54 protein-coding genes and 1 tRNA gene (2 of these 55 cut by a window edge) are annotated in these 56533 nt (G+C 73.3%); 12 read left to right on the top strand and 43 right to left on the bottom strand.

Features of this window, described 5'->3' with window-relative positions:
• The 11 genes from H958_RS46550 to H958_RS39385 all read right to left on the bottom strand — a co-directional run.
• On the bottom strand, positions 1–19 hold the start of the coding sequence (locus H958_RS46550; protein WP_156028128.1) for a hypothetical protein. 155 nt of this gene lie to the left of the window's left edge; 19 of the gene's 174 nt are visible here — the first part of the coding sequence; the start codon lies at positions 17–19; its stop codon lies beyond the left edge, outside the window.
• Between the two features lie 12 nt (positions 20–31).
• Complete coding sequence (trpA, locus tag H958_RS0121575; RefSeq protein WP_028060166.1) at positions 32–850, bottom strand: tryptophan synthase subunit alpha; 819 nt, start codon at positions 848–850, stop codon at positions 32–34.
• Complete coding sequence (gene trpB / locus H958_RS0121570; RefSeq protein ID WP_028060165.1) at positions 847–2040, bottom strand: tryptophan synthase subunit beta; 1194 nt, start codon at positions 2038–2040, stop codon at positions 847–849. Before trpB ends, trpA begins: the two co-directional genes overlap by 4 nt.
• Positions 2037–2666, bottom strand: a complete 630-nt coding sequence (locus H958_RS0121565; RefSeq protein ID WP_051324638.1) for a phosphoribosylanthranilate isomerase — start codon at positions 2664–2666, stop codon at positions 2037–2039. Before H958_RS0121565 ends, trpB begins: the two co-directional genes overlap by 4 nt.
• Positions 2666–3463, bottom strand: coding sequence for an indole-3-glycerol phosphate synthase TrpC (gene trpC, locus H958_RS0121560; RefSeq protein ID WP_028060163.1), 798 nt, complete (start codon positions 3461–3463; stop codon positions 2666–2668). The genes H958_RS0121565 and trpC overlap by 1 nt, the downstream gene beginning before the upstream one ends.
• Entirely contained in the window at positions 3460–4494 is a 1035-nt protein-coding gene (trpD, locus tag H958_RS0121555) for an anthranilate phosphoribosyltransferase (protein ID WP_156028127.1), read from the bottom strand. Before trpD ends, trpC begins: the two co-directional genes overlap by 4 nt.
• 33 nt (positions 4495–4527) lie before the next feature.
• Entirely contained in the window at positions 4528–5109 is a 582-nt protein-coding gene (locus H958_RS0121550; protein ID WP_028060161.1) for an anthranilate synthase component II, read from the bottom strand.
• Positions 5106–6563 carry an anthranilate synthase component I gene (gene trpE, locus H958_RS0121545; RefSeq protein WP_028060160.1) on the bottom strand — a complete coding sequence of 486 codons (1458 nt, stop codon included), beginning with the start codon at positions 6561–6563 and terminating at the stop codon, positions 5106–5108. Before trpE ends, H958_RS0121550 begins: the two co-directional genes overlap by 4 nt.
• Positions 6547–7230 carry a bifunctional phosphoribosyl-AMP cyclohydrolase/phosphoribosyl-ATP diphosphatase HisIE gene (gene hisIE / locus H958_RS39395; RefSeq protein WP_081686135.1) on the bottom strand — a complete coding sequence of 228 codons (684 nt, stop codon included), beginning with the start codon at positions 7228–7230 and terminating at the stop codon, positions 6547–6549. The genes trpE and hisIE overlap by 17 nt, the downstream gene beginning before the upstream one ends.
• A gap of 119 nt (positions 7231–7349) precedes the next feature.
• Positions 7350–8513 (bottom strand): NAD(P)/FAD-dependent oxidoreductase, encoded by a 1164-nt coding sequence (locus tag H958_RS39390; RefSeq protein WP_051324636.1) that lies wholly within the window; start codon positions 8511–8513, stop codon positions 7350–7352.
• Complete coding sequence (locus H958_RS39385; protein WP_051324635.1) at positions 8510–9355, bottom strand: phytoene/squalene synthase family protein; 846 nt, start codon at positions 9353–9355, stop codon at positions 8510–8512. The genes H958_RS39390 and H958_RS39385 overlap by 4 nt, the downstream gene beginning before the upstream one ends.
• A gap of 30 nt (positions 9356–9385) precedes the next feature.
• Between H958_RS39385 and H958_RS39380 the strand changes: the two genes are divergently transcribed.
• Genes H958_RS39380 through H958_RS0121515 form a run of 3 tightly spaced genes read left to right on the top strand, consistent with a single transcriptional unit; the run spans position 9386 to position 12181 of the window.
• Positions 9386–10300 carry an ArsA family ATPase gene (locus H958_RS39380; RefSeq protein ID WP_051324634.1) on the top strand — a complete coding sequence of 305 codons (915 nt, stop codon included), beginning with the start codon at positions 9386–9388 and terminating at the stop codon, positions 10298–10300.
• Positions 10297–10806: a PH domain-containing protein gene (locus H958_RS46545; RefSeq protein ID WP_051324633.1), complete on the top strand. Its 510-nt coding sequence runs from the start codon at positions 10297–10299 to the stop codon at positions 10804–10806. The genes H958_RS39380 and H958_RS46545 overlap by 4 nt, the downstream gene beginning before the upstream one ends.
• Positions 10799–12181, top strand: coding sequence for a PH domain-containing protein (locus H958_RS0121515; protein WP_028060158.1), 1383 nt, complete (start codon positions 10799–10801; stop codon positions 12179–12181). The genes H958_RS46545 and H958_RS0121515 overlap by 8 nt, the downstream gene beginning before the upstream one ends.
• Positions 12182–12237: 56 nt before the next feature.
• On the opposite strand, the gene H958_RS0121510 is transcribed toward H958_RS0121515, so the two are convergent.
• Positions 12238–12825, bottom strand: a complete 588-nt coding sequence (locus H958_RS0121510; RefSeq protein ID WP_028060157.1) for an alpha/beta hydrolase family protein — start codon at positions 12823–12825, stop codon at positions 12238–12240.
• Between the two features lie 19 nt (positions 12826–12844).
• Here H958_RS0121510 and H958_RS0121505 point away from each other — a divergent pair, with 19 nt between their 5' ends.
• Together H958_RS0121505 and H958_RS0121500 are read left to right on the top strand one after the other, a co-directional pair.
• The gene (locus H958_RS0121505) at positions 12845–13237 is read left to right on the top strand and encodes an RNA-binding S4 domain-containing protein (protein WP_028060156.1); all 393 of its coding nucleotides are present in this window, start codon (positions 12845–12847) and stop codon (positions 13235–13237) included.
• A 76-nt stretch (positions 13238–13313) separates the two neighbouring features.
• Positions 13314–14567 (top strand): MFS transporter, encoded by a 1254-nt coding sequence (locus H958_RS0121500; RefSeq protein ID WP_051324632.1) that lies wholly within the window; start codon positions 13314–13316, stop codon positions 14565–14567.
• A 23-nt stretch (positions 14568–14590) separates the two neighbouring features.
• Here H958_RS0121500 and era read toward each other — a convergent pair whose 3' ends face one another.
• The 5 genes from era to H958_RS0121475 all read right to left on the bottom strand — a co-directional run bounded on the left by era (position 14591) and on the right by H958_RS0121475 (position 18280).
• Entirely contained in the window at positions 14591–15490 is a 900-nt protein-coding gene (era, locus tag H958_RS0121495; protein WP_028060154.1) for a GTPase Era, read from the bottom strand.
• Complete coding sequence (ybeY, locus tag H958_RS39375) at positions 15481–15846, bottom strand: rRNA maturation RNase YbeY (RefSeq protein WP_231379333.1); 366 nt, start codon at positions 15844–15846, stop codon at positions 15481–15483. Before ybeY ends, era begins: the two co-directional genes overlap by 10 nt.
• A gap of 12 nt (positions 15847–15858) precedes the next feature.
• A complete protein-coding gene (locus H958_RS0121485) occupies positions 15859–16851 on the bottom strand; it encodes a PhoH family protein (RefSeq protein ID WP_028060153.1) in 993 nt (330 codons plus the stop codon).
• The gene (locus H958_RS0121480) at positions 16852–17280 is read right to left on the bottom strand and encodes a GatB/YqeY domain-containing protein (RefSeq protein WP_028060152.1); all 429 of its coding nucleotides are present in this window, start codon (positions 17278–17280) and stop codon (positions 16852–16854) included.
• 139 nt (positions 17281–17419) lie between these two features.
• Positions 17420–18280 carry a bifunctional helix-turn-helix transcriptional regulator/GNAT family N-acetyltransferase gene (locus H958_RS0121475; RefSeq protein ID WP_196807481.1) on the bottom strand — a complete coding sequence of 287 codons (861 nt, stop codon included), beginning with the start codon at positions 18278–18280 and terminating at the stop codon, positions 17420–17422.
• Between the two features lie 42 nt (positions 18281–18322).
• Between H958_RS0121475 and H958_RS43850 the strand changes: the two genes are divergently transcribed.
• Both H958_RS43850 and H958_RS0121465 read left to right on the top strand, forming a co-directional pair.
• The gene (locus tag H958_RS43850; protein ID WP_051324630.1) at positions 18323–19756 is read left to right on the top strand and encodes a sensor histidine kinase; all 1434 of its coding nucleotides are present in this window, start codon (positions 18323–18325) and stop codon (positions 19754–19756) included.
• 243 nt (positions 19757–19999) lie between these two features.
• Positions 20000–20209 (top strand): hypothetical protein, encoded by a 210-nt coding sequence (locus tag H958_RS0121465; protein WP_028060150.1) that lies wholly within the window; start codon positions 20000–20002, stop codon positions 20207–20209.
• On the opposite strand, the gene H958_RS48895 is transcribed toward H958_RS0121465, so the two are convergent.
• The 3 genes from H958_RS48895 to H958_RS0121450 form a co-directional block, all read right to left on the bottom strand.
• The gene (locus H958_RS48895) at positions 20185–23004 is read right to left on the bottom strand and encodes an ATP-binding protein (RefSeq protein ID WP_304412495.1); all 2820 of its coding nucleotides are present in this window, start codon (positions 23002–23004) and stop codon (positions 20185–20187) included. The genes H958_RS0121465 and H958_RS48895 overlap by 25 nt on opposite strands.
• Positions 23005–23251: 247 nt before the next feature.
• Positions 23252–23824, bottom strand: a complete 573-nt coding sequence (locus H958_RS39365; protein ID WP_051324629.1) for a cupin domain-containing protein — start codon at positions 23822–23824, stop codon at positions 23252–23254.
• A complete protein-coding gene (locus H958_RS0121450) occupies positions 23821–24606 on the bottom strand; it encodes a Rossmann-fold NAD(P)-binding domain-containing protein (protein WP_028060148.1) in 786 nt (261 codons plus the stop codon). Before H958_RS0121450 ends, H958_RS39365 begins: the two co-directional genes overlap by 4 nt.
• An 81-nt stretch (positions 24607–24687) precedes the next feature.
• Here H958_RS0121450 and H958_RS0121445 point away from each other — a divergent pair, with 81 nt between their 5' ends.
• Positions 24688–25626 (top strand): AraC family transcriptional regulator, encoded by a 939-nt coding sequence (locus H958_RS0121445; RefSeq protein ID WP_028060147.1) that lies wholly within the window; start codon positions 24688–24690, stop codon positions 25624–25626.
• A gap of 197 nt (positions 25627–25823) precedes the next feature.
• A complete protein-coding gene (locus H958_RS0121440) occupies positions 25824–26249 on the top strand; it encodes a DUF192 domain-containing protein (RefSeq protein WP_322090770.1) in 426 nt (141 codons plus the stop codon).
• A 564-nt stretch (positions 26250–26813) separates the two neighbouring features.
• Here H958_RS0121440 and H958_RS0121435 read toward each other — a convergent pair.
• From H958_RS0121435 to murJ, 11 genes are all read right to left on the bottom strand, one after another.
• Positions 26814–27641, bottom strand: coding sequence for an EamA family transporter (locus tag H958_RS0121435; RefSeq protein WP_028060145.1), 828 nt, complete (start codon positions 27639–27641; stop codon positions 26814–26816).
• A 38-nt stretch (positions 27642–27679) separates the two neighbouring features.
• The gene (locus tag H958_RS0121430) at positions 27680–28852 is read right to left on the bottom strand and encodes a lysylphosphatidylglycerol synthase domain-containing protein (protein ID WP_028060144.1); all 1173 of its coding nucleotides are present in this window, start codon (positions 28850–28852) and stop codon (positions 27680–27682) included.
• Positions 28849–29808: a pyridoxal-phosphate dependent enzyme gene (locus tag H958_RS0121425; RefSeq protein ID WP_156028124.1), complete on the bottom strand. Its 960-nt coding sequence runs from the start codon at positions 29806–29808 to the stop codon at positions 28849–28851. The genes H958_RS0121430 and H958_RS0121425 overlap by 4 nt, the downstream gene beginning before the upstream one ends.
• Positions 29809–29831: 23 nt before the next feature.
• Positions 29832–30629, bottom strand: coding sequence for a 50S ribosomal protein L11 methyltransferase (locus H958_RS0121420; RefSeq protein WP_028060142.1), 798 nt, complete (start codon positions 30627–30629; stop codon positions 29832–29834).
• Positions 30626–31357: a 50S ribosomal protein L11 methyltransferase gene (locus H958_RS43845; protein WP_051324627.1), complete on the bottom strand. Its 732-nt coding sequence runs from the start codon at positions 31355–31357 to the stop codon at positions 30626–30628. The genes H958_RS0121420 and H958_RS43845 overlap by 4 nt, the downstream gene beginning before the upstream one ends.
• A complete protein-coding gene (gene dnaJ / locus H958_RS0121410; protein WP_028060140.1) occupies positions 31354–32484 on the bottom strand; it encodes a molecular chaperone DnaJ in 1131 nt (376 codons plus the stop codon). The genes H958_RS43845 and dnaJ overlap by 4 nt, the downstream gene beginning before the upstream one ends.
• Positions 32485–32646: 162 nt before the next feature.
• Positions 32647–33654: a heat-inducible transcriptional repressor HrcA gene (gene hrcA / locus H958_RS0121405; protein WP_028060139.1), complete on the bottom strand. Its 1008-nt coding sequence runs from the start codon at positions 33652–33654 to the stop codon at positions 32647–32649.
• Positions 33655–33657: 3 nt separating this feature from the next.
• Entirely contained in the window at positions 33658–34029 is a 372-nt protein-coding gene (locus tag H958_RS0121400) for a MaoC/PaaZ C-terminal domain-containing protein (protein ID WP_037411087.1), read from the bottom strand.
• A complete protein-coding gene (locus H958_RS39355; RefSeq protein WP_037411029.1) occupies positions 34008–34412 on the bottom strand; it encodes a MaoC family dehydratase N-terminal domain-containing protein in 405 nt (134 codons plus the stop codon). The genes H958_RS0121400 and H958_RS39355 overlap by 22 nt, the downstream gene beginning before the upstream one ends.
• Positions 34409–36220 carry a translation elongation factor 4 gene (lepA, locus tag H958_RS0121390; protein WP_028060138.1) on the bottom strand — a complete coding sequence of 604 codons (1812 nt, stop codon included), beginning with the start codon at positions 36218–36220 and terminating at the stop codon, positions 34409–34411. The genes H958_RS39355 and lepA overlap by 4 nt, the downstream gene beginning before the upstream one ends.
• Positions 36221–36232: 12 nt before the next feature.
• Positions 36233–37828, bottom strand: a complete 1596-nt coding sequence (murJ, locus tag H958_RS0121385; RefSeq protein ID WP_028060137.1) for a murein biosynthesis integral membrane protein MurJ — start codon at positions 37826–37828, stop codon at positions 36233–36235.
• Positions 37829–37879: 51 nt separating this feature from the next.
• Between murJ and rpsT the strand changes: the two genes are divergently transcribed.
• Positions 37880–38146 carry a 30S ribosomal protein S20 gene (gene rpsT / locus H958_RS0121380; protein WP_028060136.1) on the top strand — a complete coding sequence of 89 codons (267 nt, stop codon included), beginning with the start codon at positions 37880–37882 and terminating at the stop codon, positions 38144–38146.
• A gap of 26 nt (positions 38147–38172) precedes the next feature.
• On the opposite strand, the gene H958_RS39350 is transcribed toward rpsT, so the two are convergent.
• From H958_RS39350 to leuS, 6 genes are all read right to left on the bottom strand, one after another.
• Positions 38173–40101, bottom strand: a complete 1929-nt coding sequence (locus H958_RS39350; protein WP_051324626.1) for a glycoside hydrolase family 15 protein — start codon at positions 40099–40101, stop codon at positions 38173–38175.
• Between the two features lie 212 nt (positions 40102–40313).
• Complete coding sequence (gene holA, locus H958_RS0121370; RefSeq protein WP_028060135.1) at positions 40314–41297, bottom strand: DNA polymerase III subunit delta; 984 nt, start codon at positions 41295–41297, stop codon at positions 40314–40316.
• Positions 41298–41397: 100 nt separating this feature from the next.
• Complete coding sequence (locus H958_RS0121365) at positions 41398–44136, bottom strand: endonuclease/exonuclease/phosphatase family protein (protein WP_156028123.1); 2739 nt, start codon at positions 44134–44136, stop codon at positions 41398–41400.
• Between the two features lie 189 nt (positions 44137–44325).
• Positions 44326–46659 (bottom strand): ComEC/Rec2 family competence protein, encoded by a 2334-nt coding sequence (locus tag H958_RS0121360; RefSeq protein WP_028060133.1) that lies wholly within the window; start codon positions 46657–46659, stop codon positions 44326–44328.
• Between the two features lie 32 nt (positions 46660–46691).
• Positions 46692–47291 carry a ComEA family DNA-binding protein gene (locus H958_RS39345; protein WP_051324625.1) on the bottom strand — a complete coding sequence of 200 codons (600 nt, stop codon included), beginning with the start codon at positions 47289–47291 and terminating at the stop codon, positions 46692–46694.
• Positions 47292–47637: 346 nt separating this feature from the next.
• Positions 47638–50094, bottom strand: coding sequence for a leucine--tRNA ligase (gene leuS, locus H958_RS0121350; RefSeq protein ID WP_028060132.1), 2457 nt, complete (start codon positions 50092–50094; stop codon positions 47638–47640).
• 216 nt (positions 50095–50310) lie between these two features.
• On the opposite strand from leuS, the gene H958_RS0121345 reads away from it, so the two are divergent.
• Positions 50311–50383, top strand: a tRNA-Ala gene (locus H958_RS0121345).
• A gap of 131 nt (positions 50384–50514) precedes the next feature.
• On the opposite strand, the gene rsfS is transcribed toward H958_RS0121345, so the two are convergent.
• The 5 genes from rsfS to obgE all read right to left on the bottom strand — a co-directional run bounded on the left by rsfS (position 50515) and on the right by obgE (position 55473).
• The gene (rsfS, locus tag H958_RS0121340; RefSeq protein ID WP_028060131.1) at positions 50515–50886 is read right to left on the bottom strand and encodes a ribosome silencing factor; all 372 of its coding nucleotides are present in this window, start codon (positions 50884–50886) and stop codon (positions 50515–50517) included.
• The gene (gene nadD / locus H958_RS0121335) at positions 50883–51479 is read right to left on the bottom strand and encodes a nicotinate-nucleotide adenylyltransferase (RefSeq protein ID WP_028060130.1); all 597 of its coding nucleotides are present in this window, start codon (positions 51477–51479) and stop codon (positions 50883–50885) included. The genes rsfS and nadD overlap by 4 nt, the downstream gene beginning before the upstream one ends.
• Complete coding sequence (locus H958_RS0121330; RefSeq protein ID WP_037411027.1) at positions 51480–52736, bottom strand: glutamate-5-semialdehyde dehydrogenase; 1257 nt, start codon at positions 52734–52736, stop codon at positions 51480–51482.
• Positions 52737–53014: 278 nt separating this feature from the next.
• On the bottom strand, positions 53015–54106 hold the full coding sequence (gene proB, locus H958_RS0121325; protein ID WP_028060128.1) for a glutamate 5-kinase: 1092 nt from the start codon (positions 54104–54106) through the stop codon (positions 53015–53017).
• A gap of 77 nt (positions 54107–54183) precedes the next feature.
• On the bottom strand, positions 54184–55473 hold the full coding sequence (gene obgE / locus H958_RS0121320; protein ID WP_028060127.1) for a GTPase ObgE: 1290 nt from the start codon (positions 55471–55473) through the stop codon (positions 54184–54186).
• Between the two features lie 21 nt (positions 55474–55494).
• On the opposite strand from obgE, the gene H958_RS0121315 reads away from it, so the two are divergent.
• The gene (locus H958_RS0121315; RefSeq protein WP_028060126.1) at positions 55495–56184 is read left to right on the top strand and encodes an SDR family oxidoreductase; all 690 of its coding nucleotides are present in this window, start codon (positions 55495–55497) and stop codon (positions 56182–56184) included.
• Positions 56185–56385: 201 nt separating this feature from the next.
• On the opposite strand, the gene lpdA is transcribed toward H958_RS0121315, so the two are convergent.
• Positions 56386–56533, bottom strand: the final stretch of a protein-coding gene (gene lpdA / locus H958_RS0121310; RefSeq protein ID WP_028060125.1) for a dihydrolipoyl dehydrogenase. It continues 1568 nt past the right edge of the window; only the last 148 of its 1716 coding nucleotides appear in the window; the start codon falls outside the window, past its right edge; the stop codon is at positions 56386–56388.

The raw sequence follows: 56533 nt of genomic DNA, 5'->3' as shown, positions 1-56533 counted from the left end.
TTGCGAGGAACAGCAGCATCGTCGCGAGAATCTAGCGGACGAGGGCGGCGGCAAGCTCGGCCACGGCCTCCGAGGCCGCCGCAGCGGGGTTCTCGCCCCCGTCGGCGGCCTCGGTGACGGCGCGGACGAGGCGCGAGCCGACGATCACGCCGTCGGCGCCGGCGGCGGCCGCGGCGGCCGCCTGCTCGCCCGAGGAGATGCCGAAGCCGGCCGCGACGGGAACGCTGCTGTGGGACTTGACGCGCTCCAGCAGCCCCGCCAGGTCCGAGCCGACGGCAGCCCGCTCCCCAGTGGTTCCGGTCACGCTCACCGTGTAGACAAATCCACGGGCGGTTGCGCCGATCGCGCCCAATCGCCCGTCGCTGGAGGTCGGCGCGACGAGCGGCACGAGCGCGATGCCGGCCCGGTCGCAGGCCGCGAGCACCTCGCCGGACTCCTCGAGCGGGAGGTCCGGGACGATCAGGCCGCTGATGCCGCGCACGGCGAGCTCGCCCGCGAAGCGCTCAGGCCCGCGCGCCAGCATCGGGTTGGCGTAGCACATGAGCACCACCGGGACGCGCTCGGCGATCCGCGCGCCGGCGTCCAGGACTGCGTTGACGGTCGCGCCCGCGGCCAGCGCGCGCGTGGCCGCCGCGTGGATCACGGGGCCATCGGCGAGCGGGTCGCTGAACGGTACGCCGAGCTCGATCAGGTCCGCGCCGGCGTCGGCGTAGGCGAGCCCGACCTCGACGGACGCCTCGACGTCCGGGAAGCCGCCCATCAGGTACGGCATCAGGGCCGCGCAGCCCGGCGCGGCCTTGAAGGCGGCGGCGATCCGGGCCGCGCCGGTGTCGGCGGGCGCGGCGGTCACGCGCCGCTCCCGCGCGCCTCGAGCTTCGCGAGCGCCTCGGCGAGGTCCTTGTCGCCGCGGCCGGACAGGCACACGAGGTCGACCGTGTCCGGACCGGCCTCCTGCGCGCCGGCGCCGAGCGCCCAGGCGACCGCGTGCGAGGACTCCAGCGCCGGGATGATGCCCTCGAGCCTCGTGATGCGGGCGAACGCGGCCAGCGCCTCCTCGTCGGTGATCCCGACGTAGCGGGCGCGCCCGGAGTCGCGCAGCCACGCGTGCTCGGGGCCGACGCCCGGGTAGTCGAGCCCGGCCGAGATGGAGTGCGCCTCGAGGATCTGGCCGTCCTCGTCCTGCATCACCGCCGAGAACGCGCCGTGGAGCACGCCCCCGCGGCCGCCCAGCGTGAGCGGCGCGCCGTGGCGCCCCGTCTCGATCCCGTCGCCGGCGCCCTCGATGCCGATCAGCGCGACGTCGTCCTCGAGGAATGCCGTGAAGATCCCGATCGCGTTCGAGCCGCCGCCCACGCACGCGATCACCCGCGAAGGCAGCGCGCCGGCCTTGTCGAGCATCTGCGCGCGCGCCTCGTCGCCGATCACGCGCTGCAGCTCGCGCACGAGCGCGGGGAACGGCGCCGGGCCGGCGCAGGTGCCGATCACGTAGTGCGTCGTGGCGACCGAGGCGGTCCAGTCGCGGATCGCCGCCGACGTCGCCTCCTTGAGCGTGCGCGTCCCCGCGTCGACCGGCGAGACGGTCGCCCCCAGCAGCCCCATGCGGTCCACGTTGGGCTTCTGCCGGCGCATGTCCTCGGTGCCCATGTAGATCACGCACTGCAGGCCGAGCAGCGCGCACGCCGTGGCGGTGGCGACCCCGTGCTGCCCCGCGCCGGTCTCGGCGATGATCCGCGTCTTGCCCATCCGCAGCGCCAGCAGGCACTGGCCGAGCGCGTTGTTGATCTTGTGCGCGCCGGTGTGGTTGAGGTCCTCGCGCTTGAGGTAGACGTCGTGGCCGACCTGCTCGGACAGCCGCCGCGCCCGGTAGAGCGGTGAGGGGCGGCCCACGTAGTCGTTCAGGAGCGCATGCAGCTCGGCCTTGAAGCCGGCGTCCTCGCGGGCGCTCACCCAGGCCGCCTCGAGCTGCTCGAGCGCCGGCATCAGCGTCTCGGGGACGTACTGGCCGCCGTAGGGCCCGAAGCGGTGCTCGATCGCGCTCATGCGGCGACCGAGGCCTGGGCCGCCTCGAAGAATGTGCGCAGCTTCGCGAGATCCTTCACGCCCGGCGACGACTCGACGCCGGAGGCCACGTCGACGGCCCACGGGTGCGTGGCCGAGATCCCTTCGGCGACGTTCGCGGGCGTCAGCCCGCCACTGAGGACGAACGGGATTCGGGACCGCCGCTGCGCCACCAGGCTCCAGTCCCACGTCTCGCCGCTTCCGCCGCGCAGCCCCTTGACGGCGGTGTCGAGCAGGTGCAGATCGGTGTGGTAGCGGTCGAGGTCGCGCAGGTCGGCGGAGTGCGAGATCCGCAGCGCCTTGATCACCCTGGCGCCGGTGCGCTGCCCGACCGCCGCGCAGAACGAAGGCCCCTCGTCGCCGTGCAGCTGGACATAGCTGAGCCCGAGCTGGTCGACCAGCCGCTCGATCTCGTCCAGCGGCTGGTTGACGAACACGCCGACGCGCTCCACCTTGCGCTGCAGCGCCCGCGAGATGCCGGCCGCGATCGCCGGGTCGGCGTAGCGCTTGGACTCGGGCCACAGCAGGAATCCGATCGCCCACGCGCCCAGGCTCACCGCCGCCTCCGCATCCTCGGGCCGCGTGATGCCGCAGATCTTGACGCGCATCAGGCCTCCGTGTCGCCGCCGCTCAGCTCGCGCGTCGCGGCTTCGATGTCGGGGGCGCGCATCAGCGTCTCGCCGATCAGCACCGCGTCGACGCCCACGCGCTCGAGCTCGTCCAGCTGCTCGCGCGACGAGAAGCCCGACTCCGACACCACGGTCTTGCCCGCCGGGACGTCGGACAGCAGCTCGTACGTGCGCTCGATGTCGACGCTGAAGTCGGCCAGGTCGCGGTTGTTGAGTCCGAGCACGTCGGCCTCGACCTCCAGCGCCTGCTCGAGCTCGCGCTCGTCGTGGACCTCGACGAGCGCGTCGAGGTCGAGCGCGCTCGCCTCGCGCAAGAGCGAGTCGAGCTGCGGCAGCTCGAGCGCGGCGACGATCAGCAGGATCGCGTCGGCGCCCGCCGCCGCCGCCTCATAGAGCTGGTACGGGTCGACGATGAAGTCCTTGCGCAGGACCGGCAGCGACGATGCGCCGCGCGCCTCGCGCAGGTCCTCGAGCGAGCCGGCGAAGTGGAACGGCTCGGTGAGGATCGAGAGTGCCGCGGCACCGCCGCGCTCGTAGGCCCGCACGACCTCCGCGACGGTCGCGCCCTCGCGGATCGTGCCGGCCGAAGGCGACCGCCGCTTGTGCTCGGCGATCACAGAGACGCCGGGGCGCGTGAGCGCCTCCGAGAACGGCCGCGAGCCCTCCGCGCCGGCGCGGCGCTCCAGCAGCGCCTCCAGCTCGGAGAGCGGAATCTGTTTCCGCCGCCGCTTCACCTCCCCTCGCGTGTCCTCCACGATGCGCTCGAGAACGCTCATACGGCCGCCGCCAGCTCGTTCGTCAAGGTGCTCAATGCCTCCAAGGCGGCCGCCGCGCGGCCGTCGTCGAGCGCCGCCTCGGCGGCGCGCACGCCCTTCTCCAGGCTGTCCACCCGGCCGGAAACGTAGATCGCCGCACCCGCGTTGAGCGCCGCCAGATCGCGGGCAGGGCCGCGCTCACCGGCGAAGATGCGCCGCGCGGTCTCGGCGTTGACGTCCGGGGTGCCGCCGCCGATCGAGCCGGGCTCGGCGCGCGAGAGCCCCACGTCCTCGGGGGCGATGTCATAGGCGCGCAGCTCTCCGTCATCGACTTCGACGACGCGCGTTGTCCCCGCCGTACTCATCTCGTCCAGACCGTCGGCGCTGGACACTACCAGCGCCTTGCGTGCCCCCAGGCGCGCCAGCGCCCCGGCGATGGTCTCCAGGAAGGCGGGATCGGAAACGCCGATCAGCTGCCGCGTCGCGCCCGCCGGATTGGTGAGCGGCCCGAGGAAGTTGAAGATCGTCCGAACGGCGAGCTCCTTGCGCACCGGGATGACGAAGCGCGTCGCGCCGTGGTGCGCGGGAGCGAACATGAACCCGAAGCCGACCTCGGAGATGCAGCGCGCGACCGCGGTCGGCTGGAGATCGATGCGGACGCCGAGCGCCTCCAGCACGTCCGCCGAGCCGGACAGGCCGGTGGCGGAGCGGTTGCCGTGCTTGGCGACCGCGCAGCCCGCTCCGGCCGCGATCAGCGCGGCCGTCGTGGAGACGTTGAAGGTCGGCCGCCCGCCGCCGGTGCCCGCCGTGTCGATCAGGTCGTCGCGGCCGGTCTGGACCGGCGTGGCGAACGCGCGCATGGTCGTGGCGAGGCCGACGAGCTCGTCGACCGTCTCCCCCTTCGTGCGCAGCGCGACGAGCACGCCGGCGGTCTCCACCTCGGAGGCGTTGCCGGCCATGATCTCCGCCAGCACGGCGGCGGTCTGGTCGGCGTCCAGGTCGCGCCGCGACGCGAGGGCGTCGAGCGCACGGGTGATGACCGCGTTAGGCAACGGTCACCTGAGGCCGGATGCCGAAGCTCGCCATCAGAACGCGGGGCCGGATGCCCCGCGGAGGAAATTGTCCAGGAGCCGCTTGCCATCGGGCGTGAGCACGGACTCGGGATGGAACTGGACGCCGACGGCCGGCAGCTCGCGGTGGCGCATCGCCATCACGACGCCGCCGCCGTGCGCGGTGGGCTCGAGGCCTTCGGGAAGGTCGGGATCCACGACGAGGGAGTGATAGCGCGCGACGGGCATCGGGCTCGGCAAGCCGGCGAAGATGCCCGCGCCGTCGTGCTCGATCTCGGTCGTCTTGCCGTGCACCGGCAGATGCCGCACGACCTTGCCGCCGAACGCCTGCGCCATCGACTGGTGCCCGAGGCAGACGCCGAGCGACCTGACGCCGGCCTCCGGGAAGCGGCGCATCACCTCGACGCTGATGCCGGCCTCGTTCGGCGTGCACGGGCCGGGCGAGACGACGACGCGGTCATAGCCGCGCTCGAGCAGCTCGTCGACGGTCGCCGCGTCGTTGCGCACGACGTCGAGCTCGGCCCCCAGCTCGCCCAGGTACTGCACGAGGTTGTAGGTGAACGAGTCGTAGTTGTCGACCATCAGGACGCGTGTCATGGCCACCCCGCCTGGTCGGTCGCGAGCTCGATCGCCATCACCACGCCGCGCGCCTTCGCGCGCGATTCCTCGAACTCATATTCAGGCTGGGCATCGGCGACGGTGCCGCCGCCCGCCTGGATGTGCGCGACCCCGTCCTTGACCACGACGGTGCGGATGCAGATGCACGTGTCCAGCTCGCCGCCGTAGGAGAGCCAGCCGACCGCGCCGCCGTACGCGCCGCGCTTGACCGGCTCCAGCTCGTCGATGATCTCCAGCGCGCGGATCTTCGGCGCGCCCGAGAGCGTGCCGGCGGGAAGGACGCTGCGCAGCGCGTCGATCGCGCCGACGTCCTCGCGCAGGGTCCCGGCGACCTGGGACACGATGTGGACCACGTGCGAGTAGGTCTCGACCTCCATCAGCCGCTCGACGTGCACGCTGCCGTGCTCGCACACGCGGCCGAGGTCGTTGCGCCCGAGGTCGACGAGCATCACGTGCTCGGCGCGCTCCTTCTCGTCGGCGAGCAGGTCGGCGGCGATCGCGGCGTCGTCGTCTCCCCGCGGCCGCGTGCCGGCGATCGGGCGCGTCGAGACGTGGCTGCCGGAGACCGTCAGCAGCGGCTCGGGCGAGGCGCCGACGATCTGGAAGTCCTCGAAGTCGAGGAAGTACATGTACGGCGACGGGTTGACCGCGCGCAGGCCGCGGTAGATCGAGAACGGCTCGACCGGCGCCGGGGCGCTCCAGCGCTGGCTCGGGACCACCTGGTAGGCGTCGCCGGCGTGGATGTACTCGACGATGCGCGAGACCATCGACTCGAACTGCTCGCGCGGCATGTTGGACTCGAACCGCGGCGCCTCGCGCGGCTCGTGCACGACCGGCGCCGGCAGCGGGCCGGCCAGGCGGGCGCGGGTGTCGCGGATCGCCTCGACCGCGCGGGCGTGAGCCGCCTCGATGTCCGTGTGGTCGTCGAGATAGGCGTTGGCGAGGATCGTGACCGTGTGCTTGAGGTGGTCGAACGCGACGACCACGTCGGACAGCATCAGCGCCATGTCGGGCAGGCCGAGGACGTCCGGGTTGGGCTCCGGGAGGCGTTCGACGGCGCGCACGCAGTCGAAGCCGAAGAAGCCGACCGCGCCGCCCGCGAACGGCGGCAGGCCGTCGATCTCCGCCTGGCGGTTCTCGGAGACGGCGTCGCCCGCGAGCGTGTAGGGGTCGCCGCCGTCGGCCAGGCTCCACCGCAGCACGCGGCGCGGGCGCCAGCCGATGAACGACCAGCGGCCGACGCGCTGGCCCTGCTCGGCGGACTCGAGCAGGAACGCGGGGCCGTCGCCGCGCAGCTTGAGGAACGCGGAGACCGGCGTCTCGCAGTCCTCGATGAAGCTGTGGCGGACGGGGATCAGGTTGTGCTCGCCGGCGAGCCGCTTGGCCTCCTCGAGGCTCGGCGTGACGCTCAGATGCTCAGCGACGGCGGCCAAGGAGCACCTCCTCGGCGTCGGCGAGCGTCAGGCCGCGCGAGCGCAGCAGCACGGTGAGGTGGTAGAGCACGTCGGCGGCCTCCTCGGCCACGCGCTCGTCGGACTCCTCGCGGGCGGCGCGCGCGACCTCCTCGGCCTCCTCCCGGACCTTCTCGCCGATCCGCGGTGGGTTGCGCAGCAGCTCGGTCGCGTAAGAGCCCTCGGGCATCTCGGCGGCGCGCTGGGCCAGGGTGCGCTCGAGGCCCGGCAGCGCCTCATGCGGCGCGGCGGCCAGCTCGCCCGTGAAGAAGCACGTGCGCTCGCCCGTGTGGCACGCGGGGCCGGACGGCTCGACCAGCGCGAGCACGGCGTCGGCGTCGCAGTCGTAGCGCAGCGCCTTCACAGCCTGAGTGTTGCCGGAGGTCGCGCCCTTGCGCCACAGCTCGTCGCGGGAGCGGCTCCAGAGATGAAGCTCCCCGGTCTCGCGGGTGAGGCGCAGCGCCTCCTGGTTCATGTACGCGAGCGTCAGCACCTCGCCCGAGCGCCAATCCTGGATCACGCATGGCACGAGGCCACGCTCGTCGAAGGCGACCGCTAGCCCTGCGGGCTCGGGTCGCTGGGAGTCATCGCCCTCGGGGCGAGGACTCCCGCCGGCCGGCGGGTCGGGTTCGATCGGGGTCGCCTCCATTCGGAGGCGGGAGTTTAGGAGCCCCGCAACCGGAACGGATCGCCCGAGCCGGCGCGGCCGGCGAGCGGTTCGACGTGCTGAGCCCGGCCACGAGGTTGCGTGACGCCGCGGCGCGCTCGTCAACCGGCGGACGCGAACCGCGGGTGCGCCTGCTCGAGATACCACGAGAACGCCCGGCGGCAGAGCCGCTCGCGTCCCATCAGGCCGAGCAGCGCGGTCAGCGCGCGCGGCGGGATCCGCGGGATCGCGCGCTGCACCGCGAGCGCGCGCGCGAAGGCGGGGGCGTGCGCGGCCGAGAACGCGTCGTAGCGCGCGAGCGCGTCGTCGCGGCTCGCCTCGCCGCGGACGACGGCGCGGAGCTCGCGGCCGCACGCGATCCCGAAGTAGAACGCCGTGCGGATCCCCTCGCCGGAGAGCGGGAAGCAGTGCCCCGCGCTGTCGCCGGCGAAGAACACGCCGTCCTCGGTCGCCGCGCGCAGGCGGTGCGGGAACCAGTTGCCCTGGTAGCGGACGGCGTCGACGTCCAGCCGCCGGGCGAGCTCCCGCGTGGGCTCCTTGACGTGGTCGCGCGGCTCATAGGAGCCGACGCCGACGCGCTGCTCGCCGTCCGCGGGCACCGACCACGCGTAGCCGCTGCGCACGAGCGAGCGGTCGATCCAGATGTCGAGGTCAGTCCCGCCGCCGTGCGGATGCACCTCGAGGCCGCGCGAGATCGCCGCGTCCGGCGGCTGCACGTTCGGTCCGGGCGCGAGGACGCGCCGCCAGCCGAGGGCGTCGACGACCAGCGGCGCGCGCAACGCGCCGCGATCTGTGGAGACAGGGGTTTCGCCGTCCGCAACGCCTGCGGCGCGGCCCGCCGGGCGCAACCGCCCCGCCGGGTCCCGCGCCTCCGGCGCCGCTCCCGGCGACGTTACGGTCGCGATCTCGAACCGCGCGTCCGTCTGCTCCCACAGCGCCCGGCACAGCTCGCGGTAGTCGAAGCTCGACCAGCTCCACGGAAGCCGGAAGCGCGCCGAGCCGTGCGGCGTGTGGAACGCCATGTACGGGATCTCCTGCCGGATCGCGCGCTCGACGCCCATCGCGTGCAGCCACGGCGTCGGCGCGGCGCACGCCGACGTCGCGCGCTCGCCGATCTCGTAGCGGTCGACGACGAGCACGTCGGCGCCCGAGCCCGCGAGCTCGCGCGCGACCGCCAGGCCCGCGAAGCTCGCGCCGCAGATCAGCACGTCGGGGTGCTCGTCGAGCGGCGTGCGCTCGGCGCCGCGCAGCGTCCGCCGCCTCACCGGCGCAGCGCCTCCAGCGCGGCGCCGGGGACGTGCCAGACGCGCACGCCTCCGGCGCGCCCGAGGACGTCGAAGTCCGCCGCCTCGACGCGGTCCAGCATCTGCCCGTACAGGCTGATGGCGAAGCGGACGCCCGGGCGCACCGAGCGCGGCGCGGCGGCGACCGCCGGCGCGGCGCCGGCGAACAGCTCACGGGTGCGCGCCACCTCGTGCGCGATCAGCGCCCGCAGCGGGGGTCCCGCACGCCGCTCCCCGAGGTCCGCCTCGGCGACGCCGAAGCAGGCGCGGTCGGACGCCGGCAGGTAGACCCGGTCCAGCCGGTGGTCCTCGCGCACGTCGCGGATGAAGTTCGCGAGCTGGAACGCGAGGCCGAGCCTGCCGAAGTCCGCCTGGTGACGCGCGGGGACGCCGAGCAGCGACGCCATGATGCGCCCGACCGACCCCGCGGATCCCTCCATGTAGGCCACCAGCTCCTCCCAGCTCGAGATCCGCACCGGCGCGCAGTCGATCCGCATCGAGCGCATGTAGGTCGCCAGCTCGCCGAGCGGCAGGCGGTGCCGAGATGCCGCGTCGGCGAGCGCCCGCACCACCGGCTGGCTCGACCGCGCGCCGGCCAGCAGCTCGGCCTCCCAGGCGTCCAGCGCGGCGCGGCGGGCGGCCGGGGTCGGCGGGCGGCGGGGCCCGTCGACGATCTGGTCCGCGGTGCGGACGAAGCCGTAGAGCGCGTGTGTGGCCGGACGCAGCTCGCGCGGCAGGCGCCGCGTCGCGATGTAGTAGGTCGGGTCGTGCCGGCGCAGCATCCGCCGGCCGGTCTCGTACCCGATGTGCAGCGCCGGGTCCATCGCGGGCATTGTCATAGGGTGAGCGAGCGGATGGAAGCCCTGTTGCGCGACAAGGCGCTGCTCTATGTCACCGGCAAGGGCGGTGTCGGCAGGACGACCGTGGCCGCGACGCTCGGTCTGGCGGCCGCCGCGCAGGGGCGCCGCACGATCGTCTGCGAGGTCGCCGAGCAGGACCGCGTCTCGCGCGCGTTCGCCCGCCACGGCGTCAAGGGCGACGAGGAGATCGAGCTCGCGCGCGATCTGTGGGCGATCACGATCGACCCGGAGGCGGCGCTGCACGAGTGGCTCTCCAAGCAGCTCGGCGGCGGTCCGGCCGGGCGCCTGGTCGGCCATTCGCACGCCTTCCATCACTTCGTCGCCGCCGCGCCGGGCGCGAAGGAGCTGATCACGATCGCCAAGGTCTGGGAGCTCGCGCAGCTCGAGCGCTGGGACCGCCACAACCGCACGTATGACCTCGTGATCGTCGACGCGCCCGCGTCCGGCCACGGAACCGCGATGCTGACGGCGCCGCGCACGTTCGGCGAGATCGCGCGCGTCGGGCCGATCCGCCGCCAGGCGACCAAGGTCGCGGACATGCTGTCCGACCCCGCGCGCACCGGCTACGTCGCGGTCGCGCTGCCGGAGGAGATGCCGGTCAACGAGACGATCGAGCTCGAGGCGCGGCTCGAGGACGCCGTCGGGCTGGGGCTCGACGCGATCGTCGTCAACGGCGTCTGGCCGGAGCGCTTCTCCGCCGCCGACGTCCGCCGGCTGCGCGAGGCGTCGAACGCGAACGGGGTCGTCCGTGCCGCGCTCACCGGCCACGCGCGCGCCAAGGCGCAGCGGGCGCAGATCCGGCGCCTGCGCGGCAAGACGGACGCGGCCGTGTCGACGCTGCCGTTCCTGTTCGAGGCCGACGTCGGCCTGCCCGGCTACGAGCGGCTCGCGAGCGAGCTGGAGCTGTGACGCTGACCGGGACGCCTGAACGGCCGGAGGAGGCCGGCGTCGCGCCGCTGCGCGCCGGGGAGCTGCCGCGGCGGCGCCTCGCGCGCGGCGCGCGCTGGGCATGGCGCCTGCAGCAGGCGGGCATCTGGCTCGTCGTCGCCGTCGCCGGCAACCTGATCGGCGGCGCGCTCGGCGTCCCGCGCGCGCTGCTCCTCGTCGCCGCGGCGGTGCTGCTCGTCGCCGCCGTCGCGATCGTGCCCCTGCTGCGCTACAGCCGCTGGCGCTGGGACCTGCGCCCGGACGCGATCGACATCCAGCACGGCACGTTCACCATCCGCCGCACGCTGGTCCCGCTGATGCGCGTGCAGCACGTCGACACGCGCCGCGGCGTGCTCGAGCAGCTGCTCGGCCTCGCGACGGTCGTCATCCACACCGCCGCCGGGAGCCACACGATCCCCTACCTGGACCCGGCCGACGCCGCGGAGCTGCGCGACCGCATCGCGGCGCTCGCCCGCACCGATGCCTGACCGCCGCCTGCACCGCGCCGGGATCGCGATCTACGGCATGCAGGCGCTCGGCAACGCGGCGTTCCCGCTGCTCGTGATCCTCGGGCTGACGTTGCTGGGGAGCCGCGGCGAGGACGTCACGCGGTCGGTCGTCTACGGCGCCGTGGGCGTCGTGATCGCGATCGTGGCCGGATACGTCAGGTGGTCGACGACGACCTATCGCGTGGACGAGCGCGCGATCCATCACCGGACCGGGCTGGTCAGGGTCCGGGACACCGACGTCCCGCTGGCCCGGGTGGAGGCGCTCGACGTCCAGCAGGGCCCGCTCCAGCGGCTGTTCGGCGTCCAGGCGGTGCACGTGCAGACCGGCGGCGGCGGGAAGGGCGGCGAGATCGTCCTCCTGGCGCTGGGAGCGGCGGACGTGCGCGCGCTGCGGGAGCGCGTCGGCGTCGCGCCGCCGGCGCCGGCCGACCCGGGCGCGCGCCTGCGGCTCGGCATGGGCGGGCTGCTCGTGGCGGCGCTCACTGCCGGGCAGCTCGGCATCGTGCTGCCGGTGCTGGCGGCGGCGTTCCAGGTCTTCCAGCAGGTGCTCGAGGACGAGGGCGGTCGCCGGGCGGTGCGAGCGCTGCCCGACAGCGCGGGGGATTGGGCGGCCGTCGCGGCGGTCGTGCTCGGCGCCGGCTGGGCGCTCTCGGTGCTCGGCTCGATCGTCGCGTTCGCAGGCTTCACCGCGATGCGCGACGGCGACCGGCTGCGGATCCGGCGCGGCCTGCTGGCGCGGCGCGAGGCGACGATCCCGGTCGGCCGCGTGCGCGCGGTGCGTGTCGTCGAGGGCGTGTTCCGGCGCCCGTTCGGACTGGCGGCGCTGCACGTCGAGGTGGCCGGCTACGCGGACGAGGCGTCGGCCGCGCGGACGCTGTTCCCGCTCGTGCGGGCGCGCGCAGTGCGCGCGGCGCTGGACGCGATGCTGCCCGAGCTGGCCGACGACGTCGAGCCGCTCGAGCGCCCGCCGGCGCGCGCGTGGCGGCGCTACCTGCTCGTCCCGTCGCTCGCCACGCTGGCGGCGGGCGCGATCGCGGCGGTCGTCGTGGAGAGCGGATGGCCGCTGCTGGCGGTCGCGGCCGGAGCGGCGTACGGGCAGGCGCGCTGGCGTGCGGCGGGCTGGCGGCTGCGCGAGGGACGCCTCGCGATCCGCTCGCTCCGGCTCGCCCGGGTGACCGTGCTCGCGCCGGCGCACAACCGCGAGTCGCACGAGCTGGCCCAGTCGCTGCTCCAGCGCCGCGCCCGGCTCGCGGACCTGCGGGTGGACTTCGGCAAGCAGACCGCGGCGCGCATCCGCCATGTCGAGGAGGCCGCGGCGGCGGACGCGTGGGAGGCGCTCGGCGCCTCACGGTGATCGCCGCGGCCCGCGCGCGGCCTCGCCGCAGCACGCGCGCGAGGCCCTCGCGCGTCTCAGCGCGCTGCGAGCCAGTCGCGGACGGCACCCTCCAGGGCGCGCTTGTCCGAGCGCAGCGAGTGGTTGCCCTTGATCGCGGCGACCGCGCGGTCCGGGGCGGCGGGTGGCATCCCGAACGGGTCGCTCTCCCCCTGCACGATCAAGACGGGGACGGTGACGAGCTCGAGCTCCGGCAGGCGCGTCTTGTCCGGCCGGCCGGGCGGGTGGAGCGGGAACGCGAGGCAGAGCACGCCCGCCGCGCCGGTCGCCTGCGCCGTGCGGCACGCGACGCGGGCCCCGGAGGAGCGCCCGCCGGTGATCAGCGGGCCGTCGGGGAGCGGGATCTGCTCGATCACCGCCGTCCAGGCGGCGTCGAGCTGCGCCGCCGGCGCCGGGCTCTTTCGCCCCGCGACGCGGTACGGCTGCTCGATCAGCGCGACGGTGAACCCCTCCGCGACGGCGACCGCGGTCGCCGCGGCGAGGTCCGGCGCGCCGACCCCGCCGCCGGCGCCGTGGCCGAGCACGAGCGCGCCGTGCGGCGCCTCCGCGGGATGCAGATGCGCGCGGGCGGGGCCGTGGGGCGTGTCGAGATCGAGTGGCGTCACGGCGTGACAGCATGACCGTATGGACGAGCCGATGCGGATCGACAAGTGGCTCTGGGCGTCACGGCTCTCCAAGACGCGCGCCCTGGCCGCCGAGGCGGTCAAGGCCGGCCGGGTGCAGGTCAACGGCGTGGCGGCGAAGCCGAGCAAGGACGTCAAGCCCGGTGACCGGCTCGAGCTCCGCACCGGCCCCGTCCGCGTCAGCGTCGTGATCCGCGGCACCGCCCCGCGCCGCGGGCCGGCGAGCGAGGCGCAACGGCTCTACGAGGAGACGCCGGAGAGCGCGGAGGCCCGGATCCGGCACGCCGAGGAGCGCCGGCTCGCGCGGCAGGAGGGCGGCGAGGGCGGGCGCCCGACCAAGCGCGACCGGCGGCGGCTGGAGCAGGTCAAAGGCGTGCGGCGGCGCGAGGGCTGACGGCGCAAGGTCGACCCCGACGGCTCGCGGGCGGGCGCCCGTCCGGACCTCTCGCTTCACTAATCTGAACCGCCGGGTGCGGGGTCTGCCAGATAGCCTCGCGGTCCTACGGGAGCGCGACTACCGGCTGCTGTTCAGCGGCTACGCGGCGTCCCTGCTGGGCGACGGGATGGTCAGCGTGGCGCTCGCCTTCGCGGTGCTGCACCTCGGCGGCTCGGCATCGGAGGTCGGGCTCGTGTTCGCCGCCCGCACGCTCGCGCTGGTCGCGTGCCTGCTCGCGGGCGGCGTCGTCGCCGACCGCGTGTCGCGGCGCTCGGTGATGGTCGCCGCCGACCTCGCGCGCCTGTTCAGCCAGGGCGTCCTCGCGCTGCTCCTGGTCACCGGCGAGGCACACATCTGGATGATCGCCGTGCTGACCGCCATCACCGGTGCCGCCACCGGCTTCTTCAACCCCGCGTCGACCGGTCTGCTGCCGCTCGTCGTCAAGCCGGAGCAGCTCCAGCAGGCCAACGGCCTGCGCTCGACCACCCAGGCGGTCGGCGAGATCCTCGGGCCTGCCATCGCCGGCCTGCTGGTCGTCGCCGCAAGCCCCGGCTGGGCGCTCGCGATCGACGCCGCCACGTTCGCCATCAGCGCCGCGTTCCTCTCCGGGATCCACGTGCCGCCGGGCGAGAGCATGCCGAAGAACCGGTTCCTGGCCGACCTTCGCGGCGGCTGGAGCGCATTCACGGAGCGCACGTGGGTGTGGAGCTCCGTGCTCGCGTTCTCGATCACCAACGCCGCCTGGGGCGCGTGGTCGGCGCTCGGGCCCGTGATCGCCGAGCGCCACCTCGGCGGCGCCGCGGCCTGGGGCTCCGTGCTGGCCGCCATGGGCGCGGGCGGCGTCGTGGGCGGCATGGCGGCGATCCGCGCGCGTCCTCGCCGGCCACTCATGGTCGTCGTCCCGACCGCGATGGTGTTCGCGCTGCCGCTCGCCCTGCTCGCGTCGCACGCGTCGGTCCCGCTGCTGGCGTGCTCGACGTTCCTCGCCGGCGTCTCGCTGATGTACGGCAACAGCATCTGGGAGTCGACGCTGCAACGGCACATCCCGCCCGAGTCGCTGTCGCGCGTCAGCGCCTACGACTGGTTCGGCTCCCTGGTGTTCCAGCCGCTCGGCCTCGCGCTGTGGGGACCCATCGCGGGCTGGATCGGGATCGACACGGCGCTGTGGATCGCATTCGCGGTGTGGACGACGGTGATCCTGGCGATGTTCGCGGTGCCGGACATCCGCCGCGTCACGGACGACGATCGAGCCGCTTCGCCGGTGCCCGAGCCCGCCGTGCAGCCCTGACGAACGCCTCCGGCTCCGCGCCGTCAGGTGATCCCGAGCCGGTCCAGCAGCGCGTCGTCGCCGCGCCAGGACCGGCGCACCCGCACCGACAGGTCCAGGTGCACGTGGCCGCCGAGCTCGCGCTCGAGCTCCTTGCGCGCCGCCATCCCGATCGACTTGATCATGCGCCCGCGCGAGCCGATGAGGATGCCCTTCTGGGACTCCGTCTCGACCCACAGCAGCGCGCGCACGGCGATCAGGCCCTCGCGCTCCTCGATCTCGTCGATCTGCACCTCGACGGCGTGCGGGACCTCCTGGCGCGTGCGCAGGAGCACCTGCTCGCGCACGAGCTCGGCCAGCATCACCTGCTCGGACTGGTCGGAGACCTCGTCGGGCGGGAAGTAGAACGGGCCCTCCGGCAGCAGCGTGGCCAGGTGGTCGAGCAGCGGCGCGACGCCGCGCCCCGTGCGCGCCGACACCGGGAAGACCTCGGCGTCCGGCAGGCCGAGCTCGGACGCCACCTGCAGCGCCTGGACCGTGCGCGGCTGGTTGAGCCGGTCGACCTTGTTGACGGCGATCACGACGGGCACACGGGCGGCGATCAGCGCCTCCACGATGAAGCGGTCACCCGCGCCGCCGACCCCCTGGTCGCCGTTGACGACGAACAGCGCCGCGTCGGCCTCCCCCACCTCGGACTCCACGCGCCGCTGCATGCGCGTCGTCAGCTCGTCGCGCGGGCGCTGCACGCCCGGCAGGTCGGTCAGCACGAGCTGGAACTGGTCCGGGACGGTCACGACTCCGCGAATCGCCCGCCGCGTCGTCTGCGGCTTGTCCGAGACGATCGCCACCTTCTGGCCGACCATCGCGTTCACGAGCGTCGACTTGCCGACGTTCGGGCGCCCCGCAAGCGCCACGAAGCCTGACCTCGTGACGGTCACAGCCATGAGCGTATCTCCGCCTGTAACACGAGCATCTCGCCCTCGTCGGTCTCGTGGTCCATGCCCGTCAGATGCAGCACGCCGTGCACGACCGCCTCGAGCAGGTCGACCGTGTGCTCGGGGCAGATCACGACGTCCCCGAGCTCCCGCGCGCCGAACACCGGGCCCTCTTCATCGACCGGGAACGACAGGACGTCCGTCGGCCCCGTCTTCCCGCGCCACTGCTCGTTGAGCTCGGCGATCCGGTCCGCGTCGACGAACTCGACCGCCACATGCCCGTCGGCGATGCCCGCCGAAGCGGCGGCGTAGGCGACCGCCTCGCTCACCCGATCCTCCGCGAGCGCGGTCCCGATCACCTCCACGTCGAGCACCTCCTACGCGCTTCGCCGGCGGTGGTCCGGCTGCGCCGGCCGCAGCCCGGAGGCCTGGGCCGAGGCGTGCTGATCGTAGGCCTCGACGATCCGCTGCACGAGCTTGTGACGCACCACGTCCTCGCCGCCGAACCGCACGAACTCGACGCCTTCGATGCCCTCCAGCACCTCGCCGACCACGATCAGGCCGGACTTCTGGTCGCGCGGGAGGTCGACCTGCGTCACGTCGCCGGTCACGACCATCCTGGAGCCGAACCCGAGCCGGGTGAGGAACATCTTCATCTGCTCGGGCGTGGTGTTCTGCGCCTCGTCCAGGATCACGAAGGAGTCGTTGAGGGTCCGCCCGCGCATGAACGCCAGCGGGGCGACCTCGATGACGCCTTTCTCGAGGTGCGAGGCCACGCGCTCGGGGTCCATCATGTCGTTGAGCGCGTCGAACAGCGGGCGCAGGTACGGGTCCACCTTGGCCATCAGGTCGCCGGGCAGGAAGCCGAGGCGCTCGCCGGCCTCGACGGCCGGGCGCGTGAGGATGATCCGGTTGACCTCGCGCCGCGAGAGCGCGGCCGTGGCCATCGCCATCGCGAGGAACGTCTTGCCGGTGCCGGCCGGGCCGACGCCGAACGTGACCGTCGAGCGGCGGATCGCGTCGACATAGCGCTTCTGATTGACCGACTTGGGCGCCACGCGCAGGTTGCGATGGCGCCACACGACATCCTCCAGCACGCTGGTCGGCGACTCCGCGGACTCCAGCACGTGCGCGACCGACTCGATCGTCGCGGGCCCGATGTCGTGCCCCCGCTCGACGAGGTTCGACAGCTCGCGGACCACCGTCGCGCCGGCCTGGACCGCTTCCGCGTCGCCGTCGAGCGTGAGGACGTTCCCGCGCAGGTACACCTCGCAGTCCAGGTGCTCCTGGAGCGTGCGCAGCGCCGCGTCGCGCGACCCCGCCAGCTCCGCCGCCACTTCATTGGATACCTCGAGCTGCCTTCTTGCCATCTAGTTGAGCGCTTCCTTCACCTTTGTCGAGACCCGCTTCCCGTCGGCGCGGCCGCCGGCGGCTCCCATCACGTGCTTGATCACCTGGCCCATGTCACGCGGCGACGACGCGCCGGTCTCCGCGATCGCGGTCGCCACGAGCGCCGAGAGCTCCTCGTCGGACAGCTCGGCCGGCAGGTAGGCCTCGATCGCCCGCGCCTCGAACGCCTCGCCGGTCGCGAGATCCTCGCGGCCGGCTTCGCGGTAGGCGGTCTCGGCCTCACGGCGGCGCTTGCGCTCGCGCCGCAGCACCGCCAGCTCGTCCGCGTCGCCCTCCTTCGCCGCCTTCTGCAGCTCGGAGAGCACGAGCCGGAGCGCCGTCACGCGTTCGCGCTCCCCCGCCTTCATGGCAGTGGTCACGTCCGCCTTGATGCGATCGGCGATCTGCACCCACGTCCAGTGTACGGAGGGTCCGGACAGGTCCTACTGGACCTTGGGACCGGTCCCGGTTTGAGTCCTAGGACCCGTCCCGGGCGAAGGTCGCGTCGGAGCTTCGCGGCCTCGCGCATGGCGCCCGGAGCCGCGGCACCTAGAGGCGCTTCTCGAACCAGCGCTCGGCGTAGGGATCGTCGTTGTAGCGGCCGATCTCCGCGTACCCGCGCGCGCGGTAGAGCGCCTGCGCCTCCTCCAGCGCGCCGTTGGTGTAGAGCCGGACGGCGGCGTGGCCGAGCTCGGCGGCGCGCGCCTCGAGCGCGTCGAGCAGCCGCGCGGCGATGCCGAGGCCCCGGTGCGGGCGGTCCACCCACATGCGCATGATCTCCCCCGTGCCGGGCGCGAGCGTCTTGAGTACGCCGCAGCCGGCGGGCTGGCCGCTGAGGCGCGCGAGCAGGAACGTGAGGTCCTCGCCCTCGGCGGGCAGCGTGCGCGCGGGATCGAGCCCGAAGCGCTCGCCGAGCTCCGCGAAGTAGTGCTGCAGGCACCAGCGCGCGCCGGGCGCCTCCGGGTCCTCGCGCTCGATCGTCACCATCGAGAGCGCGAGCAGTCGCCGCACCTCGGACTGCGCGCGCAGCAGCCGCTCGCGCTGCGCCTCGCTGAGCGGCGCGAGCGCGGACGCCGCGAGCTCGTCGGAGATGCGGTCGAGCTCCTTCGCCTCGGCCTCGCCGGTGGCCGTGAGGCGCAGGCGCTTGGTGCGGCGGTCCGCGGGATCGGGCTCGGCCTCGACCAGGCCGTCGCGCTGGAGCGCGCGCAGCATGCGCGAGAGGTAGCCGGAGTCCAGTCCCAGGCGGATCCGGATCTCGCGCGGCGTCGCGCCGGCGGCGCCGATCTCGAACAGCACGCGGCACTCGCCGAGCGGCCGGTGGCCGAGATAGCGGTCGTTGAGCGCGCCGACCTGGCGGGTGACGAGCCGATTGAAGCTGCGGACGCGGGCGATATCTTGCTCGGAGATCACTGACTCAAGTCAGAGACTACTCCTCGGCGGCATAATCGGGGAGTGACGACCTCGGAGCCCGTCCGCCGCCGCCGCTCCAGCGTCCTGCTCGTCGGCGCGATCGAGCCGGAGGTCCACCCGTGGCTGCGCTCCGCCGGACACCTCCCGCGCGGCGCCCGGCGGCTGGAGGACGCGCTCGCCGCGCTCGACGAGGAGGCGGCCGACCTCGTCGTCGTCGACCGCGAGCCCGGCGGCCTCGACGCGCCCGCCGCGTGCCGCAAGCTGCGCGCCGACCCGCGCCTCGGCGACGCGTGGCTGCTCGTGATCACGGTGGCGGCGCGCGGCCGCGCCGCGGACGCCGCGCTGGACGCGGGAGCCGACGACTACCTGCAGCGCCCGTTCTCGCGCGCCGAGCTGATCGTCCGCGCCCGCGCCGGCCTGCGCGCCGCGCGCAACCGATCAGACGACGCGCTGCTGCGCGCGCTGATGGTCAACGTTCCCGGCGCGATCTACCGCTCGGCGTGGCACGCGGGCCACGCGCTGGAGCTGATCAGCGACGAGATCGAGCGCATCTCCGGCTATCCCGCGGGCAACTTCCTCGCCAGTCAGAAGCGCACGCTGCTCAGCCTCGTCCACCGCGACGACCGCGCGCTCGTGCTCGAGGCGATCGACCGCGCGCGCGAGGGGTTCGGCTCTTTCTCGCTCGAGTACCGGATCGTGTGCGCCGACGGCGAGGTCCGCTGGGTCCTCGACCGCGGCCAGCTCGTCCCCGGCCCTGGCGGGAGGCTGTGGCTCGACGGCGCGCTGTTCGACATCACCGAGCGGCGGGCGGCGCAGGAGGCGCTGCTGCGGCGCAAGATCGAGGCGGCGCGCACCGAGGAGCTGCGCGCCTCGCGCGCCCGCATCGTCGAGGCGGCCGACGCCGCGCGGCGCAAGATCGAGCGCGACCTGCACGACGGCGCGCAGCAGCGGCTCGTCTCGCTCGCGCTCGACGTGCGCGTGGCCCGCGGGCGGATCGCCAAGGACCCTTCTCAGGCGTTGCCGTTCCTCGACCGCATGGGGCGCGAGTTGCAGGACGCGTCCGGGGAGCTGCGCGAGCTCGCGCGCGGGATCCACCCGGCGGTCCTGACCGAGCGCGGGCTGGCGCCGGCCGTCGCCGCGCTGGCCTCGCGCGCGCCGCTGCCGGTCGAGATCGTCGAGGTGCCGGACGAGCGGCTGTCCTCACGGGCCGAGACGACGGCCTACTTCACCGTGGCCGAGGCGCTGACCAACGTGGCCAAGTACGCGCAGGCGACGCACGCGACGGTGCGCCTGGGATGCGAGGATGGCGCGCTCGTGGTCGAGGTGCAGGACGACGGCGTGGGCGGGGCCGACCCGGGCGCGGGGTCAGGGCTGTCCGGGCTGGCGGACCGGGTCGGCGCGGCGGACGGGGAGCTGAGCGTCGTCAGCCCGGCCGGCGAGGGGACGCTCGTGCGCGCCGTGCTGCCGCTCGCGTAGCGCATCTACATGGTCCCGCCGGCGAAGATGGTGGGTTCCCGTGATGGCATCGCTGTGCGCAAGGCGTACAACCCTTCGCATGGCGTCCGTACCTATACGGCCCGCCGGGGGGTTCGGCGATCGCTCACGTCCGGAGACGCAGCCGCACGGTCAGCGGCACGTCCTTGTGTCTCCGGGCGGATCGCCCTCGCAGCGGCGGCTGGTGGAGCTCTCGCTCCTGATCTGTCCGAAGGAGACCGGCTGATGCATCTCGCCGAGACTCCAGCGCTCGTCGAAGACGAGCCGATGCTGATGTGGCGGCGCGCCCAGGCGCACGCCCGCGAGGCCTACGAGCAGTGGCGACGCGATCGCGACGCGGCGGGCTATGTCGCCTACCGCGCGGCTCAGGACCTCGCCGACTGGGCCCAGGACGAGCTCGCCCGGTGCGCTCACAGCCCCGACCGCAGCACGTAGGCGGTCGCGTCCGCGCGGTTGCGCACCGAGATCTTGCGATAGGCGTTCGCGAGATGCCGCTCGACGGTGTGGACGCTGAGCACGAGCTCGGAGGCGATCTCCTTGTTCGTCCGGCCCGCGGCGAGCAGGCGGAGCACCTCGACCTCGCGCGCCGTCAGCCCGTCGGGCAGCCCGGACCGCGGCGGCGCGCGGCCCGCCCACTCGTTCATGCCGAGCTCCTCGAAGCGGGCCGCGGCTGATCTGAGGAGCGGCTCCGCGCCGGCCTGGCGCGTCCACTGGCGCGCGATCGCGTCGTCGTGGTCGACGATCGCGCGCAGCGGGCGCTGGTCACGCCGCTCGGTCGCGCACCGCGCGCGGTCGAAGGACTCGCCGCCGCCGTGGCCGAGCAGCGCCTGCAGGCGGGCGACCGTGAGCTCCGAGCTCGCCATGTAGTAGTCGCCCGCGCCCGCGTCGACGAGCGCCTGGGCGCAGGTCAGCAGCGGCGCGGCGAGATCGGTGGCGCGCAGGTCCCAGATCGCCTCGGCGGCGAAGTTGACGGCGCCGCTCTGGGCGTTATCCCACGGGTCGCAGGCGGAGATGGCGGGCGTGATCCGGCCGAGCACGAAGCGCGAGCGGTCCTCCAGGCCGGCGCGCGCGAACGCGTGCGCCGCGATCGCCGCCCACATCAGCCCGAACCACGGCCCCGGGTCGCGCCGGCGCGCGAGCGCGTACATCCGCTCCCCCATCGCCGGCCAGTCCGCCTCAACGTGCTGGAGCGTGAGCTCGCGCACGAGCAGCGCGATGTTCGTGACGGCGTGGCCGGACGGAAGCCGCTCCATCAGCGACGCGGCGCGGTCCAGCGCAGCCACCGACTCGCCGAACTCCCCGCGCGCGCCGTGGATCGCGGCGCGGAAGACGGCCGCCATCGCGCGCGCAGGAAGCGAGCCGGTGCGCTCCCCGAGCAGCTCGATCTCGGCGCACAGCTGCTCGGCGGGCAGCGACGCGCCGGACCAGCGCGTGACCGTGGCGCTCATGCCGAGCAGCAGCAGCCCGCGCAGCCGCGCGAGCGGATCGTGCCAGCCGGCGACGCGCGTCATGAAGGACTCCAGCTCGGGCAGCGGCCATTGCGCGAACTGGTCGATCGTGCGCGCCGCGTCGGCCTCGGTCCCCTCCACGCGCGCGATCCGCACGGCCTCGGGATCGAAGCCGAGGAAGCGCGTCGCGTGCACGTCGCCGGCGAGGATCGCCTCGGTCGGGCGCTCGAGCAGCTTCAGGCGCGCCCACGCGAGCCCATGGCGATCGCCGAGCGCGGCGAGCCCGCGCGCGATCAGCGGGTCCAGGCTCGCCTGGTCGGCCAGCCCGTCCTGCAGCACGGTCAGCACCCGCTGGATCAGCGTGGCGATCTCCTCGCCCTTGCTCATCAGGTCCAGCGCGGCGGTGAGCGTCGCGACCGCCTCCGCGTGCCGGCCCGCCTCGGCGCGCGCGAGCGCGAGCCGGCCGAGGATGCCGGCGCGCTGCGCGCCCGTGTCGAGCGCGAGCGCGATCTCGAGGAGCTCCTCCGCCTCGGCCGGCGCCGGGACCGCGCTCGCCGCGGCGGCGGCCGCGATCGCGTACGGCACGCCGGCCTCGGCGCCCGGGAACGTGGCCGACGCGCGGTACTGGCGCGCGATCTCGGCCCCCAGCTGAGCGCCGTGCGTGCGCTCGAGCGCCTCCGCGAGGCGCCGGTGGATGCGCGCACGCCGGCTGGGGCTGAAGCGGTCGTAGAGCGTGTGCCGCACGAGCGCGTGCGCGAAGTCGTAGCGCTCGGGGCCGGCGGGCTCGAGCACCTCGGCCGCGAGCGCCTCGTCCAGGCAGTCGAGCAGCGCCGCCTCGTCGAGGCCGGTGAGCGCCGACAGCTCGACGAAGCCGAAGCCCGACGTGAACACCGCGGCCAGCTGCAGCATCTCGCGCGTCGCCTTCGAGAGCCCGGCGAGCCGCAGGCCGACCGCTTGGCGCACGGTCGCCGGCGGCCGCCAGCCCGGCGCCCCGGGGTCCTGCCCGCGGCGCTGCAGGTGACGGCCGAGCTCGCCGAGGAAGAACGGATTCCCGCCGCTCTCGTCGTAGATCGCCGTCAGCGTGTCGTTGCCGACGCGGCGCTGGGCGACGTGCTCGAGCAGCACGCCGGCCTCGTCGCGCGGGAGGCTCTCGAGCGGCACGTGATCGCTCTCGCGGTGGCGCGAGATCTCGGCGAGCCGCTGGGTGACGGGATCGGCTGGGTCGAGGTCGCCGCCGCGATGGGCGAGCACGATCAGCGGGCGGGTCGCGAAGCGCGCGACGTGGACGAGCAGGTCGAGCGAGTCGGCGTCGGCCCACTGGATGTCGTCGAGCACGAGCACTGGCGTGCGCTCGATCGCCTGCAGGCAGCGCACGACCGCCTCGTAGAGCCGCAGCCGCCCCTGGCCGGGCGGGAGCGCGGGAAGGGCGGCGAGCCGCGCCGGCGGCGGCAGCAGCTGCGCGAGCGCGGCGGCGTCAACGCCCAGCACGCTCGCGACGCGGTCGCCGGGCACGCCGTCCAGGTACGCGCCGAGCGCCTGCGCCCACGGCCCGTACGGATACGTGAGGCAGCCCTGGTAGCACGTCCCCCACAGCACGGCGGCGCCGTCGTCCTCGGCGGCGCGGGCGAACTCGGCGATCGTGCGCGTCTTGCCGATGCCTGCCTCGCCGTGGACCACGAGCATGGGCGGCGCGCCTGCCCGGGCGGCTTCGAGCGCCTCGTGCAACACCGCCAGCTCGCGGGACCTCCCGACGAACTCTGCTGCAGGAATCGCCCTTCGCACAACCGACCTGCTTTCTGTTCGATACCTCCAGCATCGTCGCACGCCGCCTGTCGATCAACCGGCTGGCCGAGTAGTTCGAAGTCAGCTTGCTCCCCGCCGCGCGTCTTCGCGCCGCGCCTTCTCGGGCCCGGCGGCAGGGGTGTGCGACGAACCTTCGAATGGTTCGAAGGTTCGTAAGGCACCCCCTGATCCGAGGCCGAGCGTGACCGAAAGCCCGGCGACGAGACCGCGGAGTCTCAGTGGCGTTTCATCCGGTGAGCGTTGCGACACCCATGAGCGCCGCGAGCGCGGTTCCGGCGCGAGGATGGCGGGCCCACAGCACGAGCGGCGCGAGCAGCGCGCGCTGGACGCCGGCGCCGAGCAGCGGCGCGTGAGCCTCCTGGTCGTAGGTGCGCGCGAGCACGGCGAGCTCGAGCGGGTTGCGCGGCAGGCCGCGCCTGGTCATCCGGCCCGCTTTGGCGAGCGCGACCACCTCGGCGAACATCTCCTCCATCCGCAGCGCCGGGCGGACCTCGACCCGCAGCGTCGCCTCGGTGTCGCCCGCATTGGCGAACGAGTGCACGACGCCGGGTTCGATGTCGACCACGTCGCCCGGGCCGGCGATGACCGTTCTCCGGCCGACGCGGAAGCGCATCCGCCCGGACGTGACCTCGAAGCGCTCGGTCTGGATCGGGTGGACGTGCGCGATCGGGACCGCGCCGCCACGCCGCAGCGCGAAGTCGAACGCGAGCAGCTCGCCACCGGTGGAGGCGGCCGTGTGGGTGAACGTGAAGCGCTCCCCCGTGACGGGGTTCTCCAGCGTGTCGCCCGGACGGATCATCGGAGCGTCACCGCGTACTCGGCGAAGTCGCGCGGCTCGCGGCCGAGCGCCTCTCGGACGCCGTCCGCGAGCCGTTCGTTGCGGCCGTCCAGCACCTCGGTCACGAGGTAGGTCACGAGCGCGACGACATCCTCGGGCTCGCCGTCCATCGCCGCCGTGAAGTCCTCGACGGAGACGGGGGTGTAGCCGATCTCGCGGCCCGTCGCGCGGGCGATCTCCCGCACCGCCTCGGCGAACGTGAGCAGCCGCGGGCCGGTCAGCTCATACAGGCGGCCCTCGTGACCGGGCTCCGGGAGCGCCGCGGCGGCGACGTCGGCGACGTCCTCGACGTCGACGAACGGCTCGCGGACCGCGTCCGCCGCGAAGTACACCGCGCCGGCGGCGACCGGCTCGGCGAGGAAGCTCTCGCTGAAGTTCTGGGCGAACCAGCTGCAGCGCACGATCGTCGCGTCCGGGCTCGCGTCGCGGACGAGGCGCTCCGCGCGCTGGGCCTCGGGCTCGCCGCGGCCGGACAGCAGCACGAGCCGGCGGGGCGCGGCGAGGCCGGCGAACGCGCCGACCGTCTCGGCCGCGCCGGGCGCCGCGAGGTCGGGGAAGTAGGAGATGTAGACGGCGCCGGCGCCGTCGAGCGCGGGCGCCCAGGTCGCGCGGTCGGTCCAGTCGAAGCGCGGCGTCCCGGAGCGCGAGCCGGCGCGGACGGCGACGCCGCCGTCGCGCAGGCGCCGGGCCACGCGGCGACCGGTCTTGCCGCCCGCGCCGAGGACCAGGGTCAAGTTCGTCATGGCCACCAGTCAATCGCCGCATTCCGAGACTGTCCATGGCTCGATTGCGCGGATCCATACGCGATCGTCTACAGTTGCGACATGGATGCCGTCGCCGGGCTTCTCGACGGGCCGCGCGCCCGGGGCGCCTTCCTGCTGCGCTCGAGCATGAACCCGCCGTGGTCGCTGCTGATCCGCGACGAGGCACCGCTCACGCTGGTCGCCGTCGTGCGCGGCCACGCATGGATCGCGTTCACGGACGCGCGGCCGGAGCGGCTGGAACAGGGCGACGTCGCGGTCATCCTCGGGCCGGACCACTACGTCGTCAGCGACGACCCGGCGACCGAGCCGCAGATGCACATCATTCCCGGCGAGCGCTGCGTGACGCCTGACGGCGCCGACGTGAGCCCGATGAGCGACCTCGGCGTGCGCACCTGGGGCAACGCCGTTACGGGCGAGACCGAGCTGCTGACCGGCACCTACCTGTTCGAGGGCGAGGTGAGCGGGCGCCTGCTGCGCGCGCTCCCGCGAATGCTCGTGCTGCGCGACGACGACTGGGACTGCCCGCTCGTGCCGCTGCTGGCCGACGAGATCGTCAAGGACGAACCCGGGCAGGAGGCGGTGCTCGACCGCCTGCTGGACCTGCTGCTGATCGCGGTCCTGCGCGCCTGGTTCGCGCGCCCCGAGGCGCAGGCGCCGGGCTGGTACCGCGCCTACGGCGACCCGATCGTCGGCCGCGCGCTGCGGATGCTGCACCACGACCCGGCGCACCCGTGGACGATCGCCGAGCTGGCCGGCGCGGCCGGCGTGTCCCGCGCCGCGCTCGCCCGCCGCTTCAACGAGCTCGTGGGAGAGCCGCCGATGGCGTTCCTCACCGGCTGGCGCATCGCCCTCGCCGCCGACCTCCTGCGCGAGCCGGGCGCGACCGTCGGCTCGGTCGCCGCGCAGGTCGGCTACGGAAGCCCGTTCGCGCTCAGCACCGCGTTCAAGCGCCTGCGCGGGGTCAGCCCCCAGGAGCACCGCCGTCTCGCGGCGGCGTGACGAGCGCCCAGAGATCGAAGCGGGCACGTGCGGCGGCGGAGGGCACGCCCGGCGAGCAGGCCGCCAGGGCCGATCCAGCTGGCACGATATGAAGGACGAAACGGAAGTGGTACTCCTGCTTGTCGCCATCACGGCCATCGCAGCGATCGTGGTCCCGCGCGGGGGTTGCGCCCGCACGGCCGTGACGATCGCTCCCCGTGCGAGCGGCGGTGGCAGCTCGCGGCCCCCTACACCCCGCCGCCGCCCGAGCGGGGGCGGCAGAACCTGTGAGTCCTGCACCGGCTGACTCGTGCCCGCGCCTCGACGGCCTTCCCGCGCGCGATCTGCGGGGCGGCCTGCGGGTGGCTGAGGCGACGACGCGCCGGTCGCGGATGAAGGGGCTCGCGATGCTCGACGCGCTCCCGCCGACGCTGGCGCTCCACATCCCGCGCTGCCGCTCCGTCCACACCGTCACGATGCGGTTCGCGCTCGACCTGATCTGGCTCGACCGCGACGGCCGCGTGGTGCGCGTGGACCGCGGCGTGCCGCCGGGACGGATGAGGTCCTGCCTGCGCGCGCGCTCGGTCGTCGAGGCCGGCGCCGGCACCGGCGACGCCTTCCTCGCCGCGGGCCTCGGGGCCTAGCAGAGGACCCGCGTCCCGGTCGGGTCCCGCACCTCATGCCGGAACGCTCGTCAACCGCGTCTCCATCCGCACCCCTCCGGCCGCTTCATCGCCCGCCCGCCCGCGACGAGGACCGTCCGCGGGGTCACGGCGGCGGGTCGAGCTTCGAGGGAGGCGGGTCATGGGGCGCGACGGCCCGCGCGCGGTCTGCGTGGGCGGACGCGCCGGTCGTGCGGCTCCCCGGGGCGGGCGCCCGGATCGCGCGGACGACCCGCGCGGGCGCCCCGATCGCGCGGGTCTCCCCGCGCGGGCGCCCCGATCGCGCGGGTCTCCCCGCGCGGGCGCCCCGATCGCGCGTCTCCCCGCGCGGCCTCGCGAATCGCGCGCCGATCTGACCCGCCTCCGTTACCGCGAGCAGTTCGCCGGCGCGACGACGCGGCCGCGCGGAGACCCCGCGCTAGGCCCCCGTGCGGCCTCGCGGATCGCGCGCCGATCTGACCCGCCTCGTCACCGCGAGCAGTTCGCCGGCGCGACGACGCGGCCGCGCGGAGACCGCGCGCTGAGGCCTCGCGACGCCGGCTGAGCTCAGCCGAGCGCGACGGCGGCGACGCCCGCCATCACGAGCGCGGCGCCGGCCACGCGCGAGGCGGGGACCCGCTCGCGACCGGCGATCGCGGCGCCTGCGGCGGCCATCACGACGCTCGTCTCCCGCAGCGCCGCGACCGGCGCGGCCTCGGCCCGCTCCAGCGCGGCGAGCACGAGCAGGTAGGCGGCGACCATCGCCGCCCCGGCGGGGATGGCGCGGCGATCGGCGGCCGCGCGCAGCGCCGCGCCCCCGCGGGCGAGCGCGACCGCCGCGATGTACGGCAGCGCGCTGAGGACGAGGACGGCCTCGAAGTACGGGATCGGCTCGGCGTGGCGGACGCCGTGGTCGTCGACGAGCGTGTAGCCCGCGATGCACGCGCCGACGCCAAGCGCGAGCAGCAGCGCCGCGGCGTCCGCGGAGCTCGGGCCGATCCCCCGGACGAGCATGACGCCGGCCGTGACCGCGAGCACGCCCAGCGCGGCGAGGAGCCCGACCGGCGCACCCAGGAACGCGACCGAGACCGCGAGCACCAGGACGGGCGCCGTCCCGCGGGCGACGGGGTAGGCGAACGTGTAGTCGGCGCGCCCGTAGACGGCGGCGAGGAGCGCGAAGTAGGTGAGCTCGAGCGCGGCCGATGCGGCGATGTACGGCCACGCCGCGGCATCGACGTCCCAGCTGATCGCGGCGGGGACGGCGAACACGAGCACGCCGGCGGCGAGCGCGACGGCGGTCGTCGTATAGGTGTCGCGCGCGCCGGCGACGAGGGCGTTCCAGGCGGCGTGCAGCGCGGCCGAGGAGAGCACGAGGATGAGCGCGGTCGTGCTCATGGCCCCGCGACAGTAGACGCGCGGGAGGATCGGCGCTGCTAGCGGTCCAGGGCGGGCTCGCCCGAAGGGCGGGGCGCCCGCGCGACGGACGCGTCCTCGTCCGCGACGCCGTCCGCCTCCCGCCAGCGGGCGATCCGGCGCCGCAGGCTCCAGTACGCCGCGAGCCCCGGCGCCACCGGCAGCCACGTCGAGATCAGCTGGTAGGCGATCGTGCCGACGATCGCGAGCGAGATCGGCATCCCGCAGGCGACGAAGACGCCGACCATCCCGCCCTCCACGCCGCCGATCCCGCCGGGCACCGGCACGAGGTTGCCGATGTGCCCGAGGAAGTAGCCGAGGATCAGGACGCCGAGCGCGGGCGCGTCGCCGAACGCGCGGAAGCAGACGTCGAGCACGGCGACGTCCGCCGCCCACCAGAGCAGTGCCCAGCCGAGCAGCGACGGCCGCTCGCGCACCAGCCCCGCCGCGGTGCGCGCGGCCTTGCCCGCGACCTCCGGAATCGACGCCGCGCGCGCCGCCAGCCGGGCGCCGCGTCCGTGACCGGTGGCCATCCGCCGCGTCCGGCGCTCGAGGTCGCCGGGCACCAGCGTGATCGCGGCGGCCGCGCCCAGGGCGACGACGCCGAGCCCGACGCCGACCCACACGACGGCCGCCGGCGCACCGCCGCCCAGGCCGCCGAAGATGCAGGCGAGCACGTACGGCAGGTACATGATCGCCAGGAACGCGGCGATCATCTCCGCGGCGGTCCGCGTCGCCATCCCGGCCGCGCGCAGCGCCCAGGTCGTGAACGCGATCCCGCCCGCCCCGGCCGCCGAGAACAGCCGCGTCGCGACGACGCCGCCGAACGTGATCTCGACCGCCGCCGGCCAGTTCAGCCGCGGCGCGTGCGGCCCGAACACCTCCTTGACGAGCGCGACGTACCCGAGGAACGAGAACGCCTCGATCCCGACGCCGAGCGCGAGCCACAGCGGATCGCCGTCCTGGATGCGCCTGAGCATCCCGCCGACCTTGTTCAGCTGCGTCGCGAGCAGCGCCACCACGATCAGCCCGACAGCGATCCATGCGACGCGCTTGAGCCGCTCGCGGCGATCGCCGAGCCACTCGCGCTCGGACTTCCCCGCCGCGATCACGCACACGACGCCGAGCACGGCGACGACCGCCACGACGACGACGGGCCAGTGCCAGCCGTGCTGGAAGAGGGCGAACCTCACCCGACCAGCTCCGCGAACCGCTCAGCGGTGACGTTGCCGCCCGAGATCGTCACCCCCACGCGCGCGCCGGCCACGTCGACCTTCCCGGACAGCAGCGCCGCCAGCGCGCACGCGCCGCTCGGCTCCGCCACCGTCTTGACGCGCTCGAACAGGAACCGCATCGCGGCGATGATCTCCTCGTCGCTCACGGTCACGACCTCGCTGACGAGCTCCTGCACGATCGGGAACGTCAGCTCGCCGGGGATCGGCAGCTGCTGGCCGTCGGCGATCGTCCGCGGCACCGGGATGCGCACGCGCTCACCCGCCGCCAGCGAGCGCACGAAGTCGTCGCCCGCCTCCGGCTCGACCCCGATCACGCGCGTCGTGGGCGAGAGCCCGGCGACCGCGGTCGCGCAGCCGGAGAGCAGGCCGCCGCCGCCCAGGCACACGAGCAGGACGTCGATCGGCCCGGCGTCCCGGATCAGCTCGAGCGCGACGGTCCCCTGCCCCGCCATCACGTTCAGGTCGTCATAGGGGTGGATCGGCACGACCCCGCGCTCCTGCGCCAGCGCGGCCAGCAGCGCCTCGCGGTCCTCGGCGTAGCGGTCGAACAGCACGACCTCGGCGCCGTATCCGCGCGTCGCCGCGAGCTTGCCCGTGGGCGCGTCCTCGGGCATCAGGATCACCGCGGGGATCTCGTGCAGGCGCGCGGCGAGCGCCACCGCCTGCGCGTGATTGCCGGAGGAGACCGTCGCGACGCCCCGGGCACGCTCGTCGGGCCGCAGGCAGGCGACCGCGTTGTAGGCGCCGCGGAACTTGAACGCGCCGACGCGCTGGAGGTTCTCTGCCTTTAGCAGCACCCGGTCGGCACCGGTCGCCTCGTCGAGCGAGCGCGCGGTCAGCACAGGGGTGCGGTTCGCGACGCCCTCGAGGCGCTCGGAGGCCGCGATGACATCGGCGAGCGAAATGGACGGCAACGTCAGGAAGTGTAGGTAGAGCGCTAGACCCGCACGAGCTCGACGGCGGCCCAGCCGCCGCGCTCGACGCGCCGCGCCTCGCGCAGGCCCGCGAACGCCGCCGCGACCTCGCCGACTTCGCCCGGATGCAGACCGGATGCGATCAGGCGCTCCGGCGGGCGGGTGAGGGTGGCCGCGACGTCGAGCAGCAGCGGGCGGACGAGATTGGCGAGCACGGTTGGCGCGTGCGGGCCTTCCTCGCGGCGCAGGTCGCAGCGCGACACCGCGATCTCGACCTCGTTCGCCGCGGCACCCGCGATCGTCGCCTCGACCGCGGCCGGGTCGTGGTCGCAGCCGAGCACCGGCGCCCATCCGAGCTTCGCCGCCGCGATCGCGAGGATGCCGCTGCCGCAGCCCCAGTCGGCGAGCGCGCCCGCGGGCTCGAGCGTCGTCAGCAGCTCGAGCACGAGCCGCGTCGTCGGATGCGAGCCGGTCCCGAACGCCTGCCCCGGATCGATCACGACGTCGAGCGCGCCCGCGCGGGGCGGCTCCCACGGCGGGCGGACGCGGACCGGCCCGACGTCGAGCGCCGTGTGGAAGGAGCGCCAGCGCTCGTCCCAGTCGTCCGGCACCTGGCTCGTGCTGACGTCCACCAGCGCGGGGCCCGCGGCGGCGCGGATGCTGCCCAGCGCCGGCAGCTCGCCCTCGGCGCCGTAGAGCACGTACTCGACGGTGGCGGGATCGACCTCGCGCTCCTCGAGTCCGCCCGGCACGAGCTCGAGCAGTTCGGCCAGCACCGGCTCGGCGTGCTCGCGCGCGACGCGAACGGCGACGCGGATCAAGCGAGCACCACGGCCGCCCAGCCGTCGAGCTCGCGGCGCTCGCGCTCGCGCAGGTCCCACGCCTCGAGCGCCTGGCCGGCGAGCAGCCCCGACGCGATCAGCAGGTCGGGACGCTCCTGGACCCGCGCCGCCGCCTCCAGCAGCGGCAGCGTCAGGTTGGCGACGACGACGGGCGCATAGGGAGCCCGTTCGCGCGTGAGGTCGAGGGCGAGGCGCTCGACGCCCGGTGCGGCGGTGATCGCCGCCGCGTCGAGGTCGATCGCCAGCACCGGGGCGAACCCGAGCCGCGTCGCGGCGAGTGCGAGCACGCCGGTGCCGGCACCCCAGTCGGCGAACCCGCCGGACCCCTCGGGCAGCAGCTCGAGGCACATCCGCGTCGTGGGATGGGTGCCCGCGCCGAACGCGGTGCCCGGGTCGATCACGAGGTCGTCCGGCTCGCCCTCGACCCACGGGGGGCGGACGGCGAAGCGGCCGGCGACGACCCGCGTGAGGTGGGCGTGGTACGCGGTCGCCCAGCCGGCCGGGACGACCTCCTCGCGCACCGAGATCAGCCCGGGCAGCTCCGGCGGCTCGCCGTAGACCGCGAATTCGCCGTCGCCGTGCTCCTCGAGCCCGGCGGGGAACGCGTCGAGCAGCCGGGCGAGCGCCGCCTCGGCGAGATCCGGCTCGACGCGTACGACGTAGCGCTTCAGCGCCGCGCCTTCGCCCGCCGCCACGGCGGCGCTCACCCCGCGAGCGCCCGCTTGAGCTTGGCGAGCATGCCCTCCTCCTCGCGGAGGTTGTCCTCGGTGAGCGACTCGTTCAGCTCTTGCAGCAGCTCGCGCTGGCGCTTGGTGAGCCGGCGCGGGATCGCGACCGAGACGACCACGCGGATGTCGCCGGTGCGACCGCGGCCCAGCGGGGGCATCCCGCGTCCGTGCAGCGTGATCGTCTCGCCCGGCTGCGTCCCCGCGGGGATCTCCACCGGGATCTCGCCGTCGAGCGTCGGCACGGGGATCGTCCCGCCCAGCGCGGCCAGCGGCGCCGCGACGTCGACCACGGTCACGAGGTCGTCGCCGTCGCGCAGGAAGCGCTCGTCCTCGCGCACGCGGACCACGACGTACAGGTCGCCGGGGGGCCCGCCGCCCTCGCCTGCGTGCCCGCGTCCGGTGACGCGGATCCGCTGCCCGTCGGCGATCCCGGCCGGGACGCTGACCTCGACGCGCCGCTGCGCGACCGTCATCCCGCGGCCGTCGCACGTGTGGCACGGCTGCTCGGCGACCCTGCCGTCGCCGCCGCACTGGTCGCACAGCGCCGTACGGACCATCTGGCCGAAGCGCGTGCGCTGGACCGCCTGCATCTGCCCCGCGCCGCGGCACTTCGGGCACGTGACGATCGGCGTGCCAGGCTCCGCGCCGTTGCCGCGGCACGTCTCGCACGTCGTCGTCGCGTCGTAGGACACCTCGACCTTGGTCCCGCGCGCCGCCTCCACGAGGTCGATCGCCGCCGCCAGCGCGACGTCGCCGCCCTGCACGGGCCCGCCGCGCACGCGCGTCCCGCCGAACGCCGCGTCGAAGCCGCCCTGCCCGAAGAACGCCGAGAACAGATCCGAGATCGAGCCGAAGCCCTCGAAGTTCGGCGAGAAGCCGCCGGTCCGCAGGCCGTCGTGGCCGTACGCGTCGTACGTCTGGCGCCGCTCGGCGTCGGAGAGGACCTCGTAGGCCTCCGCCGCCTCCTTGAACTTCTCCTCGGCGTCGGGGTCGTGCGCGTTGACGTCCGGGTGCAGCTCGCGCGCGAGCCGCCGGAACGACTTCTTGATCGTCGCCTCGTCGGCATCCCGCGGGACGCCGAGCACCTCGTAGTAGTCACGCGGCACAGTGGTTCCCTTCGTGAATCCGCGCGCCGTCCAGGCGGTCGCGGGCGCCGCCTGGCAAGGACGCGGTCGGTGATGCGTGGTTCTGCCACGTGAGCCGGCGAGGACGCCGGCAGGCGGTGATCAGCGGCCGTCTGGTGGTGTGCGGGTTCGCGGAGGGGACCACTAGTAAAGCTCCTCCATGAAGCGCGACAGCTGGAACGCGGCATCACGCACCGAGCGGATCGCGCGGGCGTAATCCATCCGCGTCGGGCCGATCACCGAGACCGTCCCGAGGTTGCGCTGCGGCAGGCCGTAGTTGGCCGCCACGAGCGAGAGCGAGCGCAGCGCGGGCTCGCTGTTCTCCCGGCCGATGCGCACGTACGCGTCGCGCGAGTCCAGCGCGGCGGTCAGCACGCCGAGCAGCGACACGCGCCGCTCGAGCATCTCCATCAGCGCGTTGAGCTGCGACACGTCCTGGAAGCGGTACTCCGACAGCAGCCGGTGCGCGCCGTCGACGTACAGCGTGTCCTCCGCCGTCTCGGCCAGCTCGGTGAACGCCGGCGAGAGCTCCTCGACGAACGCGCGCTCGCTCGCCGCCAGCGCCGGGTCGGCCAGCCGCGAGTGCAGCATCCGCGCGCCCAGCCCCGTGCCGACCAGCTTCTCGTTGAGATAGGAGCCCGCCCAGTCCGCGAGGCCCGGGTCCACCGGCCGGTCGAACGTGAAGAGCTTCTTCGAGACGCCGCCGGTCGACGTGATCACCACCACCATCAGTACCTGCGGCTGCAGCGCGAGCACCTCGATGTGGCGGATCGTCGTCGTCCCGATCGGCGGCGCGGAGACGATCGCGAGCAGGTTGGTGACCTGCGAGAGCGTCTCGGTCGTGACCCGCATCGCCTCCACGACCTCGCGCCGGACGAGCTCCAGCCGCAGCTCGTGCGCCGGCGTCGCCGCCGGCAGCAGCTCGTCCACGTAGTAGCGGTAGCCCGCGTCGGTCGGCACCCGACCCGCGCTCGTGTGCGGATGCGCGAGCAGCCCGCGCTCTTCGAGCACGGCGAGCTCGTTGCGGACGGTCGACGGCCCGGCCTTGACTTCGGGGTCCTCCGCGAGCCGCTTTGAGCCCACGGGCTGCCCGGTCGCCGAGAAGCCGTCCACCACCTTTCCGAGGAGGAGCGCCTGGCGGGGAGTCAGCACCCGTCAGATTCTAAGAACTGCGGTTCCCCGCCGGACGAGCTTGTTGCCATCCTGAACCGCCTCGCAGGCGAAGACGGCCTCTCCATCGCCCTTCGACTTGAGCTTGGAGGTGATCGTGATCTCCTTCTCCGGCACGCCCAGGCCGCGGAACTGCACCGAGAGCGACTTCAGCGCCAGCGGATCGCCGGCCGCCTCGCCGTGCGCCCGCGCGACCTGCGCCATCGTCCACAGGCCGTGCAGGATCCGGCTCGGGAGATCGACGGAGCGGGCGAACTCGTCGTCGAGATGGATCGGGTTGAAGTCCCCCGAAGCGCCCGCGTAGCGGTACGTCAGGTACCGGTCCGGCGTGACCTTCACCTCACGAAGTTCGTCCATGTCCCCTCGCAGACGAGCTCCCCGCGCTGATTGGTCGAGCGCGAGCTGAACGTGTAGACCATGATGTCGGCGCGCCTGGCCTTCTCGACGAACGCGGCCTCGGTCGTGATCTCGTCGCCGGCCACGACCGGCTCGTGCCACGCGAACTCCTGCCCGCCGTGCACAAGGCGCTCGAAGTCGACGCCGATCTGGGGATCGAGCACGACCGGCCCCAGGGCGCGCCACGCATAGACCGCGGCGAACATCGGCGGCGCGACGACGTCGGCGTAGCCGGCGGCCCGCGCCGCCTCGACGTCGTGGCATAGCGGCGAGGTCTCGCCGATCGCCGCCGCGTACTCGCGGACCTTCTCGCGCCCGACGAGGTAGGTGTCGGAGTGGCTCACCGGTCGTCCCCGAGCTCGAGCACGGCCAAAAACGCCTCCTGCGGCACCTCGATGCGGCCGACCTGCTTCATCCGCCGCTTGCCCTCCTTCTGCTTCTCCAGCAGCTTGCGCTTGCGCGAGATGTCGCCGCCGTAGCACTTGGCCGTGACGTCCTTGCGGAACGCCTTGACCGTCTCGCGGGCGATGATCTTCGCGCCGACGGCGGCCTGGATCGGCACGTCGTACTGCTGGCGCGGGATCCGCTTGCGCAGCCGCTCGGTCAGCTCCTTGCCGCGGTCGTAGGCCTTGTCGCGATGGACGACCATCGACAGCGCGTCGACCGGGTCGCCGCCGAGCAGCACGTCGAGCTTGACGAGGTTCGACGGGCGCAGGCCGATCGGCTCGTAGTCGAGCGACGCGTACCCGCGCGTCCGGGTCTTCAGCTGGTCGAAGAAGTCGAGCACGATCTCCGCCAGCGGCAGATCGTACGTCAACTGGACGCGCTCGGAGCTCAGGTAGTGCATGCCCGCGTGGTTGCCGCGGCGCTCCTGGCAGAGCTCCATGATCTGGCCGATGTACTCCTTCGGCGTCAGGATCGAGGCGCGGATGTAGGGCTCGCGGACCTCGGCGATGCGCGCGGGGTCGGGCATGTCGGTCGGGTTGTGGACCGGGATGATCGCGCCGTCGGTGAGCGTGATCTCGAACTCCACCGACGGCATCGTCGCCATCAGCTCGAGGTCGTACTCGCGCTCCAGGCGCTCGCGCACGATGTCCATGTGCAGCAGGCCGAGGAAGCCGCAGCGGAAGCCGAAGCCGAGCGCGTCCGAGGTCTCCGGCTCCCACGAGAGCGCCGCGTCGTTGAGCGTCAGCTTCTCCAGCGCGTCGCGCAGCTCGGGGTAGTCGTCGTTGTTCATCGGGAACAGGCCGCAGAACACCATCGGCTTGACATCGCGGTAGCCGGGCAGCGGCTGCTCGGCGGCGTTGCGAGCCTTGGTCGTCAGCGTGTCGCCGACGCGCAGGCTCGTGACGTCCTTGATGCCGGTGATGATGTAGCCGACCTCGCCGGCCGTGAGCTGCTCGGCCGGGAGCTGCGCGGGCGTGAAGAAGCCGATGTCGTCGATCTCGACCTCGGTGCCGGCCGCCATCGCGCGGATCGCCTCGCCCCTCTTGAACGTGCCGTCGACCACGCGGACGTAGGCGATCACGCCGCGGTACTGGTCGTACTCGGAGTCGAAGATCAGCGCGCGCGGCGGCGCGTCGGGGTCACCCGACGGCGGCGGGACGCGCCGGACGAGCTGCTCGAGCAGGTCGTCGACGCCTTGGCCCGTCTTCGCTGAAATGCGGCGGACCTCCTCGGCCGGCTCGCCGATCAGCTCGGCGATCTCCTCCCCCACCCGCTCGGGCTCGGCGCCCGGGAGGTCGACCTTGTTCATGCACGGGATCAGCTCCAGCCCGGAGTCGATCGCGAGGTAGGTGTTGGCGACGGTCTGCGCCTCCACGCCCTGGGAGGCGTCGACGACGAGCAGCGCGCCCTCGCACGCGGCGAGCGAGCGCGAGACCTCGTACGTGAAGTCGACATGGCCCGGGGTGTCGATCAGGTGCAGCTGGTAGGTCTCGCCGTCCTGCGCCTCATAGAAGACGCGCACGGCCTGGGCCTTGATCGTGATCCCGCGCTCGCGCTCGAGATCCATCGAGTCCAGCAGCTGCGCCCGCATCGAGCGCGGGTCGACGGTGTGGGTCAGCTCCAGGATGCGATCGGCCAGCGTCGACTTCCCATGGTCGATGTGGGCGATGATCGAGAAGTTGCGGATGTGCTGCTGGTCGGCCAAAGCACACTTAGATTACGAGCGCGGTCTGATTCGCCGCGCGAAGAGGTCGACGACCTGCCGCGCCTCGGGGATTCCGAGCCACAGCACGAACCAGAGGTAGATCGCGCCGCCGCCGCCCAGCGCGCCGCCCACGCTGATGAGCTGGCCGAGCAGCGAGCGCCCGAAGATGCCGTCGAGCACCCACCAGGTGCCGTAGCAGAGCTCGGCCAGCATCCCCGCCGCGACGAGCATCCCGAACACGTACAGCAGCGTCCGGCCGATCTCGAGCCCGCCCAGCTCGCGCCGCAGGTAGATCGCCTCCAGCACCGTCAGCAGCGCGTTGGAGATGACCGTCCCGAGCACCACGCCCGTGATCCCGAGCGGCTTGTACAGCGCGAGCGAGATCACCGTGTTGACGACGAGCGAGATGCCGGCCAGGGCGGTCGGCAGCCACGGGCGCTGGAGCGAGAAGAACGTGCGCGTCAGCAGCAGGTTCCAGCCGCTGAACGGGAGGCTGAAGGCGAACACGAGCAGCGCGTCGGCGGTCTGCTTGGTCGACAGCGCATCGAACTCGCCGCGCTGGTAGACGAGCCGCACCATCGGCGTCGCCAGCACGATGATCGCGGCCGCCGAGGGGATCAGCAGCAGCGCGATCTGGCGCGCGCCGACGCCCGTCAGCGCTCGCAGGCCTGCGAAGTCGCTGCGCGAGGCGAGCCGGCTGAGCTGCGGGAACAGCACCGTTGCCACCGCGACCGAGAACATCCCCTGCGGGAGCATGTAGATGCGGAACGCCTTGTCGATCGCGGCCGGAGCCTCGTCGGAGATCAGCGAGCCGATCGTCGAGTTCAGGACGAGGTCGATGTTGATCAAGCCGAGGCCGATCGAGACCGGCAGCATCAGCACGAGCACGTTGCGGACGCGCGGATCGCCGCGCTTCGGGAAGCTGATCCGCCAGACCGGAAAGCCGATCTTCCGCAGCTGCGGAAGCATCATCAACAACTGCACGAGCGTGCCGGCGACGACGCCGATCGCATACGCGTAGATGCGGTTGGGGCCTTGGAACAGCGGCGCCAGACCGACCATCCCGATCACGATCACCACGTTCCAGACGAGCGGAGCGATCGCGGGGATCGTGAAGTGGTCGTGCGCGTTGAGGATGCCGACCGCGAGCCCGTTGAGCCCGAGCAGCACCACGATCGGGAACAGCACCTGGGACAGCCCGACGCACAGGTCGTCGAGCGCGGGCGTGAAGTCGCTGCCCGTGAAGATCGGGATGATCTTCGGCGCGAGCAGGATGAACAGCAGCGAGATGGCGCCCAGCGCGACCAGGAGCAGACCGGCCAGTGCGCTCGCGAGCTGGTAGGCCTCCTTGCGCCGCTTGTGCTCCAGCAGGTCGCTGAACACGGGCACGAAGGCGCTCGACAGGGCGGCGTCGGCGACCAGCGCGCGGATCAGGTTCGGGATCTGGAAGGCGAGCGTGAACGCCGACGCGGGGCCGGTCGTGCCGAAGTAGCTCGCGGCGATGACCTCCCGGACCAGCCCGGCGATGCGAGACAGCCCGGTGGCAGCGGAGAAGATCGCCGTGTTGACGGCCGTCCGGCGCCGCCTTGGTGACGTCTGAGCTTCCAACCGGCGCGCTATAGTACGCGGCCGCTGCGGCAGTCCCCGCGGCCCTTTCGTATGGCCAATATCAAGTCACAGATCAAGCGCAACGACCGCTCTCAGCGCGAGCGCTTCGAGAACCGCCACTACACGTCGCAGATCAAGACGTACTTCCGGCGCCTCGAGGTTGCCGTGACCGCCGCCGACGACGACCAGATCGCCGCCGAGCACCGCAAGCTCGTCTCGCTGATCGACAAGGCCGTCAAGCGCGGGGCGCTGCACAAGAACACGGGCGCTCGTAAGAAGGCCCGCGCCGAGCGGCTCCGCCGCCCGGCCGCGTCCTAGCGCCTCCTCCCGCCCGGGTCGGGCGGCTAGATCTCGCCGATCAAGTCGCCCTTCGGCCCCTCCGTCGCCGCCAGCGGCTGCATCCCGGCGGCGATCCGCTCGTCCGCCCGGATCACGTGCATGACGGCGTTGATCAGCGCCAGATGCGTGAACGCCTGCGGGAAGTTGCCGAGGTGGCGCCCGCTGCGCGGGTCGATCTCCTCCGCGTACAGGTGCAGCGGCGACGCGTAGCCGAGCAACTTCTGGCACAGGTCGCGCGCCAGCGAGTGCTCGCCGATCTCCGACAGCGCGCTGACGAGCCAGAACGAGCAGATCGTGAACGTGCCCTCGTCGTCGCTGAAGCCGTCGTCGGTCTCCTCGACCTTGTAGCGCATCACGAGGCCGTCCACGGTCAGCGTGTCGGCGATCGCCATGACCGTCTTGCGGACGCGATCGTCGTCGGCCGGCAGGAAGCGCACGAGCGGGATCAGCAGCGCCGACGCATCCAGCGCGTCCGTGTCGTAGTGCTGCGTGAAGACGCCGTCGCGGCAGCCGCGCTCGAGTATGTCGGCCTTGATCTCGTCGGCCTTCAGCTGCCACGCGTCGGCGCGCTCGTGCTGCTCGCGCAGGCGCGCGAGGCGGGCGCCGCGGTCGCATGCGACCCAGCACATGACCTTCGAGGAGAGGAAGTGCCGCGGCTCGCCGCGGACCTCCCAGATGCCGCGGTCGGGCTCCTGCCAGTGGGCGATCGCGGCCCCCACGAGCCGCTCGATCAGCGGCCAGCGCCGCTCCGGCAGGTGGTCGCGCGACTTGGCGTGGAGGAAGATCGAGTCCAGCATCGTGCCCCAGACGTCGTGCTGGTGCTGATTGTAGGCGCCGTTGCCGATCCGCACCGGGCGCGCGTTGTCGTAGCCGGAGAGGTGGTCGAGCGTCTCCTCGGGCAGCTCGCGCTCGCCCTGGATGCCGTACATCACCTGCAGGTCGTCCGCCTGGGCGGCGTCCTGCATGAAGTAGAAGTAGTCGTTGGCCTCCCACTCGAAGCCGAGCGAGTGCAGGCCCCACAGCATGAAGGTCGAGTCGCGGACCCAGGAATAGCGGTAGTCCCAGTTGCGGACGCCGCCGGGCGCCTCGGGCAGGCTCGTGGTGGCCGCCGCGATCATCGCGCCGGTGGGCGCGTAGGAGAGGCCCTTCAGCGTCAACGCGGAGCGCTGCAGGTACTGGCGCCAGGGATGGTCGGGGAACGTCCCGTGCGCGAGCCAGGCGTGCCAGAAGTCGGCGGTGCGCACAAGCCGCTTGTACGCCTCGTCGTAGGTCTTCGGGCCGGGGTGCTCGGAGAAGGCGAGCGCGACGAACGCGGTCTCACCGGCCTTCAGGGTCGAGACGGCACGGACGCGCGAGCCCTCGAACCCGACCCTGAGGTCGGTCGTCAGCGTGAGCTTGGCCGGCCAGCCGTCGACCGACGCGACCGCCTCGTTGTAGCCGCTGCCGACGTACTCCCACTTCGCGTAGCGGCGGCCGTAGTCGAAGATGGGATCGCACTCGAGCTGCATCTCGACCGAGCCGTTGACGCATCGCATCGTGCGCAGGAGGACGTGCTCGGCGTCGTGGTCGGTCGGCGCGCGGCGGTGGGTCGAGGAGCGCTCGTCGGTGTCGTGCCACGGGCCGACGAGCAGGACGTCGCGGACGATCAGCCAGCCCTGGCGCGTGCCCCAGCTCGTCTCCAGCACGTTCGTCCCCGGCAGGTAGCGGCGGGCGGCGGGCACCATCGTGTCCGCCGGGCCGAGGCGGAACGTGCCGGCGTCGCGATCCAGCAGGGCGCCGAACACGCTCGGGCCGTCGAAGCGGGGCAGGCACATCCACTCCACCGCACCGCTGGGCGCGACGAGGGCACACGTCTCGCAATCGGAGAGGAAGGCGTACTCGGCGATCGGCGGGAACGGGGAGACGAGCGGCGGATCCGGATGTTCAAGCGGCATGGGTACTCCGATCCTCGCACGTCGCGAAAAATCGGTGAGGACTGGGCGCCGCGTTGCGGGCGTGCTGAGCGCCTGCGGCTCGGTGGCGCGGGGGATGCGGCGGGCCTGCACGCCGCGGTGATCTCGGCCGCCGCTGTGGCGGCGCCTGGTTCGGGCGCTGCGTCTCGGCCGCGGTCAACGCGTCGCGGTCAGCACCGTCCGCAAGCCGGCGGTCAGCGCGTCGCGGTCAGCACGGTGCGCAGGGCGGCGGTCTCCTCGCCCAGGCCCCCGCGGCCGCCCACGCCGCCGCGGCTCTCCAGCTCGAAGTCGGCCAGCGCGGCCAGTGCGCGGCGGAACGCCTCGGGGTCGCGGCGCTCGACGTCGGCGACGAGCTTGGACGCCTGCCGCGGGCTCATGCGCAGCGACTTCTTGACCTGGGCCTGCGACTGGCCGGCGGCGAGCCCCTCGGCGATCGCGAGCGCCTCGCGGAGCTTGCGTGCGATCGTGTACGTCATCGCGGGCAGGCGCTCGCCCTGGGTGCGCAACTCGAGCAGGACGCGGGTAGCCGTCCGGCGATCGCCGGCCACCAGCGCGTCGGTGAGCGTCCAGACCTTGCGCTCCGCCGAGCTCGCGCACGCCTCCTGGACCTCCTCGACGCCGACGTGCGTGTGCGGCCCATGCTCGAGCGCGAGCTTCTCGAGCTCGCGCAGCAGCCGCTGCTGGCGGTCGCCGGCCTGGGCGATCAGCGCCTTCGCGGCCTCGGGGTCGAGCTCGAGCTCGAGCTGCGCCGCCTGCTTGACGAGCCACTTGGGCAGCTCCCACGGCTTGACCGTCGCCTCCTCGGCGATCTGCCCGCCGACGGCCTCGACCGCCTTGTGCAGCTTGGCAGGAGCCTTGGCGCGGGCCTCCTCGCGCGCGAAGAACGCCACGGTGAGCAACTCGGGGTCCGCGGACTTCAGCGCGGCCGCCACCGCGTCGACGTCGCCCTCCTTCCAGCGCTCCACGCCGTCGGCGATCACGAAGCGGCGCCCCATCGCGAACGTCATCGTCGAGAGGGCGCCGGCGATCGCGTCAGGCGTGCACGCATCGGCCTCGTAGACCTCGACGCCCGCCGTTCCCGCCGCGTCCTCGGCCATCGCGCGCAGACGCGCGCGGCGCTCGGAGATGCGGCCGTGGTCGTCGCCGTGGATCAGGTAGGCGGCGCGAAAGCTGGGCACCCCGCTGAGATTAGAGGGGGCGCCGGTTGTCCCGGCGCCCCCGCGGTCCGGCGCCCGCGTGCGCGAGCGCCCTCGGAGCCTTACGGCGTGGTCGAGCGCCTTACGGCGTGGTCGAGCTCAGCGTGAACGTGAGCGTCTTGCTGTAGCTGCCGGTTCGCAGGCCCTCGGTCGAGTCGACGTGCTGGCGCACGCCGACCGTCGCCACGCCGTTGGACACCGGATCGGCGTAGCTCTTGAGCAGCAGCGGCGTGCCGTCCGCGTGGATCGGGGCGAACGCGCCCCCCGCCTGCAGCTGGAGCGGCGACGCGAGCGCGTAGGCGCCGTTGACGAGCCGGCCCGTTGCATTGCTGCTCGAGTCGATCACGCTCAGGTCGGCATTCGTGGCCGTCGACGTCACAGTCGCGGTGATCGTGGCGTCGTAGTCGCTCGTCACGCCCGGCGCGAACGCGCCGAGGTTCGCCGGGCCGCCGAGGCTGAGCGAGAGCGTCGCCGGCACGGTGCCGTGCACGTCCCCGTCGACTCCCGTGCCGCTCAGCTGGAACGTCGCCAGCGGCGGGTCGTGATCGGAGATCCCGGTGCCGTCGGCGGAGTTGCGCTCGTAGTAGTCGTTGTCGAAGTGCATGTAGCGCATGTCGGTCACGCGCGACACGAGGCCGGCGCTGACGAGCACGTGGTCGAGCGTCTGCAGGTGGCCCTGGTACTTGTACGAGTACGCGAGGCCCTCGGGCGCCTTGCTCCACAGGTTCGTCAGCGTCCCGCCCTGCGTCAGGCGGCCGAGCGAATCCGAGAACTCGAAGTCGTTCAGGTCGCCGCCGACGATCACGTTCTTGCCCGCGGCGACCATCGCCGCCGCCTGCTGGCGCTGGTACTCGGCCTCGGCGATGCGGCACGCGTTCTCGTGCGACTGCGAGGCGAAGTGGTTGCTGATCACGGTCGCCCGGACGTCGCCCTTGGAGATGTCCAGGGCGAACGGCGCACGGTCGTACAGCGGGCCGCCGGCGAGGTCGCACGTCCCCTCGCTGTGCGCGTTGTACTGCTCGGTCTGGCCGAGCAGCCGCGGGTTGGACGCGCTGACGCCGTTCTTGATCAGGAACCCCGGCGCGATCCCGCGACCGTCGTTGTTGACGGCGTTGTAGGGCGTGTAGTCGCCGAGCGCCTGAGCGAGCCCGGTGAGGGCGTTGGCGCCGTCGGCGAAGACCGCCACCTCCTGCACGGCGATCACGTCGGGCTCCTTGAGGAAGCCGCGGATCGCCTTGACGATCGCGTCGGTCCGGTCCGCGTACTCCTGCGCCGTGATGACGTGGCCGTCGTTCTCCTTGCCGGCCGGGAAGTAGTTCTCGACGTTGAAGGATGCGAAACGCAGCGTGTTGGGCGCCTGCGCCGGGGCGGACGGCGGATAGGCGGCGTTGATCGGCCCGCGCTCGATCACCGGCGCGGGACCGCCGAGCTGCGGCATGACCTCGTAGAAGCTGAACGTGTACGTCAGCGGACCGACGACGTTGCGAGCTGTGTCGAACAGGTCCATGTCCAGTTCGGTGTCGCTGCGCCAAGGCAGACGCGGGTCGGCCGGGTTGTGCGCGCCGCCGTCGGCGGCGACGCCGAGCTCGTCGGGCGCGTCCGACCACGGCGTGGTGATCGCCGCGGGGCTGTTCTTGCGGAACAGGCGGGTGGCCTGGGTGCCGGGACGCAGGTAGACGTCACGGAACTTCGTCGTGCCGCCGCCGGTTGCGATGCCCTCGGCGAGGCGGACGCGCATGCCCTGGAGGCTGCGGTAGTACGGGCGCGTCGCCGGATCCTGCGCGGCGGCCTTGGCCGGGTCGATGTCGATCGGCGCCGGCAGCGGGTTGCCGGTCGAGTTGACGGTCGCGACGTCGGTGAGGTTGACCTCGGTCGCCGCGGGGCTCGAGACCGAGCCGACGCCGTTCGGGACCAGCTCGACGAGGCCGAACTGGGTGACGATGCGGCCCGTGATCGTGATGTCGGACCCGATCACGCCGGCGGGGTCGGCCGCGTTGCGGCGGATGCCCGCGACGAACAGCGCCTCCGAGGTGGTGGACGCCGGATCGTGCGTGGCCTCCTGCACCCACAGACCGGAGTCGCCCTTGTAGATGGCGTCGTAGCTGGAGCCGTACAGGTCGTCGACGCCGGTGACGATCCCCCGGACGGTCACGGTCTTGCCGTCGCACGCGGAGTTCGCGCCGAGCGTCTGGATCTGGCTGATCTCGACGGTCCCGCTGCTGGGGCACGTCTCGGCGACGGCGCACTGGGCGCCGCAGCTCTCGGGGGCCATCGCCTGCGGACCCGTGAAGTCGGCGGCGTTGTCGTCCGAGTCGGCCGTGGCCTTGCGGAGGAACGCGTCGTTGCCGTTGGTGGTCGGGATGGCGAGCCCCGCGCCCTCGCGGAACGCGGTGCCGGCGCCCGACAGGAGGGTGCTGCCGACGGCGTCGATCACCGCGCCGGAGGCGTTGCGCAGCTGCAGCCCGCCGTTGTCGGAGACGCCCGTCGTGTACGCGACGTCGCCCGGAACGGTGCCGGAGTACGACCCGCCGGTGCCTCCGGTCTGGACGTTGGTGAACAGGAACGACCTGCCGGCCGGGAGCGAGACGCCGCTCGGGACCGTCGCCCGCGCGCTCGTGGCCGACCCCGTCTGGCTCGAGCCCCAGATCTGCCAGCCGCCGATGTCCTGCGCCGTCGCGGACACGTTCTTGATCTGGACCAGCTCGTCGCTGCCTCCTGTCGGCCCTCGCAGGGCGAACTGGGAGATCACGACGGTCGACGACGCGGCCATGGCGCTCGGTGCGAGCAGGGCTGCGGCGATCAATGCCGCGGCCGCAGCCACGGGGAGACGGAGTTTCACGGGGACGGATTCCTTTCGCGCGCGAACAACGACGCGCGCCACCGTATCGGTGGTCCGGAGCCAGGAGTGACGGTTCCGTGACCAATGCCCGCCGTGCTCATCTTTTCGGTCCCCGGGGCGTGTCCGCGCACGGACCGACCGGCCCCCCGGGGGACGTGCTGGGCCGTCCCCTCATCGCTCCACCCACATGCGGTCGCCGATCGCGTGCAGCCGTACCGTGCCGTCGCGGTCGGTGCGGACGACCGTGGGAACGACCCTGCGGAGCGCCGCGATGGTGGAGGGCGCCGGATGGCCATAGGTGTTGTGGCGGCCGACCTCGATCGCGGCGAAGCGCGGGCGCAGGCGTTCGAGCAGCGCGGGCAGGCCGGCGTCCTCGCTGCCGTGATGGGCGACCTTGAGGACGTCGACGGGGGCGAGAGCGAGCGGGCCGGTGACGTCGCTCTCCGCATCCGCGGTGAGCAGGAGCGAGAAGCGACCGGCCTCGACGCGCGCCACGATCGCCCGCTGATTGGGATCGCCCTCCGGCCTCCAGCCCGGCGGCGGCGCGGGAGGCCAGAGGATGCGCAGCTGCAGCGCGCCGAGCGCGAGCGTCTCGCCGGCGGCGGGGGCGACGATCCGGCGGGCCGCCGAGCCGGCCCGAGAGTCGCGCGGCTGCGGCCTCCGGAACCGGCGATCGGCGGCGAGGACCCGCTGCACGCGCGTCGACCAGCCCGCGCCGCCGTCGATGACCAGGCGCGGGTCGTGCTCGCGGATGACCGCGGGCGCGGCTCCCTCGTGGTCGGCCTGCGCATGCGTGAGGACCAGCGCGTCGAGCCGCTTGACGTGCGCTTGGCGGAGGCGCTCGAGGACCGGCCCCTCCGGCGGTCCGGTGTCGACCAGCACGGCGCTGCCGTCGAGCTGGATCAGCGTCGCGTCCCCCTGCCCCACGTCGAGGAACGACACGAGCATCTCGCCGCGGGCGAGGCGCGGCGCGCCGGCGCGCGCCTGCGTGACGCCGGCGACGGCCACGGCGGCGAGGGCCGGGATGGCAAGCCGGCGGCGGCGGGTCCGGCCGCCGAGCGCCGGCCGGTGCCGGCGGCGGCGCATCCACGCCGCGAACAGACCGATCGCGCCGGCCCAGATCGCCAGCACGGCGGCGGGCGGCGCGTGAACGGGAACCGCCGCGAGCGGCGCCCCCGCGCTCTCGTGCGCCACCCACTGGATGAAGACCAGCAGCGGCCCGGTGAGCGCCGTGAACGGCGCCGCGAGCGCCGGGGCCGCCTGGGCGGCCGCCGCCGCCAGCATGCCGAGCCACATGACGGGGGCGATCGCGGGAGCCGCGATCAGGTTGGCCGGGAGCGAGGCGAGCGAGAGCTGTCCGAAGTGCAGCGCCATCAACGGCGCTGTTCCGACCGTCGCGGCGAGCGTGATGGCGGCGACCTCGGCGACCGCGGCCGGCATCCGGCGGCCGAGCGCGCCGGCGAGGGCGGGCGCGGCGGCGAGCAGCGAGGCGACGGCGGCGAATGAGAGTTGCCAGCCGGGCTCCGCGGCGGCCCGCGGGTTCAGGACGAGCGTGACCGCCGCGGCGAGCAGCAGTGCGTACCAGCGTCGCGCCGGGTGCCCCGCGAGCGCGGCGACCAGCCCGGCGATCCCCATCACGCCGGCGCGCTGGATCGACGGGCCGCCGCCCGCGAGCGGGACGTAGACGGCGATCAGCCCGATCGCGAGGAGCAGCCGCAGCCGCAACCCCATGCCGGTCAGCGACCCCGCGAACAGCACGAGCGCCGCGAGCAGCATCACGTTCTGGCCGCTCACCGCGAGGATGTGGGCCAGACCCGAGGCCTGGAACTCGTCCCTCGTCGTCTCGCTCAGCCGCTCGTCCTCCCCGAGCACCATGCCACGCAGCAGCGCCCGTTCCTTCGGCGCCAGGTGGACCTCGAGCCCGCGCTCGGCGCGCCGGCGCACCGAGTCGAGCACGCCTGCGAGGCCGCCGCGCCGCTCGCCGGTGCCGGCGGCACGGGAGGCCTCCAGCGCGGCGTGCGCGTTGCGCCTTCGCTGGTACGCGTCGAACGGCCCGAGCGGCTTCACGCGCGCGGTGACCTTCAGCACCTCTCCGACGTCGGGCCACGCGCCGTGGTACGCGTACGAGTGCAGCCGCAGCACCGCCTGCTCGCCGGCGGCTGCGCTGTCCAGGAGCCGCACGCGAGCCGAGGCGGGCCCGTTGACGCGCTCGCGCACAGGCTCCAGCAGCGTCACGCGTGTCTGCACGGTCCGGTCATGCATATGGGCGAGGACGCCCGCGTCGAGCGCATCGACCCGCGCCTGGGCCAGCGCCGCGCCGGCGATGACGGCGGCGCCGGCGACGAGCGCGAACCGGCTCCGGCCTGCGACGGCAGTGGCCGCGAGCGCCGCCGCGATGACCGCGGGCGGTCCGGCGAAGACGAGCAGCATGCCTGCGACGAAGCCGGTGAGCACCAGGTGCCGGGGATGTGCCCGCATCACCGCGAGCGCCCGTGCGGCGTGCATCTGGCCCGCTCTGAGACGCCGCTCGATCGCGGTCACACAGTCACCTGTTCACGGAGGGCCGCGAGCTTCTTCTCCCCGATCCCGGGGATCTGGTCCAGCTCGTCGATGCTGCCGAAGCCGCCGTGGGCGGTGCGGAAGTCGATGATCTTCTGAGCCGTCGCCGGACCGACGCCGTCGAGCGTGTCGAGCTGCTCGAGCGTCGCCGTGTTCAGGTTCACCGGTTGCGCGGGCGTCGACGGTGCCGCGGCCGTCGCCGCAGCCGCCGCCGGTCGACCGCGCGGGGCGCGGCGGGGCACGAGGATCTGGCGGCCGTCCTCGAGCTTGGCAGCGCGATTGAGCTGGCTCAGGTCGGCATGCGCGGTCGCGCCCCCGGCCTCCTTGAGCGCGTCCTCGACCCGGTCCCCCTGCGCCATTCGGTAGACGCCCGGCTTGCGCACGGCGCCCGCGACGTCGATGACCAGGCGGCCGCCGACACCTTGCTCCTCCGGCGCCGCCGCGATCGTGGCCACCGGCTCGACCGCCGCCGCCGACTCCCCCGCGCTCGAGCGCGAGAGGTACCACGCCGTGAGCAGGACGAGAGCGAGTGCCGCCACGCCCCAGGCGGCGAGCTTGCGGGGGTCGCGATCGGGCATGGGCAGACCGTATGGCCGGTCTCCGTGACCGATCTACACGCGTTTGTGACGCAACAGCACCGAATGTGTGCCGAAAGTGCGACACCCTGCCGCGGACGGGTCCTGCCGTGATGGGGTGTCGCGACCGATGGCGATCACGGCGACGACAGGGCAGGACGGCAAGGCGGCGGCGACGGCGAGCGCGGATCACCGTGCGTTCGCTTCGTGGCGCGGGCAAGCCCCGCTCGCCGGCGGCAGCGCCGGCCGGCCGGTTCAGGTTCTTGGCCGGCTCCGGTTCGGCGGTGGCGTCCTCCAGAGCGCGCGAACCCGCTGGTCGCGCACAAGCGGCCGGGCGAGCCGCGCGCGCTCAGCGCACGACGAAGTTCACGAGCTTCGACGGCACTACGACGACCTTCATCACCCGCTTGCCGTCGATGTGCGCCCGCACGTTCGGCCGCTCGCGCGCAAGCTCCTCGAGCTCCTCGCGCGAGGCGCTCGCCGCCGCCTGGATGCGGTCGCGCAACTTGCCGTTGACCTGCACGACGATCTCGATCACGTCGCGCTCGAGCAGCGAGAGGTCCGCATCCGGCCACGGCTGCTCCCACACGCGGTCGCCCGTCAGGCGCTCGTACACGTCCGCGCCCGTGTGCGGGGCGAACGGGAAGATCAGGGACGCGGCGGTCGCCGTGGCGTAGTGCAGCGTGGCGTGACCGACCGCATCGCGCCGGCGGTACGCCTCGTTGACCAGTTCCATGACCGCCGCGATCGCGGTGTTGAATGCGAAGCGGCCCGCCATGTCGTTGGTGACCTTGTCGATCGCCCAATGCGCCTTGCGCATCAGCTCGAGGTCGTCGCTCTCGGGCTCGTCCAGGGGTCCGAGCAGGGGCTGGACGCCGGTGGCGTCGGCGACATCCGCGCCGAGGCGCCAGAGCCGGCTGAGGAAGCGGTGGACGCCCTCGACGCCCTCGTCGGTCCAGTCCGCGTCCTGGTCCGGAGCGCCGATGAACAGCACGTAGCAGCGGGCGGTGTCGGCCCCGTAGCGCTCGATGTAGGAGTCCGGGCTGACCATGTTGCCCTTCGACTTGGACATCTTCGCCCCGTCGCGGGTGATCATGCCCTGGGTGAACAGCGCCTTGAACGGCTCCTGGGCGTCCAGCAGGTCCATGTCCGCGAGCGCCTTGACGAAGAAGCGCGCGTACATCAGGTGGAGGATCGCGTGCTCGACGCCGCCGATGTACTGGTCGACCGGCATCCAGCGGTTCAGCACCGCCGGATCCCACGCCGCGTCGTCGTTGAGCGCGTCGCAGTAGCGCAGGTAGTACCAGGAGGAGTCGACGAACGTGTCCATCGTGTCCGTCTCGCGCCGCGCGGGGCCGCCACAGGTCGGGCATGTGGTCGCGACCCAGTCCTCCGCGGCCGCCAGCGGCGAGCGGCCCTGCGGCGCGTAGTCCTCGATCTCCGGCAGGACGACCGGCAGGTCCACCTCCGGCACCGGGACCATGCCGTGCTCCTCGCAGTACACGATCGGGATCGGGCAGCCCCAGTAGCGCTGGCGCGAGAGCAGCCAGTCGCGCAGGCGGTAGTTGACCGAGCGGTGGCCCTTGCCCTCGCGGTCAAGCCAGTCGACGATCTTGTCCAGCGCGTCGCGGTTGTGCAGCCCGTCGAACTCCGGCGCGGAGTTGACCAGCGTGCCGTCGCCCGTGTACGGCAGCTCGTCGTGGTGGCCGCCGACGACGCGGCGGATCGGCAGGTTGAAGACGTGGGCGAAGTCGAAGTCGCGCTCGTCGTGCGCGGGCACCGCCATCAGGGCGCCCGTGCCGTACTCCATCAGGACGTAGTCGGAGACGAACATCGGGATGCGCTCGCCGTTGACGGGGTTGACGACGCTGCGCCCCAGCGGGACCCCGGTCTTCTTGCGCTCCGTGTCGCTGCGCTCCTCCTTGGTCTCCGTCAGCACGTTGTTCACGTACTCGCGTACGGCCTGCTCGTGCTCGGTGCCGGCGGCGAGGCGCATGATGTCCGGGTGCTCCGGCGCCATCACGAAGAAGGTGGCGCCGAACAGCGTGTCCGGGCGGGTGGTGAAGACGGAGTAGTCGACGCCGACCTCAGGGCAGGCGAACGTGACCTCCGCGCCCTCGGAGCGGCCGATCCAGTTGCGCTGCATGGTGACGACGTTGTGCGGCCAGTCGATCGTGTCGAGGTCGTCGAGCAGACGGTCGGCGTAGTCGGTGATGCGGAAGAACCACTGCTCCAGCTGGCGCAGCTCGACCGCCGTGCCGCAGCGCTCGCAGTGCCCGTCGATCACCTGCTCGTTGGCGAGCACGGTGGCGTCCTTGGGGCACCAGTTGACCGCGGCCTCCTTGCGGTAGGCCAGCCCACGCTTGAAGAGCTGCAGGAAGATCCACTGGGTCCAGCGGTAGTAACGCGGCTCATGCGTGGCGAACTCGCGCGACCAGTCGATCGAGATGCCCCACTCGCGGAACTGGCGCTGGAACGAGGCGATCGACTCCTCGGTCGCCTGTCGCGGCGGCACGCCGGTCTTGATCGCGTTGTTCTCGGCCGGCAGGCCGAACGCGTCATACCCCATCGGATGCAGCACGCGCATGCCGTTACGGCGGCGGAAATGCGCCACCGCGTCACCGACCGAGTAGTTCTTGAGGTGCCCCATGTGGGGCTCGCCGGACGGATACGGCAGCATCTCGAGCACGTACGACCGCGGGACGTCGTCGTCCAGGTCGTTGGGCACCTCCCAGGTGCGCTCCTCTTCCCAGATCCTCTGCCACTTCGGCTCGATCTGGCGCGGGTCGTAGCGGTGCTCGGACATTGGGCGCGGAGGTTAGCGCCCGAGACCGTGCGTTCCCCGGAGTGGTGCGGCTTCCCGGCGCCGAGGCGAACCGGAGTTCGAGTCGCCTCATGAAGCCCGGCCAGAAGGGCGCCCATATCGGACCTGAACGGCCAGGCTACCCTTCACCTACGGCCGGCACCTGCCGTCAACGGGCAGCAGCTCGCGATAAAGTACGCAGAGCAGGACCGACTCAACGGGGCCATAGCTCAGCTGGGAGAGCGTCTGGCTGGCAGCCAGAAGGTCGGGGGTTCGAGCCCCCCTGGCTCCATCGGATGAAAGGCCGCCTCCGGGCGGCCTTTCGCGTTCGGGGCCGAGGAGCGGCGCCGAACGCGCGACCCGGGCCCGTCGGAGCCGCGGCCCGCGCGAACCGGCGCGGGGAGCCCGGGCAGTCCGCGCCGGCTACTCGACGTGCCGCTTCGGGGCTTCGCCCCAGAGTTGCTCGAGGCGGTAGTAATCGCGCGCCTCGGGCGTGAAGATGTGGACGATGACGTCCAGATAGTCCATGAGGATCCAGCGGGACTCGGTCAGGCCCTCGACGCGCCGCGGGAGCAGGCCGTGCCGCTTCTTCATGTTCTCGTGGATGCGGTCGTGGATCGCCTTGGTCTGGCGGTCCGTGCCGCCGGAGGCGATCACGAAGTAGTCCGTGTAGCCGAGCACGCCGCGGAGGTCGAGCTCGACTATGTCCTGCGCCTTTACGTCCGAGGCGTAGCCCGAGACGAGCTCCGCGAGGCGCGACGGGTCGAGCGATTCCGGCTGCGGCGATGCGCTCATGCGTAAAGCCCTTCGTCGGCGATGTAGGCCGCGACCCCCTCGGGGACGAGGTACCGGATGGGGCGCCCGAGGGCGATGCGGCGTCGGATCATGGAAGAGGAGATGTCGAGGCGGGGCATGTCGAAGAAGCGGATGCAGTCGGCGCCGGCGAGGCTCGACAGGCGTTCGCTGATGTCGGTGCGGCGAACGCCCTCGCGTTCGGCGACGCCGAGGGTGGCAAGGCTCAGGACGGCCTCCGGCTCATGCCATGTCGGAAGCGCTTGCGCCATGTCGCCTCCCACGATGAAGGTCAGGTCGTCCTCTGGACTGGACTCATGCAGCCTCCGCAGGGTATCGACCGTGTAGGACCGCCCCGGGACGTCGGCTTCGATTCGTGACACCTCGAAGCGCGGATCCCGGCCCACCGCGCGGCGGCAGAGCTCGATCCGGTGCTCGACGCCCGGGTCGTCCTCGACCTCCTTGTGCGGCGGCTCGAACACCGGCACGAGCAGCACGCGGTCCAGCGACAACTGGGTCCAGGCCTCCTGCGCGCAGACGAGATGCGCGATATGCGGCGGGTTGAACGTCCCGCCGAGGAGGCCGAGCCGCGCCACCTACCGCCGGACTTGGCCGTCGCCGTCGATCAGGTAGCGCGTCGAGCACAGCTCGCGCAGCCCGATCGGCCCGCGCGCGTGCAGCTTCTGCGTCGAATTGCCGATCTCGGCGCCCATGCCGAACTCGCCGCCGTCGGTGAAGCGCGTCGAGGCATTGACGTAGACGCACGCGCTGTCCACGCCGAGCTGGAACGCCCGCGCGGCGTCGCGGTCGCGCGTGACGATCGCCTCGGAATGGCCGGAGGAGTAGCGGCCGATGTGCTCGATCGCCTCCTCCACGGAGTCGACCACGCCCACGGCGAGCACCAGCGCCAGGAACTCCTCGGCCCAGTCGGACTCGACCGCGTCGGCCATGTCGAAGATGTCGCGCGCACGGGCATCGCCCCGCAACTCCACGCCCGCCTCGCGCAGCTGCGTGAGTGCGGCCGGCAAGAACCGGGCGGCGACCGAGGAGTGCACGAGCAGCGTCTCGGCCGCGTTGCACACGCCCGGCCGCTGCGTCTTGGCGTTGAAGATGATCTCGCCGGCCATCTCGAGGTCGGCCGACGCGTCCACGTAGACGTGGCAGTTGCCCGAGGCCGCGTAGATGACCGGCACGCGCGCGACCTCGCTGAGCGCCTTCTTGAGCCCCTCGCCGCCGCGCGGGATGATCAGGTCGACGACGCCCTCCTGGGTCGCGAGCTCGGCGAGCTCCTCGCGGCCGCCGCCGGCGACGAGTGAGAGCGAGCCCTCGGGCAGCCCTGCGCCTTCGGCGGCCGAGCGGGCGATCCCGGCCAGCACCGCGTTCGAGTGCGCCGCCGAGGAGGACCCACGCAGCACCACCGCGTTGCCGGACTTCAGGCACAGCGCGGCCGCGTCGATCGTGACGTTCGGCCGGGCCTCGTAGACGACGGCGATCACGCCCAGCGGCACCCGCACCTTGCGCACATCCAGCCCGTTCGCAAGGCGCCCGCCGTCGACCACCTCGCCGACCGGGTCGGGCAGCGCCGCGATCGCGCGGGTGCCCTCGGCGATCCCGAGCACGCGAGACGCGTCCAGGCGCAGGCGGTCCATCAGCGCGGCGGAGAGCCCGGCCGCGCGGCCGGCCTCGAGGTCGCGCGCGTTCGCCTCCACGATCTCGCCGGTCCGCGCCACCAGCGCGTCGGCGACCGCCAGCAGCGCGGCGTCCTTGGTATTCGAGTCGACAGCCGCGAGCTTGCGCGCGGCGCGCTTGGCCGCAAGGCAGAGGTCCGTCACCGATGTCGCGGTCGCCGCCATGTCGCCAAGTCTAGGCGTCCGAGGCGGTTCACGCCCGCGTGACCCGCACCCCCGTGCGGCGCCCCGGAGCTGCCCGCCGCAGGGGGTTCGAACCGAGGGATCCGATGCAGCGGCACGACGAACCCGGAGGGAGCGCGCGCCGGTCACGGCGCCGGGCGGCGCCTCGCGCGACGTCCCGGCGGCACTCGCGCGACGTCCCGGCGCCACTCGCGCACTCGCTCGGCCGCAGCGCGAAACGCCGGCGCGACGACCCCCGCAGCGGGAGCGCCGCGCGGCCGCTACGCCAGCACGAAATAGTCGCGGTGCACGGCCTCCTCGGTCGCCCGCGGGAGGATCTCGCGGATCTCGGCCGACTTGCGCCCCATCACCTGGCGCAGCTCGTCCGCCGAGTAGGACGCGATCCCCTTCCCCACCGTCGTGCCGCTCGCGCTGACCTCGACGGCGTCGCCCGCGTCGAACGCGCCCTCCACACCGACGATCCCGACCGGCAGCAGCGACGTCCCGCCCTCGCGCAGCGCCCGCGCGGCCCCGGCGTCCACCACCACGACACCCTGCGAGGGCTTGGCGTACTTCAGCCAGAGCTTGAACGAGGACTGGCGCACGGTCTGCGGCGCGAAGCGCGTGCCGCCCGGCTCACCGGCCCACGCGCGCGCCAGCAGGCCGGGCTCGAACCCGCTCCCGATCACGGTCGGGGTGCCCGCGGCGGTCGCCATCTCGGCGGCGACGACCTTCGAGCGCATGCCGCCTGACCCCAGCGCCGTCGTCGCCGCGCCGATGTCGAGCGCGGCCAGCTCCGAGACGTCCTCGACCGTATCCACGAGCCGCGCGCCCGGATCGACCCGCGGGTCGGCGGTGAACACGCCCTCGGTGCTGGTCAGCAGCAACAGCAGCGACGCGTCCACCAGCACGGCGACCTGCGCGGCCAGGAAGTCGTTGTCGCCGAAGGAGATCTCGTCGGTCGTGGTCGTGTCGTTCTCGTTGATGACGGGCACGATCCGCCACTCGAGCAGCTTGCGCAGCGTGCGGCGCGCGTTGAGGTAGTGCGTGCGCGCGCTCATGTCGAAGAACGTCAGCAGGACCTGCGCCGACTGGATCCCGCGCTCGCGCAGGTGCTCGTCGTAGGTGCGGTACAGCCGCCCCTGGCCGACCGCGCTGGCCGCCTGCAGCTCCTCGATCGCGCGCGGGCGCACCGGCAGCCCCAGGAGGTGCATACCGCGGGCGATCGCGCCGGACGTGACGACGATCACGTCGACCCCCGAGCCGTGCAGCAACGCCACCTCCTCGCACACGCGCGCGACCGCGCTCAGGCGCAGCGCGCCGGCGTCGTCGGCGACGACGGAGGAGCCGAGCTTGACGACGGCGACGGACATGCCGCCGAAACCTTAGGAGAATCCCGCGAAGCGATCCCGGATGGCGCCGGCGCAGGCCGGCTGCCGCGACGGCCCGCCTAGAGAGGAGCGCCCGGGTCCAGCTCGAAGACCGTGCCGCCGATCTCGACGTCGTCGCCAGGTTCGAATCCTGCCCGCTCCAGCGCCGCGATCACGCCCATCCGCTGCAGCCGCCGCTCGACGAGCGCCAGCGCCTCCTCGTTCTCCATGTCGTGGCGCGCGATCAGGCGCTCGACCGCCTCGCCGGAGACGACCCAATCGCCAGAGTCGGCGCGCGAGACCTCGAACGCCTTCGACGCCGCCGGGCGCAGGACGGCGAACTCGGCGACCTCGTCCTCCCCCGCCCCCTCGGGCGCCGGCTCCTCGACCGGGACGCGCGCGAGCAGCTCGTTGCGCAGCTCCACCAGGCCGGCACCGGTGGCCGATGAGGTCACGAGCACCGGGAAGCCGACCCGCGCCGACCACTCGGCGGCCGCGTCCGAAGCGACCTCTGGCGGCACCAGATCCGCCTTCGAGAGCGCCAGCAGCCGCGGCAGCGACGCCAGCCGCGGGTCATGTTCGGCCAGCTCGCGCTCGATCACCGCGAAGTTCTCGCCCGGATCGGAGCCGTCCAGCGGCGCGAGATCGAGCACGTGCACGAGCAGCCGGGTGCGCTCGACGTGCGCGAGGAAGTCGTGGCCGAGCCCCGCGCCGTCGCTGGCGCCTTCGATCAGGCCCGGGATGTCGGCGATGACGAGCTGCCGGTCGCCGGCGTCGATCGTGCCGAGCACCGGCTCCAGCGTGGTGAACGGGTACGCCGCGACCTTCGGCTGCGCCCGCGTCATGCGCGACAGCAGGGAGGACTTGCCCGCGTTCGGCAGCCCGACGAGCCCGACGTCGGCGAGCAGCTTCAGGTGCAGCTCGACCGGTCCTTCCTCGCCGTCGAGCCCTTTCTCGGCCAGCCGCGGCGCCTGCCTGACCGCGTTCGTGAAGCGCTTGTTCCCGCGCCCGCCGATGCCGCCGCGCGCCAGCGTCACCTCCTGGCCGGGCCGCACGAGGTCGTAGCGGCGGCCGTCCCAGCGCTCGACCTGCGTTCCCGGCGGGACGCGCACGATCAGCGGCTCGCCGTCGGCGCCGTGGCGCAGCGCGCCCATCCCGTGCCCGCCGCGCTCGGCGCGGTAGTGCCCGCGGCGCCGGAACGACTGCAGGTCGCGCAGCGAGTCGTCGCAGCGCAGGACGACGTCGCCCCCGCGGCCGCCGTCGCCGCCGTCGGGGCCGCCCTTGGGCACGTGGGCCTCGCGGCGGAACGAGACCGATCCGTCGCCGCCCCGCCCGGCCCTGACCTCTATGCGCGCGCGATCCGCCAGCACTGTCCGGGTAACGGTAGAAGCATGGCTTCGAATGACCCTGTGTTCCTGATCACCGGCGCCTCGAGCGGGATCGGCGCTGCGACCGCCCGCCGCGCCGCGGACGCCGGGTACCGGCTCGTGCTCGCCGCCCGCTCGAAGGACAAGCTGCAGGATCTCGTGCAGGAGCTCGGCGAGGAGCGCGCCGTCGCGGTCGAGTGCGACGTCACCGACGCGGGCGACCAGGAGCGCGCCGTCCAGCGCGCGCGTGACGCCTTCGGCCGCCTCGACGTCGCGTTCGCCAACGCCGGCACCGGCAGCCCGCGCGGCTTCACCGAGGGCACGCCGGAGGAGGCGCGCGAGACGATCCTGACCAACGTCTACGGCGTCTATCTGACGATCCGCTCCGCGCTTGGAGCCCTGCGCGAGACGCACGGGCACCTCGTGCTCACGTCGAGCATCGCCGGGCGCCGCGCGCTCAAGGGCTCGCTCTACTCGGCGACGAAGTTCTCCGTCACCGCCATGGGCGAGGCGGCGCGGCTCGAGCTCAACGGCACGGGCGCGCGCGTCACCCTGATCGAGCCCGGGATGGTCGAGACGCCGGGCTTCAGCCACGAGCTCGACGAGACGCTCACCGCCGACGACATCGCGCGGGCCGTGATGTACGCCGTCTCGCAGCCGGCCCACGTCGACGTGAACGAGATCATGATCCGGCCGACGGCGCAGACGAGCTGAGCGACCGGCGCATCCCCCTCGCTCCGTGATCATGATCCGGACACGGCACACGGGCCTAGATGTCAGCGGAGTGACCTTCCGCTCAGGTATCCCTGATCTTGACCTCTAGGCTCCGCCGCACCGGGAGCCTGACCCCCTTCCGGAGTTCCGCTGAGCCTCGGCCATCCCTCCGGCCGGGGCTCAGCACTTTCCGGGGCGGATCTACTTCGTCCGGGCCCGCTTGGGCATGATGTCGGTGATCGTCCCGTTGGCCAGCTCGGCCGAGAACGCGACGGTCTCCGACAGCGTCGGGTGCGGGTGGATCGTCAGCGAGACGTCCTCGGCGTCCGCGCCCGCCTCGATCGCCAGC

The sequence above is a fragment of the Candidatus Solirubrobacter pratensis genome, from assembly GCF_000425945.1.
Taxonomy (GTDB): Bacteria; Actinomycetota; Thermoleophilia; order Solirubrobacterales; family Solirubrobacteraceae; genus Solirubrobacter; species Solirubrobacter pratensis.
The sequence above is the reverse complement of the archived record's forward strand: the minus strand, read 5'-3'. Positions and strand labels throughout refer to the sequence as shown.

Coding starts and splice junctions, on each gene's coding strand:
- H958_RS39345 (WP_051324625.1), bottom strand. CDS start 47,291: ATGCCCGATCGCGACCCCCGCAAGCTCGCCGCCTGGGGCGTGGCGGCA.
- H958_RS0121330 (WP_037411027.1), bottom strand. CDS start 52,736: ATGGCGGCGACCGCGACATCGGTGACGGACCTCTGCCTTGCGGCCAAG.
- H958_RS39365 (WP_051324629.1), bottom strand. CDS start 23,824: ATGATCCGTCCGGGCGACACGCTGGAGAACCCCGTCACGGGGGAGCGC.
- H958_RS39350 (WP_051324626.1), bottom strand. CDS start 40,101: ATGCCGCTTGAACATCCGGATCCGCCGCTCGTCTCCCCGTTCCCGCCG.
- H958_RS0121400 (WP_037411087.1), bottom strand. CDS start 34,029: ATGGACGAACTTCGTGAGGTGAAGGTCACGCCGGACCGGTACCTGACG.
- H958_RS0121550 (WP_028060161.1), bottom strand. CDS start 5,109: ATGACACGCGTCCTGATGGTCGACAACTACGACTCGTTCACCTACAAC.
- H958_RS0121565 (WP_051324638.1), bottom strand. CDS start 2,666: ATGCGCGTCAAGATCTGCGGCATCACGCGGCCCGAGGATGCGGAGGCG.
- hisIE (WP_081686135.1), bottom strand. CDS start 7,230: ATGGAGGCGACCCCGATCGAACCCGACCCGCCGGCCGGCGGGAGTCCT.
- H958_RS0121445 (WP_028060147.1), top strand. CDS start 24,688: ATGGATGCCGTCGCCGGGCTTCTCGACGGGCCGCGCGCCCGGGGCGCC.
- H958_RS0121505 (WP_028060156.1), top strand. CDS start 12,845: ATGGACGAGCCGATGCGGATCGACAAGTGGCTCTGGGCGTCACGGCTC.
- rsfS (WP_028060131.1), bottom strand. CDS start 50,886: ATGAGCGCATCGCCGCAGCCGGAATCGCTCGACCCGTCGCGCCTCGCG.
- H958_RS0121485 (WP_028060153.1), bottom strand. CDS start 16,851: ATGGCAAGAAGGCAGCTCGAGGTATCCAATGAAGTGGCGGCGGAGCTG.
- rpsT (WP_028060136.1), top strand. CDS start 37,880: ATGGCCAATATCAAGTCACAGATCAAGCGCAACGACCGCTCTCAGCGC.
- proB (WP_028060128.1), bottom strand. CDS start 54,106: ATGTCCGTCGCCGTCGTCAAGCTCGGCTCCTCCGTCGTCGCCGACGAC.
- H958_RS0121315 (WP_028060126.1), top strand. CDS start 55,495: ATGGCTTCGAATGACCCTGTGTTCCTGATCACCGGCGCCTCGAGCGGG.
- trpB (WP_028060165.1), bottom strand. CDS start 2,040: ATGAGCGCGATCGAGCACCGCTTCGGGCCCTACGGCGGCCAGTACGTC.
- leuS (WP_028060132.1), bottom strand. CDS start 50,094: ATGTCCGAGCACCGCTACGACCCGCGCCAGATCGAGCCGAAGTGGCAG.
- trpC (WP_028060163.1), bottom strand. CDS start 3,463: ATGAGCGTTCTCGAGCGCATCGTGGAGGACACGCGAGGGGAGGTGAAG.
- H958_RS39380 (WP_051324634.1), top strand. CDS start 9,386: ATGGAAGCCCTGTTGCGCGACAAGGCGCTGCTCTATGTCACCGGCAAG.
- H958_RS0121450 (WP_028060148.1), bottom strand. CDS start 24,606: ATGACGAACTTGACCCTGGTCCTCGGCGCGGGCGGCAAGACCGGTCGC.
- H958_RS0121465 (WP_028060150.1), top strand. CDS start 20,000: ATGCATCTCGCCGAGACTCCAGCGCTCGTCGAAGACGAGCCGATGCTG.
- H958_RS0121515 (WP_028060158.1), top strand. CDS start 10,799: ATGCCTGACCGCCGCCTGCACCGCGCCGGGATCGCGATCTACGGCATG.
- H958_RS39385 (WP_051324635.1), bottom strand. CDS start 9,355: ATGGACCCGGCGCTGCACATCGGGTACGAGACCGGCCGGCGGATGCTG.
- H958_RS0121360 (WP_028060133.1), bottom strand. CDS start 46,659: ATGCACGCCGCACGGGCGCTCGCGGTGATGCGGGCACATCCCCGGCAC.
- H958_RS0121435 (WP_028060145.1), bottom strand. CDS start 27,641: ATGAGCACGACCGCGCTCATCCTCGTGCTCTCCTCGGCCGCGCTGCAC.
- era (WP_028060154.1), bottom strand. CDS start 15,490: ATGGCTGTGACCGTCACGAGGTCAGGCTTCGTGGCGCTTGCGGGGCGC.